The sequence below is a fragment of the Streptomyces sp. NPDC026672 genome (genome assembly GCF_040638185.1).
GTDB lineage: Bacteria > Actinomycetota > Actinomycetes > Streptomycetales > Streptomycetaceae > Streptomyces.
In genome coordinates, this window is record NZ_JBEZXS010000005.1 from 167,615 (window position 1) to 222,886 (window position 55,272).

The following is a 55,272-nucleotide window of genomic DNA, read 5'->3' on the forward strand; positions in this document are numbered from 1 at the left end:
TCTACACGGGTTCAAATCCCGTCTCCACCTCCAAGGACGATTAGCTCAGCGGGAGAGCGCTTCCCTGACACGGAAGAGGTCACTGGTTCAATCCCAGTATCGTCCACTGGTCCGCAAGGGCCTTGGCCCGCGAGGATCCCCGCGCGATTAGCTCAGCGGGAGAGCGCTTCCCTGACACGGAAGAGGTCACTGGTTCAATCCCAGTATCGCGCACGCACCGTCCGTGGCCCCCGGGTCGCGGTCCTGAGGACGATTAGCTCAGCGGGAGAGCGCTTCCCTGACACGGAAGAGGTCACTGGTTCAATCCCAGTATCGTCCACACACGGAAGCCCCCGGCCCTGCGGCCGGGGGCTTCGTCGTGGGCTCAGCTGGAGAACAGCATGTGGCCGAAGCTCTTGTGGCGGTGGTGGCCGCCGTGGTGCCCCCCGTGACCGCCGCCGTGCGGGGCGCCCCAGACGGGGGCGGAGGGGGCCGGGTACGCCTGCGGGGCGGGCGGGGGCGGCGGGGCCGGCTGCGACCACTGCGACTCCAGGCGGGTCAGCGCCTCCAGCTCCCCGTAGTCCAGGAAGATGCCCCGGCAGCCGCTGCACTGCTCGATCTGGACGCCGTTGCGGTTGTAGGTGTGCATCGGCGCATGACACTTCGGACACTGCATGCTCGGCTCAACTCCTCGCCGTTCGCTCCTGCTTGGTGGTTCCCCTGGACAGACTCCGTCCGGCCGGGGTCGGTTGCACCCTACGTCGGGAATTCCTCCGCCGACTCCGGTGGTCGGCGGGCCATTCGGGCACAGGCGTCGACCACGGCCCGCTCGACCTCGTCCAGCGGGCGCCGCGCGGTGAGCGCCTTGGTGAGTGCGAGGGCCGCGGTCTGCACGGTGAGGGCGCGCGCGGGCACGTCCAGCGCGGGCCAGGGGTCCGCGGTGCCGGGCACGGCGGTGCCGCCCGCGGCGCGGTAGGCGTCCAGGAAGCGGGACCACTCGTCGGGCGGGAGGAGGCCGCAGGCGAACCAGGCGGCGGGGCGGGCGAGGTCCCAGGCGGGGACGCCGGTGCCGAGGTCGTCGACGTCGATGAGCCGCCAGGGTCCGTCGGGTGCGGGGTGCCGGACGAGCTGGCCGAGGTGCAGGTCGCCGTGGCAGAGGGCGGCGGGCCCGGGCATGGGTGCCTCGGCGCGGGCCCAGGCGGGCAGGCCGGCCCAGGCGTCGAGGACCGGGGCCGCGTCGCTCGCGCCGGTGCCCGTGGCGGTGAGGGCGGTGCGCAGCCGGGTGAGCGCGCGGGCCGCCTTGCGGGGGCCGCGCATCGGGGGCAGGCCGATGGGCGGCGGGGTGCGGTGGAGGCGGGCGAGCAGGGTCGCGGCGGCTTCCCAGGGGGCGGCGTCCGGGTCGTCCGGGTCCACGGGTGCGCCGTGGGGCCAGAACGTGACGAGCCGGTCGTGCGCCTCGGCCGGGGTGGTGGAGAGGGGGGCGAGCAGGACGTCCGGGAGGCGGGCCGCGACACCGAGCCGCAGGGCCAGGCCGACGGGGTCGGTGCCGGGGGCGTGGGCCTTGGCGACGGTGGCCGCGTGCCGGACGACGGTGGCGTCGGGGCGGTCGGCGAGGGTGACGGCGGCGCCGCACGCGCAGGGGGTCCCGGCGGGATGGGCCGCGGCGCCGGCGCGGGCGGTCAGCCACGGGAGTATGTCTGCGGTCACTGGACTCCCGTCCCGGGTCGGTGCGGCGGCTGGAGGGCGTACGCGGAGCCTCGCCCAGGACGCGGGCACAGAGCAATGCCGGCGCAGCTCCCCAGCTGCGCCGGCATCTGTGCCGTCCGCCGCACCCCCGTCCCCACGGGGTTTCATGGATGGATGTCCCCACCCGGACCGCTCTTCCGGGCCTGGGGTCGCCGCTCAGCGCCCCAGCATCACACCCACGGACGACGCCTGTGTGGCCACTGTCTCCCAGCCGTCGAAGACGAGGAGGAGCAGGGCCGCCAGGGGAAGGGCCATGAGCGTCGCCACCAGGGGGTGGCGGCGGCCCGTGCGACGGGTGCGGAACGCGGTGCGTCCGTGTGTGCGGAGCAGTGTCCGCGGTGCCGTCTGGGCCATGGTCCCTCTCCCGACCGTCTGCGTGTTCGTGCCGTTGTCGTGCTGTTGTCCTTGGCAGCGGCGGGTGTCTGACCTCGGGGGACGAGTGCTGCACCCGCCGCTTGACCTCAAATCTAGGCTCGCGGGGCGGGACGGACGTCATGCCCTCGTATCGAATCGCGGGCCTCCCGGAGGATGAGCCATGGAGAGCGCTGTACTCCCCTGGGTGGAGACATGGGCCGGTGTCTCGGGGTCTTCCCTGAGGGGGTGTCCTGAGTGTCCGGTCATGTCCGTGCTGTCCCGGGCTGGGGGAAAGAGGCCGCCACCGGGTGACTTCGATCACTTCAACCACCTCTCCGGACGCCGTCGGCCTCCCCCGGCGGGCCGTCCGGAGGGCCTGGACGGCGGGTGTCCGCGGCGGTCGTCCACGGGCCGCGACCACCCACCGGCCGTCACCCCGCGGTCGGCCAATCCCCCTTCCGTGTCGGACGGTTGAGCGTGTGGCGCGGCCAAGGACACCGTTTTCCGCGGCTTCTTGACCACGTCTCATCTCTTACGCGCGCAGCTGACAAACGATCGGTTCGAGAGGGCGCGGCCTCTGCGCGCGGGCGGCTGTGGAAACGTAAGCTGTGGCACGTCACACGGACCGGGCAGCGGGGATGAACATGGCGATGATGCGCCTGAGGCGCGAGGACCCGCGCGTCGTCGGCTCGTTCAGGCTTCACAGACGGCTCGGCGCGGGCGGGATGGGCGTCGTCTATCTGGGCTCCGACAAGAAGGGGCAGCGCGTCGCGCTCAAGGTGATCCGGCCCGATCTGGCGGAGGACCAGGAGTTCCGCTCGCGGTTCGCGCGCGAGGTGTCGGCGGCCCGGCGGATCAGGGGCGGGTGCACGGCCCGCCTCGTGGCGGCCGATCTCGACGCCGACCGGCCGTGGTTCGCCACCCAGTACGTGCCCGGACCGTCGCTCCACGACAAGGTCGCCGACGAGGGGCCGCTGGGCGCCGCGGAGGCGGCGGCCGTGGGTGCCGCCCTCTCGGAGGGGCTCGTCGCGGTGCACGAGGCGGGTGTGGTGCACCGGGACCTGAAGCCGTCCAACATCCTGCTGTCCCCGAAGGGGCCGCGGATCATCGACTTCGGCATCGCCTGGGCGACCGGCGCGTCCACGCTCACCCACGTCGGTACGGCGGTCGGCTCGCCGGGCTTCCTCGCGCCCGAGCAGGTGCGGGGCGCGGCGGTCACACCGGCGACGGACGTCTTCTCGCTCGGGGCGACGCTGGCGTACGCGTCGACGGGCGACTCGCCCTTCGGGCACGGCAGTTCCGAGGTGATGCTGTACCGCGTGGTGCACGAGGAGCCGCATCTGCACGGTGTGCCGGACGCGCTGGCCCCGCTGGTGCGGGCCTGTCTGGCGAAGGACCCGGAGGAGCGGCCGAGCACGCTGCAACTGTCGCTGCGGCTCAAGGAGATCGCGGCGCGCGAGGCACACGGTCCGGCCGACGTACGGCCGCCCGCGCCGCGTTCCGCCGAGGCCGACCGGCCCACCGGACGGCTCGCGGACACCTACCCGGAGCAGCAGCGCACCCTGCGGCGCACCCAGTCGGCGCCGGGCACCACCCCGCTGCCGCGGGGCGGGAGTTCGGGGCGCGGCGCGCCGTCCTCACGAGGCGGTTCGGGCCGCTCCGGTGGCGGTGTCCCGTCGCGTTCCGGCGGGGCGCGGCCGACTCCGGTGTCGCGCGGCGGCACCCGGCCGAGCAGCGGGAGCGGGAGCAGGCCCGCGCCGCGCAGTGGTGCCGGGCGGCAGGGGCCGCGGACGACGGGCACGGGGCGGCGGCCCGCCAACCCCCGGCTCCTGCGGCAACGGCTGTTCGTGTTCGTGGTGGTGACCCTGCTGGTCGCCCTCGGCATCGCCCTGGCCCAGGGCTGTCAGGGCCCGGCACACGGCCTGGGACATCCGACTCCCGCACCCGACCGGCACGGACGGCACTCGGCGCCGCCGAGCGTGGAGTAGCGAGGGGCGGGACGGCACGCGCCGCCACGGCGACGGACCGTCACCGCGACGGGAGGGCTCGTCGTCACCTCAGGGGCGGGCCGTCATCACCACCGTAGGCGCGCCCCGCCGTCGCCACACAGGGGCGGCCCGTCATCACCACCGCAGGGGCGGCCTGTCGTCACCGCGCCGGGCGGCCCGTCGTCGCCGCGTAGAAGGCGACCGCCGCGGCCGCTCCCACGTTGAGGGAGTCGACGCCGTGGGACATGGGGATGCGGACCCATTCGTCGGCGGCGACCAGGGCCTTGGTGGACAGGCCGTCGCCCTCGGCGCCGAGCATCAGCGCGACCCGGTCCATGCGGTGCGCGGCGGCCTCGTCGAGGGACGTGGCCTTCTCGTCCGGGGTGAGCGCGAGCAGCGTGAACCCGGCCTCGCGGACCGCCTCCAGTCCCTTGGGCCAGGTGTCGAGCCGGGCGTACGGCACGGAGAAGACGGCGCCCATGGAGACCTTGACGCTGCGGCGGTACAGCGGGTCGGCGCAGTCCGGGGAGAGCAGCACGGCGTCCATGCCGAGCGCGGCGGCGGAGCGGAAGATGGCGCCGATGTTGGTGTGGTCGTTGACGGCCTCCATGACCACCACCCGGCGGGCGGGCCCGAGGAGTTCGGCCGCCGTGGGCAGCGGCTTGCGCCGCATGGAGGCGAGGGCGCCGCGGTGCACGTGGTAGCCGGTGACCCGCTCGGCGAGCTCGGGGGTCACCGTGTAGACGGGGACGGGGAGTTCGTCGATGACGTCCCGCATGACGTCGACCCACTTGGCGGACAGCAGCATCGAGCGCATCGCGTAACCGGCGTCCGCGGCCCGGCGGATGACCTTCTCGCCCTCGGCGATGAACAGTCCCTCGGCCGGTTCGCGCCTGCGGCGCAGTTCGACGTCGGTCAGGTCCGTGTAGTCGTGCAGGCGGGGGTCGTCGGGGTCGTCGACGGTGATGAGTTCGGCCACGGGGTGCACTGCCTTGTCCGGTACGGGGTGGTGGGGGGAGGTCGGGGGCTCGGTGGTCGGCCGCGGCTCATCCCGCGGTGGGACGCTCCCCCACGCGCGGGCCCACGGTGACGACCTCGCCGACGACGATGACCGCCGGCGGCTTCACGTCCTCGGTGCGCACGGTCTCGGCGACGGTCGCCAGGGTCGCGTCGACGCGGCGCTGCGCGGCCGTGGTGCCCTCCTGGACGAGGGCGACCGGGGTGTCCGGGGACCGGCCGTGGGCGACGAGGGTCTCGGCGATCCGGCCGATCTTGTCGACGCCCATGAGGATCACCAGGGTGCCGGTCAGCTTCGCCAGGGACGGCCAGTCGACGAGGGAGCGCTCGTCGTCGGGGGCGACATGGCCGCTGACCACGGTGAACTCATGGGCGACACCGCGGTGGGTGACCGGGATGCCGGCCGCGCCGGGCACGGAGATCGAGCTGGAGATGCCGGGGACGACCGTGCAGGGGATGCCGGCGTCCGCGAGGGCCTGGACCTCCTCCATGCCCCGGCCGAAGACGAAGGGGTCGCCGCCCTTGAGCCGTACGACCGACTTGCCCTGCTTGGCGTGCTCGATCAGCGCGTTGTTGATGGCCTCCTGGGCCATGTAGCGGCCGTACGGGATCTTCGCGGCGTCGATCACCTCGACGTGCGGCGGGAGTTCGGCGAGCAGGTCGCGCGGGCCGAGCCGGTCGGCGACGACGACGTCGGCCTCGGCGAGCAGGCGCCGCCCGCGGACCGTGATGAGGTCGGGGTCGCCGGGGCCGCCGCCGACGAGGGCGACGCCCGGGGTGCGGGTGCGGTGGTGGGGGGCGACGAGCGTGCCGTCGCGCAGTCCGGCCACGACGGCGTCGCGGACGGCGGCGGTGTGGCGGGGGTCGCGGCCCTTGGCGTCGGTGGTGAGGACGGCCACCGTGACGCCCTCGCTGTGGCCGGTCGCCGGGGTCCAGGCGGTGGCCCGGTCGGCGTCGTCGGAGCGGACGCACCAGACGCGGGTGCGTTCCGCTTCGGCGGAGGCGGTGGTGTTGGCGTCGAGGTCGCTGGTGGCGATGAGGGCGTACCAGGCGTCGGCGAGGTCGCCCTCCGCGTAGGGCCGGCGTTCCCAGGTGATCTCGCCCGCGTCCGCCATGGCCTCCACGGAGGGGGTGGCCTCGGGCGAGACGAGGGTGACGTCCGCGCCGGCCGCGATCAGGGCCGGGAGGCGGCGCTGGGCCACCTGGCCGCCGCCGAGGACGACCACGCGGCGGCCGGCCAGGCGGAGGCCTACGGGGTAGGCGGGGTGGTCGGCCATGGGGTGCGGCTCCATCTTCTGGCGGTGCGATTGCCCTGACGTGCGATTTTAGAGGGCGGCGGCGTGATGCGGGGCGGGTGGGTCCGGCGGCGGGCGTGCGGGGGTGTGCGGAGGGACGATGTCCGTCCGCACACCCCCGTGCGAAGGGCCTCGGGCCTACTTCTCCGTGACCCCCGCCGAGTCGAACGTGGCGACCTCGTGCATGGCTCGGGCCGTGCTCTGGACCAGCGGGAGGGCCAGCAGGGCGCCGGTGCCCTCGCCGAGGCGGAGGTCCAGGTCGACCAGGGGGCGCAGGCCGAGCTTGTTGAGGGCGGCGACATGGCCGGGCTCGGCGCTGCGGTGGCCCGCGATGCACGCCGCCAGGACCTCGGGGGCGATCGCGCGGGCGACGAGGGCCGCGGCTCCCGCGCTGACGCCGTCCAGGATCACCGGCGTCCGCAACGAGGCGCCGCCGAGGAGCAGGCCGACCATCGCCGCGTGTTCGAAGCCTCCGACGGCCGCGAGGACGCCGATCGGGTCGGCCGGGTCCGGCTGGTGGAGTTCGAGGGCACGGCGTACGACCTCGGTCTTGCGGGCCAGGGTCTCGTCGTTGATGCCGGTGCCGCGGCCGGTGACCTCGGCCGGGTCCGCGCCCGTGAACACGGAGATCAGGGCCGCGGACGCCGTGGTGTTGGCGATGCCCATCTCGCCGGTGAGCAGCGCCTTGTTGCCGGCCGCCACCAGGTCGCGGGCCGTCTCGATGCCGACCTCGATGGCCTGCTTGGCCTCCTCGCGGGTCATCGCGGGACCGGTCGTCATGTCGGAGGTGCCCGCGCGGACCTTGCGGGGCAGCAGCCCCGGCGTCGCGGGCAGGTCGGTGGCCACGCCCACGTCGATGACGCAGACCTCGGCGCCGACCTGGGCGGCGAACGCGTTGCACACCGCTCCCCCGCCGAGGAAGTTGGCCACCATCTGGGCGGTGACCTCCTGCGGCCACGGGGTGACGCCCTGGGCGTGCACACCGTGGTCGCCCGCGAAGATCGCGACGGCCGCGGGCTCGGGGATCGGCGGCGGGCACTGCCGGGACAGCCCCGCCAGCTGCGCGGAGATGATCTCCAGCATGCCGAGCGCGCCCGGCGGCTTGGTCATGCGCTTCTGCCGCTCCCACGCCTCGCCGAGCGCCTTGGCGTCCAGCGGGCGGATTCCGGCGACGGTCTCGGCGAGCAGGTCGTGCGGGTCCTCGCCGGGCAGCGCGCGGCGGCCGTACGTCTCCTCGTGCACGACCCAGGACAGCGGGCGGCGCTTGGACCAGCCCGCCTGCATCAGCTCGGGCTCCTCCGGGAACTCGTCGACGTAGCCCACGCACAGGTAGGCGACGACCTCCAGGTGCTCGGGGAGGCCGAGGGCGCGGACCATCTCGCGCTCGTCGAAGAAGCTGACCCAGCCGACGCCGAGGCCCTCGGCGCGGGCGGCGAGCCAGAGGTTCTCGACGGCGAGCGCGGAGGAGTACGGCGCCATCTGGGGCTGGGTGTGCCGGCCCAGGGTGTGCCGGCCGCCGCGCGTCGGGTCGGCGGTGACGACGATGTTGACCGGGGTGTCGAGGATGGCCTCGATCTTCAGTTCCTTGAACTGCTTGGCCCGGCCCTTGGGCAGCGACTTGGCGTACGCGTCGCGCTGGCGCATGGCCAGTTCGTGCATGGTGCGGCGGGTCTCGGCGGACCGGATGACCACGAAGTCCCAGGGCTGCGAGTGGCCGACGGAGGGCGCGGTGTGGGCGGCCTCCAGGACGCGCAACAGCACCTCGTGCGGGATGGGGTCGCCGCGGAAGCCGTTGCGGATGTCGCGGCGCTCGCGCATGACCTTGAGGACGGCCTCGCGCTCGGCGTCGTCGTAACCGGGGGCGGCGGGGCCCACGGGCCGGCGCGGCTCGACGGCCTCGACCACCTCGGCCATCTCGGCCATGGCGACGGACTCGGCGGCCTCGGCGGCCTCGTCCTCCTGGTCGGCGGCCCGGGTCTCCAGGTCCTCGGCGTGCTGGACGACGTCGGTCACCGGCTCGGCCTCGCGGGGCCCGGGGACCGCCGCGACGGGTTCCTCGCCCGTCCGCTCGCCCTGCTCCTGGACCGGCAGGACCAGCGGCTGCGGCGGGGTGGGCGCCAGGTGCGGGGTCGTGGGCACCTGGCCCTCGACCGGCACGAACTGGCCGAGCGGCTGGTCCGGGGCGGGCTCCAGGGGGACGCTGCTCGGCAGGGTCTGGTCGAGCGGGGCGGCGGCCTCCGGCTCGAGGGCGAGGGGCGCGTCCGCCGCCGGGTGCGGCTCCAGGACGGCGGGCGCCGGCTCCACGAGCTGCGGCTCCGGGGTCTCCTGCGGGCCCGGCACCGGGGCGGCGGGCTGGAGCTGTGGACCCTGCTCGGGCTGGACGTCGGCGGGGGCGAGGTGTTCCTCGGCGGGGGCGGCCGGCGGGACCGGCTGCTGCGACTCGGGCGCGTGCCGCGGTCCCTGGGCCTCGGCGACGGGGTCCGCCTCCGTGGGGGCGACGAACTCGGGCGCCGGCGGCTGCGGTTCGGCGTCGGGGGCGGGCGCCATGGCCACGGCCTCGGCACCGGTCTGCGGCTCCACGGCGTCCGGAGCGGGCACGAACGGTACGGCGTCCTGGACGACGGGGACGGCTTCCTGAACGGCCGGTGCCGGTTCCGGTGCGGGTGCCGATGCCTCTGCCGCGTCCGGGGTCGCCGGTACGGCCTCGGTGTCCGGGGCCGGCACCGGGGCGGCGGCCTGGAGGTCGGAGGGCTGCTCGACGGGGGCGACCGGCTCGGCGGTGGCGGGCGCCTGTGCGGGGGCGGGGGCCTCCCGGGCACCGTCCAGGTCGAGCTGGAGCGGACCCTCCGGCCCGGCCTGGACCTCGGGAGCCTGGGCCACGGCGTCCGGGAAGGCGGCGGGCGCCGGCTCCTCCGGGGCGCTCGGGGCGTCCTGCTGGACGGGCACGTCGTGCGTCGGCACGCCCTCGGGCGGGGTCTGTCCGGGCTCCGGGACGTACGGGACCTCCGGCGCGGAGGGCTCCGGCGGCGTCTGGACGCCGTGCGGCGCGAGTGGCGTGCCGGGGACGGCGTCGGCGCCGCCGGTCGCGGGGGCGACCGGGACGGCCTGGGTGTCCACGGCCGGGGTGTCCGGCAGGCCCTCGGGGGTCTGCGCGGCCATGGCCGTCGGGCCGTCCTCGGTGGCCGGTACGGCGGGCACCCCGTCGTGGGCCTGTGCGCCCTGCGCCCCCTCGTGGACGTGGACGAGCCGCTCGTCGGGTGCGGGGGCGGCCCTGCGGCGGCGCCTCGCAGCGGGCGCGGCGGCGACCGGCTCGGCGGCCGGGGCCACCGGCTCGGGTGCCGCTTCCTGTACGGCGACCGGGGCGGCCGGCGTCGCGCCCCAGGGCACGGCGCTCTGGGGGGCGAGGTCGCGCAGCGGCTGGGCGTCGAGATACTCGGGGCCGGTCGTGGGCGGGCCGGGGTGGCGCACGGGGGCGCCGGCGGGGCCGCGGTCGGCGAGGGAGCGGACCGGGCTCGCGGAGGCGTCGGGGATCGGCGGGCCGAGGTGCAGCGGGCGGCGCGGGGTGTGCGTCGCGGGGTCGTGCGGGGCCGAGAGGATCGGGGACGGCGGGACCGAGACCGGCGTGTCGGGCAGGCGGACGCCGCTCAGGTCGACGGAGCCGCTGTCACGGCCGGCCGTCTCGTGCGGGCCCGGCTGGTGGACGGTCTCGACGACGGGCTCCGGGGTGGGCGGGGGCACTTCGTTGCCCCAGGCGCCCTGGGCGCCCGGCAGCAGCAGTTCCTCGTCCTCGGCGGGAGACTCGGAGAGGTAGGTGTACGCGCCGTGCGCGGGGACGCCCGGCTGTTCCACCATGCCTGCGCTCTCCGGCAGTCCCTCGCCCGGGACCTGGCCGGTGTCGGTCATGCGTATCCCTCGCCCATCGGTTTCGTGCTCCTACGACCAGCTCACCCGGAACGGCGCACCGACCGCCCCGCAGTGAAGAACGAGCGTGCGTGCCCAGCGGCACGAACGACCGCCCGGAAAAGGCGACAAAGCCATTCAGTGGCATTGTCCCGGCCGTTCAGCCGTCGCGACAGCGAGATCCGCGACAGCCCGCTGTGGACTGCGCCACGTTGCGCGTCCTCGGGTTCTGCCGTACCACACCCACCCCAAAAGGGGCGCGTTTTCCGGACATTGACGAACGAAATTCCGGGCCACCGGGTGCGGTGCAACGATCGGCCAGCCTACCCCGCGCGGTACGACAACAGGATCACGGGGCGCGGTCGGGGAGTTCCCCGCTGAGCAGGAACGCTACGTTCCGCTCGGTCTCCGTCCAGGCCCTGGTGTCGAGTTCGACGGACTGGAGAAGGGCGCATTCGACCCGGTATCCGTGCTCGGTCAGATCGCGGCCGACGCGTTCGGCCGCGTCGCGGGTCGCGGCGTGCGTGACGATGCGCCGGGGGCGGCGGTCGGCCACCGCGGAGACGACGGCCGCGCCTCCCCCGCCGACGCGTACGACGTCCGGTTCGGGCAGGTTCTCCAGGATGTGCGGGGCGGTGCCGTGCACGATCTGGAGGTGGACGCCGAAGCTCCGCGCGGCCGTGTCGGTGCGGGCGCACGCGGCGGGGTCGCGGTCGACGGCGATGACGGCGGCGCCGGCCCGCGCGGCGTCGACGGCGAACGCGCCGCCGCCGCAGCCGATGTCCCACACGAGGTCGCCGACGCGCGGTCCGAGGCGGGCGAGTTGGGCCGCGCGCAGATGCTCCGTCTCGCCCTCGCCGAGGCCGCCGCCGTACGCCTCGTCGGGCAGCGCCCAGCCGCGCGGTCCGGTGCCCGGGTCGCGGCCGGCGATCCAGCCGCCGTCCTCGGCCGCGCCCACCGGGCCGCCGATGACGATGACGACGTTCGGGTCGCGCCAGGTGTGGTCGGCGGCCTTGTCTGAGGTGACGACGGAGACCTGTTCGTGTGCGGTGCCCAGTTCCTCGCAGATGACGAAGGTGCGGTGGACCCCCTCCAGGAGCAGTCCGAGTTCGGCGGGTCCGGCACCGGGCGAGGTGAGGACGGCGACCTTGGTGTGGGCGCGGCACACGTTCACCGCGCGGCGCAGGGTGCGCCGGTGGGCGACGACCACCTGTGCGTCGTCCCAGGGCATGCCGGCGCGGGCGAAGGCGGCGGCGACCGAGGAGACGGCGGGGACGACCTCGACCTCCAGGCCGAACTCGGGTGCGCGCAGGGCGCGTACGACGCCGAAGAAGCCGGGGTCGCCGTCGGCGAGCACGACCGCGGTGCCGCGGTGGGCGGCGATGCGGCGGGCGGCCAGGGCGACGCTGCCGAGGCGGATGCGTTCGGCGGTGTGCGGCACCTCGGGGAGCGCGAGGTGGTGGGCCGCGCCCGCGACCAGGGTGGCGGCGCCCAGGGCGGAGCGTGCCGCGGCGGTCAGGGGCGAGCCGTCCCAGCCGATCACCGTGACCCGGTCGGCCATCTTCGTCAGTCTCCAGGTTTTCGCAGGTCGTCAGGGGCGGGGCCCACGATCGGGCTCCGTGAGGGTATCGGGTGCGGCTGTCGGGCGCGCGACGGGGCGGTGTCCCGCGGGGTGCCCGCGGGGGTTCAGTGCCAGTCGGAGAAGGAGGTGAATCCGCCGTTGTCGACGACGCCGGCCAGGTCCTCGGGCAGCAGGCTCCAGACGATCACGTCGGTGCGTACGTCGGTCCACTCGCCGTCGGCGGCCCTGCCGCGCGCTATCCAGGCGCCGCGCAGGACGCCCTCGCTGATGCAGCCGATCTTCTGGGCGACCTGCTGGGAGGCGGTGTTGTCGGCGGCGGTGCGCAGTTCGAGGCGCTCGAACTTCTGGTCGCGGAACAGCCACTGGGCGGTGGCGAGGGCGGCCTCGGAGGCGTAGCCCTCGCCGCGGGCCCAGGGCGCGACGACGTAGGCGATCTCGCTGGAGCGGACCCGCCAGTCGGTGTTGCGGAGGTGGACGGTGCCGACGAGGCGCTGGGTCAGGAACTCGGAGACGCCGAAGACGATGCCGCGCCCCTCGGTCCGTTCCGCCGGGGCGAGTTCGGTGATCCACTGCCGGGCGTGGGCCTCGGTGTAGGGGTGGGGCGCGGTGCTCCAGGTGACGACCAGTTCGTCGTTCATCATCTCGGCGAACGCCTCGACGTCGGCGTCGTCGAGGGGGCGCAGCACCAACCGCTCCGTGCTGATGGAGATGTCGGGGAAGGTGCCAGTCATGCGCCGCTCCGTAAACTTCGGAAACCTCAGGGGCTGCTGAACTGCCCAGCATGCAGCATGAAAGCAGTCAACCGCACAACGGGGCCCACACCAAGTGAACGGGTGGACCCCGTGCGTGGCGATACGCGCGGTATACGACCCCGGCTCAGAAGGACGGGACGACCGAACCCCGGTACTTGTCCTCGATGAACTTCTTGACCTCGGGCGAGGTGAGGAGCTTGGCGAGCTTCTGGACGCGCGGGTCCTTCTCGTTGCCCTTCTTGACCGCGAGGAAGTTGCCGTACGGGTTGTTCCGCGCGGACTCCAGGACGAGGGCGTCCTTGGCGGGGGCGAGACCGGCGGAGATCGCGTAGTTGCCGTTGATCACGGCCGCGTCGACGTCGTCCAGGGAGCGCGGGGTCTGGGCCGCCTCGACCTCCTTGAACTTGAGGTTCCTGGGGTTGTCCGCGATGTCCTGCGGGGTGGCCTCACTGCCGGCGCCGTCCTTGAGGGTGATGAGCTTGTTCGCGGCGAGCAGCTTGAGGGCGCGGGCCTCGTTGACGGCGTCGTTGGGGACTGCGACGGTGGCGCCGCTCTTGAGGGCGTCGGCGCTCTTGACCTTGTGCGAGTAGAGGCCGAGCGGTTCCAGGTGGACCGTGACGACGGGCACGATGTGGGTGCCGCGCTTCTTGTTGAAGTCGTCGAGGTACGGCTGGTTCTGGAAGTAGTTGGCGTCGACGGAGCCGTCCTCGGTCGCGGTGTTCGGGACGATGTAGTCCTGGAACTCCTTGACCTCCAGGTCGAGTCCGGCCTTCTTCGCCAGGTTGTCCTTGACGAAGTTCAGGATCTCGGCGTGCGGGGTGGGGCTCGCGGCGACGACGAGGGGCCCGGTGCGGTCGGCGGCGGCAGCGCTCTCGCCGTCGGAGCCGCCGCAGGCGGTGAGCCCGGCGGTGAGGGCTCCCGCGACGAGGACGGCGGCGGTGATCTTGGCGGTGTTACGCACGAAAAGTGCCTTTCCTTGAGGGTGGTGCGGCCCCGCGTGGGGTGTGCGGGGAGTCGGTGGGGAGGGGCGCGGCGCGTCGGTCCGGTGTCGGCCGGTGCCGCCCCAGTCGGTCCTGCCTCAGTCGGTGCTGCCGGTGGTGGCGGCGGACGGCTTGAGCAGGCGCAGCCTCGGTGCGGGTCCGGAGTGGCCGCCGCGCCGGTGCAGACCGCGGGCGGCGTAGTCGCCGGCGAACTGGATGAGCGAGATGACGACGGCGAGGATCGCCACGGTGATCCACATGAGCTGGGTCTCGAAGCGCTGGTAGCCGTAGCGGATGGCGATGTCGCCGAGTCCGCCGGCGCCGACCGTGCCGGCCATGGCGGAGTAGCCGATGAGGGCGACGACGGTGGTCGTGGTGCTGGAGATGAGCGAGGGCAGCGCCTCGGGCACGAGGACCTTGCGGACGACGGTCCAGGTGTTGCCGCCCATCGCCTGCACGGCCTCGACGAGTCCGCCGTCCACTTCCCGGACGGCCGTCTCGACGAGCCGGGCGAAGAAGGGGATGGCGCCGATGGCGAGCGGCACGATCGCGGCCTCGCGCCCGATGGTCGTGCCGGTGACCCAGCGGGTGAACGTCATCAGCGCGACCATCAGGATGATGAACGGCATGGAGCGGGCGATGTTCACGACCTGCCCGATCACCTTGTTGGCGACGACGTTCTGGAGCAGTCCGCCGCGGTCGGTCAGCACGAGCAGGATGCCGAGCGGGAGTCCGCCGACGACGGCGACGAGGGTGGACCAGCCGACCATGTAGAGGGTGTCCCAACACGCCTGGGACAGCAGCGGCTGCATCTCGGACCAGGTCACTTCGTGCTCTCCTTCACCGGTGCGGGCTCCTGGCCCAGGACGTCGATCCGCAGTCCCTGCTCGCGCAGGAAGCCGATGGGGACGACGTTGTCCTCGTAGCGGCCGGGCAGTTCGATGCGCATCCGGCCGATCTGGAGTCCGCCGACGGTGTCGACGGCGGCGCCGAGGATCGATATGTCGATGTTGTAGGTGCGCGAGAGCCGGGAGATGACCGGCTGGGTGGCGGCCTCGCCGTGGAAGGTGACGTCGAGGAGGGTGCGGTCGGCGCCGGACGGCTCGCCGGACACCGGGAACAGCGCGGCGGCCAGTTCGGAGTCGGGGGTGGCGAGGAGTTCGCTGACGGTGCCGGACTCGACGACGCGGCCCCGGTCCATGAGCGCGGCGGAGTCGCAGATCGACTTGACGACGTCCATCTCGTGGGTGATGAGCAGGACGGTCAGGCCGAGCCCGCGATTGAGGTCGCGCAGCAGCTGGAGGATCGAGCGGGTGGTCTCCGGGTCGAGGGCGCTGGTGGCCTCGTCGGACAGCAGCACCTTGGGGTCGCCGGCCAGGGCGCGGGCGATGCCGACGCGCTGCTTCTGCCCGCCGGAGAGCTGGGCGGGGTACGCCTTGGCCTGGTCGGTGAGGCCGACCAGGTCGAGGAGTTCGAGCGCCTTGCGGGAGCGTTCGCGACCGCTCCCGCCGAGGATTTCGAGCGGCAGCTCGACGTTGTCCTGGACGGTGCGGGAGGACAGCAGGTTGAAGTGCTGGAAGACCATGCCGATGCGACTGCGGGCCCGCCGGAGTTCCCGGCCGGCGCGCGGTCCGCGGCCGGCGAGCGCGGTGAGGTCCTGCCCGGCGACGGTGACCGTCCCGGACGTGGGGCGTTCCAGCAGGTTGACGCAGCGGATGAGCGAGGACTTGCCGGCGCCGGACTGGCCGATGACGCCGTACACCTCCCCTTCGCGGACATGGAGGTCGACGCCGTCGAGGGCGGTGACCTCACGGCCGCGCGAGCTGTAGACCTTGGTCAGGCCCGTGGTGGTGATCACTGGGGTTTCCGTCACTGTCGAGTGCGCAGGCGTGGGTGTGCCCGGGCACGGCTGCATTCGTTCAGGGACGCGGCACGGTTCTCGCGAGGGCGCTGAAACCGGGGGAACCGGGGAGACCGGGGAGAAACGTGTGCGCGGGGCGGCTCGGGTCGCGGACGCGTCGTCACGTCACGGACAGGCCACGGCTCGCTTCGGGGCGCGAGGCTCGGGTGGTGCGGGGGCCCTCTAGAAGGCGCGCATTCGACACAGACAACGAGCACCGGGCGTCATGGTCGCCTCGGTCGCAGACATGCGGGTGCTCGTCGTGGTCATGCGATCAGTAAACCAGACGTACGGTCCTGACAGGCCGCCGCTGTCCGTATGCCGGACAGCGGCGGACAGGGGTCAGCGGCGGACGGAGATCTCGATTCCCGCGTCGGTGACCAGCGCGGACACGGCCGAGAGGTCGGTGACGACCACGTCGGCGTCCAGGTCGCCGGGGGCGTGGGTTGTGGCCAATGCCACGGTGGTCATCCCGGCGGCGCGGCCCGCGCGGAGGCCCGCCGGGGCGTCCTCGAACACCACGCAGCGGGCCGGGTCGACGCCCAGCTGCCGGGCGGCGAGGAGATAGGGCTCGGGGTCGGGCTTGCCGCGGGTGACGTCGTCGCCGGTGACGAACGTCTTGGGCCGGATGCCGACGGCGGCGAGGCGGGCCTCGGCGAGCCGGCGGGTGGCGGAGGTGACGACGGCCCAGCGGTCGGCCGGCAGGGAGTCGAGGAGGTCGCGGGTGCCGGGCAGCAGCAGGACGCCGCCGCCCGGGACGTCCTCCACCTCCAACTGCTCGATCCGGGCGACCGCTTCGGGGACGACGTCGGCCGGGAGCAGGTCGGCGGCTATCTCGGCGGCGGTCCGCCCGTGCAGTTCGACCTTCCCGAACGCCTCGGCGGTGATCCCGTACTCGCGGGCCCAGCGCGTCCAGCAGCGTTCCACGGAGGCGAGGGAGGAGACCAGAGTGCCGTCATTGTCGAACAGGAGGGCTTGTGCGTGGATCGTCATGCTTGTGACCCTACGGCGTACGGCGGGGCCGCTCTCGGGGGCCCGTCAGGACCGTAATAGGGTCGCCGCATGCTCAATGCCCTGACCCTGGTGACCGGGGTCGCCGCGCTGCTGCTGGCCGCCTGGTGCGGCTGGGCGGCCCACCGTGATCAGCCGACCAAGGACTGGCACTTCATCGGCATGGCCGTGGTGTCGGTGCTGGCGCTGGTCCAGTTGGTCGTCGGGTTCGTGCAGCTCGGCCGGGGCGAGAAGGCGGAGCAGGGGACGACGATCTTCGTGGCGTATCTGCTGGGCGCGTTCGCGTGTGTGCCGGCGGCGGGGTTCATGTCGCTGGCCGAGCGGACCCGTTGGGGTTCGGTGACGGTGGCGGCCGGCGGTGTGGTCCTCGCCGTGCTCGAAGTGCGGCTCTACGACATCTGGGGAGGCTGAGATGACCGCGGTGGAGGAGAAGCCGAAGGGCCAGCGGCTCGTCGCCGGGCCCGGGATGCTGCTCGTGTGGTTCTACGGCGTGATGGTCGTCGGGGCGGTGTCGCGGTCCGTGTACCAGATCGTGACGGAGTTCGACCGCGCGCCGCTCGCGTACACGCTGTCCGCGGTCGCGGGCGTGGTGTACGGGTTCATCACGTACTCGCTGGTGCGGGGCGGGGAGCGAGCCCGCCGGGCCGCGCTGGTGTGCTGCGCGCTGGAACTGGTCGGGGTGCTGGCCGTGGGAACGTGGACGGTGGTGGATCCGTCCGCGTTCCCCGACGCGACCGTGTGGTCCGACTACGGCATGGGGTACGTGTTCATTCCCGTACTGCTGCCGCTCTCCGCCCTGTACTGGTTGCGGAAAGCTCGTAGAGACCCTGGTCAGGCCGTCGCCGCGTAGGCGCCCGCCTGCTTTTCCAGGACGATCATCTCCACGCCGTCCGTGCCCTTGGAGCGGCCCACCGTCTCGTAGCCGACCCGGCGGTAGAGGCGGAGGTTGCTCTCGCTGCGGTGGCCGGTGGACAGGCGGAACTTCTTGGCTCCGCGCCCCTCGGCCAGCGCCCCCTCGGCCGCGCGGAGCAGCCGCGCGCCGATGCCGTGGCCCTGGAGGCGGGGGTGGACGCAGATCTTGCCGATGGAGGCCGCGCCGTCCTCGGTGATCGTGCCGTGCACCGAGCCGACCACCTCGTCGCCGAGCCGCGCCACGAACACGCAGTCGGAGGCGACTTCCGCGCGGACCGAGTCGAAGGTCTGGACGAGCGGGTCGATGCGGTAGTTGCCGTACAACGCCGCTTCGCTCTGGAAGCACAGGTACTGGAGCCTGAAGATCTGCTCTGCATCCTGCTCGGTCGCCACCGAGATGGTCACGCTCATGCCCATGTGCGCACGCCTCCCGCTCACCTGATCGCCTGTCGGTCCCCCACTCCTATCCCCGCGCTTCGAGGGCCGCAACCTCCGGTGTGAGCAATCGCCGCAGACATCCCAGACATCTGGAACGTTCCGGACCGAGACTGCCCTGTGAGATACCCAACTCACCCGCGATCTGGCGGTAGGTGGGGTCGTTGGGGCAGAGCAGCGCCTCCAGCAGGCGCGGGCAGTGGCCGGGCAGCCGGCGCACCGCGTCCCGCACGGCCCGGTACCGGGCCGCGGTGAGCAGGGCCGGTTCGGGACCGGGCCGCCGGTCGTCGGCCGGTTCGGTGGCGTAGGGCCGCTCGGCCAGCGCGGTACGGCGACCGCGCCGGGCCTCGGCACGGACCGCGCGGCGCAGCCAGTCCCCGGCGTCGCGGGGCGGCCCCGCGGTCTCGACGTGCTCCAGGAGCCGGAGCCAGACCGCCTGTTCGAGGTCGCCCGGCTCGGTGCCGGAGGCGTGCGCCTCCGCCGCCGCCTCGGCGGTGAGCAGCGGGCGCAGGGCGGTCACCAGGTCGTGCGTCATGTGCGGAGCGACGTGGCCGCCCCGGCGGCGGTTGCCGGGGCGGCCACGGGTCGACCCGAACGGGTCGGCGGGAATCAGCCGTTGACGAAGTCGGCGCGGGCGAGCACACCCGTGTCGGCGTTGTCGGTGAAGACGCCGTCGATGCCGGTGGCGAAGTACGCCCGGAAGGCGCCGAAGGAGTCGCCGTAGGCGTCCGCGTCGGTGCCCTTGCGGAACTCCGCGGGCAGGAAGGGGTTCTCGTTGCGCATGGTGTACGGGTGCAGGATCAGGCCCACCTTGTGCGCGTCGGCGACGAGGGTGCTGGGCGTGCCCAGGCTGCCGTCGGCCCTGCGCGGGATGATCAGGTCGAGGGTGGGGCCGATGCCTTGCGCGTAACCGGCGATCTCCCGCAGACCGGCCGGGGAGATGAGGTCGGCGACGGTGCGCGGGTCACCGGAGTCGACGAAGTCGAAGGGGCGGCTGTCGGCGGTGGACAGCAGCACGGCCAGCGGGTTGTCGACCAGCTTGTTGAGGCGCTGGATGCTGGTCGGCTCGAAGGACTGGAGGACGACCGGGGAGGTCCGCCTGTCCTTGCCGTACTTGCGCAGCAGCTTGGCGACGCGCTCCTCGACGCCGAGGCCGAGCTTGCGGAAGTAGGTGGGGTGCTTGGTCTCGGGGTAGATCCAGACCTGCTTGCCCCGCCTGCGGGTCTGCTCGTCCTGCCACTTCAGGACCTCTTCGAACGTGGGGATCTCCCAGCGGCCGTTGTAGAGGGTGTTGTGGGGGCGGTTGGCCGGAATGCGCTCGACGGCGCGGAGCGTCTTGAGCTCGGCGAGCGTGAAGTCCTCGGTGAACCAGCCGGTGGTGGGGACGCCGTCGAGGACCTTGGTGGTCCTGCGGCCGGCGAACTCGGGGTGGTCGGCGACGTCGGTGGTGCCGCCGATCTCCGGCTCGTGGCGGCAGACGAGGTGGCCGTCCTTGGTGGGGACGAGGTCGCCGGCCTCGACGATGTCGGCGCCGAGGTCGAGGGCCAGCTCGTACGAGCCGAAGGTGTGCTCGGGGCGGTAGCCGCTGGCACCGCGGTGGCCGATGATCGTCGGCACGGGCAGGCCCCCCAGGCCGCCGTGCGCGGGGGTGCGCCTGCCCGCCGCCCTGGCCGCGCCGGGCAGGCCGAGCACGGCTCCGCCCGCGCCCAGCACCGCGGCGCCGAGCAGTGCCCGTCGTCCTGTTCCGCGCATCTGCTCGTCCTGCGATCCCATGAGCGCCTCCTGCCGTTCCGTCGTCGGTGCGGGGCGATCGTAGGGGGGTGCACATGGCGGTCGGGAGACCTCGGCCGGAACGCGCGACTGACTCGGGATGTCATCTGGACACGCGGGACCGACGAGCCGTGGAAGGGGTGCGCGCGGTGCGGGGCGCGACGTCCGTCACAGGGTTCCACGCCGGTTACGGCCGGGCGACGGCACGCATCCGCAGGTTGAGCCGGGTCAACACTGTGTAAGACATCGGTGAATCGCGCGCTCCCGATGTGCGCTTCCCCCGGAGCCGCGAGTAATGTCCTCACCTGCACAGACACATACCGCCCCTCGGCATCGGAGGACCCGTTGTCCCGCTTCGCGCTCATCAAGGGAGTGCTCGGACCGATCATGCGGCTGATGTTCCGCCCGCAGGTGGAGGGCGCGGAGCACATTCCGGGGGACGGCCCCGTGATCCTGGCGGGGAACCACCTCACGTTCATCGACTCGATCGTGCTGCCGGTGGTGACCAAGCGGCAGGTGTTCTTCATCGGCAAGGACGAGTACGTCACCGGCAAGGGCGTCAAGGGCCGGCTGATGGCGTGGTTCTTCACCGGCGTCGGCATGATCCCGGTGGACCGGGACGGGGCGAGCGGCGGTGTCGCGGCGCTGATGACCGGGCAGCGCATCCTGACGGAGGGCAAGGTCTTCGGGATCTACCCCGAGGGGACGCGGTCGCCCGACGGGCGGCTGTACCGGGGGCGCACCGGCATCGCGCGGTTGACGATGATGACCGGTGCGCCGGTGGTCCCGTTCGCCATGATCGGCACGGACAAGCTCCAGCCGGGCGGGAAGGGGATTCCGCGGCCCGGGAAGGTCACCGTGCGGTTCGGTGCGGCGATGGAGTTCTCCCGGTACGAGGGGATGGACCGGGACCGGTACGTGCTGCGGGCCGTGACCGACTCCGTGATGGCGGAGGTCATGCGGCTGTCCGGGCAGGAGTACGTGGACATGTACGCGACGAAGGCGAAGGCCGCGTAGCGCCGTTCCGGTTCTGGCCCACGCCGGGTGCGGGTCGTGGGGGGTTGCTCGCGCAGTTCCCCGCGCCCCTGGGGATTGCGCCTACCGTCCGCTTTCCAGGTCCTGCCCCTTCAGCGTGAACCATGCCGCCACCGCCGTCGCCAGCAGTACGGCCGCGCCCGTGCCCGACGCCAGGTGCAGGCCGTGGACGAAGGCGTCCCTGGCCGTGTCGAGCAGCGTGTCGGCGGCGGGGGCGGGCAGATGGGCCGACGCCTCCACCGCGCCGCCCAGGGACTCGTGCGCCTCGGCGGGGGTGCCCGCCGAGGCGGTGAAGCCGCGGTAGGCGCCCGTCACGATCGAGCCCAGCAGGGCGATACCGAGGGCCGCGCCGAGTTCGTAGGCCGTCTCGGAGACCGCCGACGCCGCGCCCGCCTGTTCCCTGGGGACGCTGGAGAGGATGACGTCGGCGGTGACGGTGAAGGAGAGGCCCGCGCCGACGCCGACCACCAGAAGGGCCGCGCCGAGGGCCGGATAGGCCGTCGACCTGCCGAGGACCGTCAGCGCGGCCAGGGCCAGACCCACCGCCGCGAGGCCGCCGGAGACGACCGCGCGGACCGACCAGCGGCGGGCGGCGCGGCCCGCGACCAGGCCGGCGGCCACCGCGCCCACGGCGGCGGGCAGTTCGGCGAGACCGGCCTCGAAGGGGTGCCTGCCCTGGACGAGTTGCAGGTACTGGGAGAGGAAGAACACCAGCCCCGACATGCCCAGCACGGTGAGCAGGTCGGCGAGGACCGCCCCGCTGAAGCCCCGGCTGCGGAACAGCCGCATGTCGAGCAGCGGGACCGGCAGGGTGAGCTGGCGGTGGACGAAGCCGTACAGGGCCGCGGCGCCCAGGACGGCGACGGCGAGCGCGGCCGGACCGGGGCCGTGGGCCGCGGTCTCCTTGACCGCGTACACGACGGCGATCACGCCGACCAGGGACAGGGCGACGCTCGTGAGGTCCCAGGGGCCGGGGGCCGGGTTGCGGGACTCGGGGAGCGTGCGCACGCCGACGAGGACGAGGACCGCCATGACGGGCAGGTTGATGAGGAAGACCGAGCCCCACCAGAAGTGTTCGAGCAGGAAGCCGCCCGCGACGGGGCCGACGGCGGTGCCGGCGGAGGCGGTGGCGCCCCAGACGCCGACGGCGAGGCTGCGTTCGCGCGGGTCGTGGAAGATGTTGCGGATCAGGGCGAGTGTGGCGGGCATCAGGGTGGCGCCGGCGACGCCGAGCAGTGCCCGCGCCAGGATCAGCAGCTCGGGTGTCGTGGCGTAGGCGTTCAGGACGGAGATCGCGCCGAACGCGGTGGCGCCGCCGAGCAGGACGCGCTTGCGGCCGATCCGGTCGCCGAGACTGCCCATGGAGACCAGCAGTCCGGCGATGACGAACGAGTAGACGTCGCCGATCCACAGCAGCTGGGTGCCCGAGGGCCCGAGGTCCTCGCTGATGAAGGGGGTCGCGAGGCCGAGGACGGTGGCGTCGACGGCCACCAGCAGCACGGCCAGGACGAGGACCGAGAGCGCGAGCCAGCGGTCCGGGCGCCCCTCGGTCTCCGCCGGGGCGGCCGGCCGCAGGGTGCCGGTCATGGTTCCTCTCTCCGCAGCGCGCCGCCGAGCAGCAGCTCGACGACCATGTGGGTGAAGTCCTGGCGGGCGACACGGCCCTCGGCGACCGCCCAGGCGCCGGAGGCCAGCAGCCCGTACAGCGCCTCGGTGAGCCAGGCCGGGCTGAGGTCGACGCGGAACTCCCCGCTCTGCCGGCCGCGCCGGAACAGGGCGGTGAGGCGTTCGTCGATGCGGGTCCAGCCCTGGTTCTGTCCCTCGCCCTCGAAGAGCTGGTTCTCGGTGTAGAGGAAGGCGAGCAGGGCGGCCGAGGGTTCGACGGCGGCCACCAGACGGCGTACGGCCTCGCCCGCCGGGCCCTCGTCCAGGCGGGCGTTGTCCAGGGCGGCCTCGCACTCCTCGATGCCCAGCGACTCCAGGGCGCGCACGAGGGCGTCACGGCCGGCGAAGTGGCGGTGCAGCGTGGCACGGCTGATCCCGGCCGCGCGGGCGACCTCGTCCATGGTGGCGGTGGACTTGCGGGTCAGCAGGGCGGCTGCGCTGCGCAGCACGTGCGCACGGTCGAGGGCCATGAGACAACCATAACCCAGATGAGACATTCATGTCTCACCGTGGGCATGCGGGTCTCAGGGGACCCGGGTGCAGAGATGTCGGCTTCAGAGGTGCCGGGTTCGGGGGCGCCCGGTTCACGGGCGCCGGCTCCGGGGGCGCCGAGGGCTCAGTGCCAGGGCAGCTCGCCGCGTCGGCGCCAGTACTCCTCCGGCTCCTCGACCATCAGGGCGAGGCGGGCGAGCTGGTCCTCGTCGAGGTCGACGACCGCGGCGTGCAGGTTCGAGGCGAGCTGGCCGAGGGTCGCGGCGCCGGAGAGGACGACACCGGCCCACGTCTGGCGGAGGACCAGCGCCAGGGCGACGGCGTCGCAGCCCAGGGAGGTCTCCTCCGCCACGGCCCGGAGCGCGGCCGGCGCGTGCGGGGCGGCGAGACGGCCGTTGGCCATGCCCTCCTTGACGATCACCGTGAGCCCGGCGTCGTGCGCCTCGGCGAGGGCGGGTCCCGCGGAGGTCTCCAGCGCGTTGTACGTCGACTGGACGGTGCGGAAGAGCGGTTCGCCCTCGACCGTGACGGCGAGGGCGGCGCGGATGGTCTCCGCCTGGGCGGGGCCGCTGGTGGAGAAGCCGACCGTGAGACCGCCTGCGGCGGCCTCGGCGAGCCTCGCGTGGAGTTCCTTGTCGGTGAGGGCCGGGCTGTCCGGGGTCAGCGAGTGGATCTGGTAGAGGTCGAGCCGGTCGCCGAGCAGCGCGTCGGTCTCGGCGCGCTGCCGGTCGTACGTCGTGACGCCGTGGTCCTTGACCTCGTGCCGCTCGGCGTCGGTGGTCCACTCCGCCGTGTAGGTGTAGCCCCATTTGCTGCCGACGACCACGTCCGTGATCTCCGGGTGGGCCGTCAGCCAGCCGGCCAGGAACTCCTCCGACCGGCCGTAGGACCGGGCGGCGTCGAAGTAGCGCACGCCCTGGGCGTAGGCGGCGTCCAGGAGTTCATGGGTGCGTGTGCGCAGGGCGTCGACACTGCGGTTCTCCCCGAGGTCCTGCTCCCGGTCCAGGGTGATGTATCCGGGGCGACCGACTGCGGCGAGGCCGAGGCCGATGTGACAGGTCGGGGTCGTTGCTGTTGCCAGTCGGGCGAAGGGCATCACGGGCTCCGTTCGGTCGGTCCGGTGCGGCTCCTGACCAACGTAACCCTTGATGACCTTCGCCTCGGGGCACGGTGCGAAGGGTGATTCGGCGGATTCGGGTGCGTCGTGGCCCGTCGCGCCGTTCCCCGCGCCCCTTCCGGGGCACCGTCCTCAGCGTTGCCTTTGTGCGGCCGCCCATTCCTGCTGCGCCACCACGTCCGCCTTGACCTCCGTCAGTTGGACCGCGACCGCGCTCGGGGCCGTGCCGCCGCGGCCGTCGCGGGAGGCGAGGGCGCCGGGGACGTTGAGGACCGTGCGGACCTCGGGGGTGAGGTGGGCGGAGATCTTCGCGAACTGCTCGTCCGTGAGGCCGTCCAGCTCCTTGCCCTCGGCCTCCGCGGCCTTGACGCACTCGCCGGCGACCTCGTGCGCGACCCGGAAGGGCACGCCCCGCTTGACCAGCCACTCGGCGATGTCGGTGGCGAGGGAGAACCCGGCGGGGGCCAGCTCCTCCATGCGCTCGCGGTGGACGGTGAGCGTGGCGATCATGCCGGTGAAGGCGGGCAGCAGCACTTCGAGCTGGTCGCAGGAGTCGAAGACCGGCTCCTTGTCCTCCTGGAGGTCGCGGTTGTACGCGAGCGGGAGGGCCTTGAGCGTGGCCATCAGCCCCGTCAGGTTGCCGATCAGCCGCCCCGACTTGCCGCGCGCCAGCTCGGCGATGTCGGGGTTCTTCTTCTGCGGCATGATCGACGAGCCCGTGGAGAACGCGTCGTGCAGGGTGACGAAGGAGAACTCCTTCGTGTTCCAGATGATGATCTCCTCGGCGATCCGCGAGACGTTGACGCCGATCATCGCGGTGACGAACGCGAACTCGGCGACGAAGTCGCGGGAGGCCGTGCCGTCGATGGAGTTGCCGACGCTGCCGTGCTCGAAGCCGAGGTCGGCGGCGACCGCCTCCGGGTCCAGGCCCAGCGACGAACCGGCGAGCGCGCCCGAGCCGTACGGGGAGACGGCCGTGCGGTCGTCCCACTGGCGCAGTCGCTCGGCGTCCCGCGAGAGGGCCTGCGCGTGGGCGAGGACGTGGTGGGCGAACAGCACCGGCTGGGCGTGCTGGAGGTGGGTGCGGCCGGGCATCGCCACGTCCGGGTGGGCCTCGGCGAGGCCGATCAGCGCCTCCTGGAGGTCTGCGATCAGACCGCCGACGATCCGGGCGTGGTCGCGCAGGTACATGCGGAAGAGGGTGGCGACCTGGTCGTTGCGGGAGCGTCCGGCGCGCAGCTTGCCGCCGAGGTCGGGCCCGAGGCGCTCCAGGAGACCGCGCTCCAGGGCGGTGTGGACGTCCTCGTCGGCGATCGTCCCGGTGAAGGAGCCGTCCGCCACGTCCGCCGCGAGCCGGTCGAGCCCGGCGAGCATCCGGGTCAGTTCGTCCTCCGTGAGCAGCCCCGCCTTGTGCAGCACCCGCGCGTGGGCGCGGGAGCCGGCGATGTCGTAGGGCGCGAGCCGCCAGTCGAAGTGGACGGACGCGGACAGCTTCGCCAGGGCCTCGGCGGGACCGTCGGCGAAACGGCCGCCCCAGAGCCGTACGTCACCGCTGTTGCTGCTCACTCGTGTTGCTCCTCGAAGAGTTGTCTCTGTACGACCGCCTCCCCACCCTTGCAGGTGAGGAGGCGGCTGTCAGGCTGATGCGGGTGAGGTGACCCGGTGTGTCAGGCGAGGTCGCGCCGTGCGGCGATCTTCGACGACAGGCTGTAGATGTCGATGAAGCCCTTGGCCGCGGCCTGGTCGAAGGTGTCGCCGGTGTCGTAGGTGGCGAGGTTGAAGTCGTAGAGCGACGACTCGGAGCGCCGGCCGGTGACGACGGCCCGGCCGCCGTGCAGGGTCATGCGGACGTCGCCGTTGACGTGCTGGTTGGCCTCGGTGATGAAGCCGTCCAGGGCGCGCTTGAGCGGGGAGAACCACTGGCCGTCGTAGACCAGTTCGCCCCAGCGCTGCTCGACCTGCCGCTTGTAGCGGGCGAGTTCGCGCTCGACGGTGACGTTCTCCAGCTCCTGGTGGGCGGTGATGAGGGCGATGGCGCCCGGAGCCTCGTACACCTCGCGGGACTTGATGCCCACGAGACGGTCCTCGACCATGTCGATCCGGCCGATGCCCTGCGCGCCGGCGCGCTCGTTGAGCTGCTGGATCGCCTGGAGGACGGTGACGGCCTTGCCGTCGATGGCGACGGGGACGCCCTGCTTGAAGGTGACGACGACCTCGTCGGCCTCGCGGGGCTCGGCCGGGTTGGAGGTGTACTCGTAGATGTCCTCGATCGGGGCGTTCCAGATGTCCTCCAGGAAGCCCGTCTCGACCGCGCGCCCGAAGACGTTCTGGTCGATGGAGTACGGGGACTTCTTGGTGGTGGCGATCGGGAGCTGCTTGGCCTCGCAGAAGGCGATCGCCTTGTCACGGGTCATCGCGTAGTCGCGGACCGGGGCGATGCACTTGAGGTCGGGCGCGAGGGCGACGATGCCGGCCTCGAAGCGGACCTGGTCGTTGCCCTTGCCGGTGCAGCCGTGGGCGACCGTGGACGCGCCGTGCTTCTTGGCGGCGGCGACGAGGTGCTTGACGATCGTCGGCCGGGAGAGGGCGGAGACCAGCGGGTAGCGGTCCATGTAGAGGGCGTTGGCCTTGATCGCCGGGAGGCAGTACTCGTCGGCGAACTCGTCCTTGGCGTCGGCGACCTCGGCCTCGACGGCGCCGCACGCGAGGGCGCGCTTGCGGATGACGTCCAGGTCCTCGCCGCCCTGGCCGACGTCGACCGCAACGGCGATGACCTCGGCGCCCGTCTCCTCGGCGATCCAGCCGATGGCGACGGAGGTGTCCAGACCGCCTGAGTAGGCGAGTACGACGCGCTCGGTCACGGGTTTCTCCTCACAGTGCATTCGCTGACATGCATGAGTATGCAGGAGTCTGCATGATTCGTCAATCCGGTGGGGTTTCAGCCCTTGGACGGCCGAACGCCGCGGGCCGATACTCGGTGGAATGGGAAAGACCTATGAACGCATCGACGGCAGACTCCGCACGTTCATCGAGGAACAGCCCCTCTTCTTCACCGCCACCGCGCCGCTCGCCGACGACGGGACGGTCAACCTCTCCCCCAAGGGGCTCAAGGGCTCCTTCGTGGTGCTCGACGAGCACACCGTGGCGTACCTCGACTTCGCCGGGTCGACCGCCGAGACCATCGCCCATCTGCGGGAGAACGGCCGCATCACGCTGATGTGGTGCGCCTTCCAGGGCCCGCCGAACATCGTGCGGGTGCACGGTCGGGGCGAGGCCGTCTTCCGTGACGACCCCCGCTACCCCGGCCTCCTCGCCCGCTTCCCGGACATCGACCCCACCCCGCACGGGCTGCGCGCGATCATCGTCGTGCACGCCGAACTCGTCCGCGACAGCTGCGGTTACGCGGTGCCGCGCATGGCGTACGAGGAGGACCGCGATCTGCACGAGCGGCGCTTCGCGCGCGAGGACGACGTCTCGCTCAGCGCGTACTTCCTGAAGAAGGACCACGTGGCGACGAGCCTGGACGGACTGCCCGGACTGCCGTTGCCGCTGCCGCCGTCCGGCGGCTGAACTACTCCGGGGCGGGGCGGGCGGCCGGCAGGTCCACCGTGAACGTGGTGGAGCCCGGCGCGCTCGTCAGGGCCACCGTTCCGGCGTGGGCCTCCGTCACCGCCGCCACGATCGACAGGCCCAGGCCCGCCCCGCCCCCGGAGGCACCTGGGGCGCGGCGGTGCTCCGCGCGGGTGAAGCGCTCGAAGATCCTCGGCCGCAGGTCCTCGGGGACACCGGGGCCGTCGTCGTGGACCGTGAGCCGGGCCGCGTCCCCGTGCGTGTCCAGGGTCACCGTCACCTCGGTGCCGGGGGGCGTGTGCAGCCGGGCGTTGGTCAGCAGGTTGCCCAGGAGCTGGTGGAGGCGGTGGGCGTCGCCCGGCACGGTCACCGGGGCCTCGGGCAGGTTCAGGGTCCAGCGGTGACCGGGGCCGGCGGCGCGGGCGTCCGTGACCGCGTCCAGGACGAGCCGGGTCAGGTCGACGGGCTTGCGCTCCAGGGGGCGGCCCGCGTCGAGGCGGGCCAGGAGGAGCAGGTCGTCGACCATCTCGCCCATGCGGGCCGACTCGGACGCGATGCGCTCCAGGGCCCGGGTCACCTCGGGCGGCACCGGGCCGGGGTGCAGGAGCGCCAGTTCGGCGTGGCCGCGCACCGAGGCGACCGGGGTGCGCAGCTCGTGGCCGGCGTCGGCGGCGAAGCGGCGCAGCCGTTCCTCGCTCGCGTGGCGTTTGGTCAGGGCGTCCTCGACATGGCCCAGCATGCGGTTGAAGGCCGCCGCCATCCGGCCGACCTCGCCGCGCGGGTCCGGCTCGGGGGCGCGGGCCGGCAGTGCCACCTCGCCGCCGGCCAGCGGGAGTTCGCTGACCCGGGCGGCGGTGGCGGCGACCCGGCTCAGCGGACGCAGCGACCAGCGCACCCACAGGGCGCCCGCGACCCCGGTGACCGCGAGGGCGGAGCCGAAGACGACGGCGGCGACCAGCTCCAGGCGGTGCACGGCGGTCTCCACGGGCTCCAGGGGCAGCCCGACCATCAGGACGTCGCCGTCCCGGCCCGGCTCGGCGAGCACGCGGTAGTCGCACAGGGCGGAGAGCTCGACGGTGTGGGGCCTGCCGTCCGCAGGTACGGCCGCAAGCCTGCGCCGGTCGGCCGCGGTGAGGTCGGCGTGCAGGTCGGCGCCGACGTCACCGGGGCGGACGAGCGCCCGGTCGGTGACCGTGCCGTCGAGCAGCCGGGCGCCGAAGGTGCCGGCGGCCTGCCGACGGGTGTCGCCGCCCTCGTCGCCGTCGTGGTCGTCCGGCAGCGGCCCGTCGTGCTCCAGGCTGGCCGGGAAGCGCATCCCGACCTGGCTCAGCCGCTCGTCGAGCTGCTGGGTGAGGAACCCGTTCAGACCGACCACGGCGGCGACGCCGACGGCCGCGCAGCTCACCGCGAGCAGCACCACCAGGCCGACGGTGAGCCGGGCGCGCAGGGTGCGGGGCCGGGGCAGCCGGCGCACGGCGCCCTTCACGGGGCCGGCTTCAGGACGTACCCCGCGCCGCGCACGGTGTGGATCATGGGCTCGCGGCCGGCGTCGACCTTCTTGCGCAGGTACGAGATGTACAGCTCGACGACATGGGCGCGGCCCCCGAAGTCGTACGACCACACCCGGTCGAGGATCTGGGCCTTGCTGAGGACGCGGCGCGGGTTGCGCATGAGGAAGCGGAGCAGTTCGAACTCGGTGGGCGAGAGGTCGACCAGGTCGCCGGCCCGGGTCACCTCGTGGGCCTCCTCGTCCATGACGAGGTCGCCGACGACCAGCCGGGGCCCCTCCTCCGGCACCCGGGCCATGCCCGCGCGGCGCAGCAGCCCGCGCAGCCGGGCGACGACCTCCTCCAGGCTGAACGGCTTGGTGACGTAGTCGTCGCCGCCCGCGGTGATGCCCGCGATGCGGTCCTCGACCGCGTCCCGGGCGGTGAGGAACAGCACACAGACGTCGGGCTTCACCCGGCGCAGCCCGCGCAGCACGGCGAAACCGTCGGTGTCCGGGAGCAGCACGTCGAGGACCACCGCGTCGGGCAGCAGCTCACGGGCGTGCGCGAGGGCGGCGGCGCCGTCGCCGGCCGCGCGGACCTCCCAGCCCTCGTAGCGCAGGGCGCCGGTGAGGACCTCGGCGAGGTCGGGGTCGTCGTCGACGACGAGGACGCGCAGGGCGGTGCCGTCGGGGCGGGTGAGGGCGGGGCGGCCGGAGCGGGTCGTGTTCATCTCGTCCACCAGCATCGCTTCCGACGCTCTGAGTTTCCTCTGAGTCCGCCGGGCGGGGTGCCGGTTCAGAGGCCGCTCAGAGCCTGCGGCGGCACAGTGGCGGCCTCGTCGCGGAAAGGACAAGCCCATGATCCCGAGGACCCGCCCATGACCACGGTGTACGACCGGCGGACGGCGCCGCCCCGCCCGCGCGCGCCCCGCCGCTCCCCCGCCGCCCCGCTGCTGGCCCTGCTGTGGGCGGGCGCGGCGGCCGTGCTCTGCCTGTGGTGGGTGGACACCGGCCCGGTGGTGGGGACGGCCGGACGGCTGACCGGGGCCGGGCGGATCACCGGCCTGCTGTGCGGCTACACGTGTGCGGTGCTGGTGGGCCTGATGGCGCGGGTGCCGCTGCTGGAGACCCGGATCGGCTCGGACCGGGTGGCGCGCTGGCACGCGCGGGCGGGCCGGTACACGCTGTGCCTGCTGGCCGCCCACGTGGTGCTCGTCCTCGCCGGGTACGCCGCCCAGGACGGGGCGTCCCTGCTGCGCGAGACCCGCACGGTGGTGTTCGACTACCCCGAGATGCTGAAGGCGACGGCGGGCACCACGCTGCTGTGCGCGGTCGGTGTCACCTCGGTGCGGGCGGTGCGCCGCCGGACCAGTCACGAGTTCTGGTACCACGTCCATCTCCTCGCCTACGCGGCCGTGTTCCTCTCCTTCGGCCACCAACTGGCCCTGGGCCAGGACCTCGGCGGCCACCCGGTGGCGACGGCCGCCTGGTACGCCCTGTACCTCGGGGTCGCCGCGCTGGTGGTGTGGTTCCGGGTGCTGGCGCCGGTGCGGCTCAATCTGCGGCACCGGCTGCGGGTGGAGGCCGTGCACCGGGAGGCGCCGGGTGTGTACTCGGTGCTCGTGGGCGGCCGGCGGCTCGGTGAACTCGGGGCCCGGCCGGGGCAGTTCCTGCGCTGGCGCTTCCTCGGCCGGGGCCTCGGCCTGACCTCGACGCCGTACTCCCTGTCGGAGCCGCCGGGCGCGGACCGGCTGCGCGTCACGGTCAAGGCGCTCGGCGACCACAGCGCGGCCGTGGCGCTGCTGCGGCCCGGCACCCGGGTGTGGGCCGAGGGCCCCTACGGCGCCCTGACCGCCGAACGGGCCACCGCCGCACGGTCGTTGCTGATCGCGGGCGGGGTCGGCATCACCCCGCTGCGGGCGCTGTTCGAGACGCTGCCCGGCGACGTCACGCTGCTGTACCGGGCGCGCACGGCCCAGGACCTCGCCCTGGGCGGCGAGTTGGAGGCGATCGCGCGCCACCGGGGCGGACGGGTCCTGTACGCCCTCAACGGGCCGCGGGGCGAACGCCCGGACCTCTCCGCCGAGTCGCTGCGCGCGGCCGTCCCGGACCTCGCCGGGCACGACGTCTACGTGTGCGGCCCCGAGGGCTTCGCCCGGGAGCTGTACCGGGCGCTGCGGGCGGCCGGGGTGCCCGACCGCCGTATCCACCACGAGTCGTTCGAACTGTGAGGCCGTCCGTGCACCCGTTGGACAAGGACCGGTCGCTGCGCCGGATCGTCCTGGCCACCGCCACCACCGTCTCCGGTGTCGTGCTGCTGCTGGCGCTGAAGCCGCACACCACGCCCGTCGCCGGCCCCGCCGTGCCCCCGCCCACCGCCGCCGGCACCGGCACCGGCACGGGCGCGCCCGCCACCGGTACGAGGACGGTCGACGGGCCCACCGTGCAGACCCGTTGGGGACCCGTGCGGGTGCGGATCACCCTGCGCGGGGGCCGGCTCACCGAGGTGACCGTGCTCGCCGAACCGCAGGGCAATCCGCGCGACGAGGAGATCAACGCCTTCGCCCTGCCCCGGCTGCGGCGGGAGGCGCTGGCGGCGCAGAGCGCGCGGATCGACAGCGTCAGCGGGGCGACGTACACCAGCGACGGCTACAAGGCGTCGCTCCAGTCGGCACTCGACTCGGCAGGCCGCTGAACACACACGAGGCGGCGCACGTATCAGTGGGCCAAGGGTCCCGTCCCGACGGAGGAACCGTGACCACCACGCTCGCGGGCGGACGTGCCGCCCGCCGCCAGACGATGCGCCGCATCCGCCCGCGCCGCTCCCCGGCCGTCCCCCTGCTGATCGCCGTCTGGGCGGGCGCGGTGGCCGTGCTGTGGCTGTGGTGGCACAACACACCGTCCATCGCGGACAACACCGGCCGCATCGTGAACGCGGGCCGGATCACCGGTCTCCTCGCCGGCTATCTGATGGCGCTGGTCGTCCTCCAGATGGCCCGGGTGCCCGCACTGGAACGCCGGGTCGGCTCGGACCGGGTGGCACGCTGGCACGCGATGAGCGGCCGCTACACCCTGTGCCTGGTCGCCGCCCACGTCTTCCTGATCATGTGGGGCTACGCCCTCCAGGCGGGCCGCACGCTCGGCGACATCGTCCAGCAGACCGTCGACTCGGTCGAGCAGCTGCCCGACATGGGCAAGGCCGGGATCGGCACGGGCCTGTTCCTGCTGATCGGGCTGAGCTCGATCGGCGCGGTCCGCCGCAGGATGCCGTACGACACCTGGTACCACGTCCACCTGCTGACGTACGTGGCGGTGTTCCTGACGTTCTGGCACCAGCTCACCACCGGCAACGAGTTCGCGGCCGAGCCGATGGCCAAGACGTTCTGGTACGTGCTGTACGGCGCGGTGACCCTGCTGGTGCTCTGGTACCGGATCGTCACCCCGATCCGGCTCAACCTGCGCCACCGGATGCGGGTCGAGGCGGTCGTCGAGGAGACGCCGGGCATCGTGTCCGTGCTGATCGGCGGGCGCAAGCTGCACCGGATGGGCGCGGAGGCCGGGCAGTTCTTCCGCTGGCGGTTCCTGGCCCCCGGGATGCGGTTCAGCTCGCACCCCTACTCGCTGTCGGCCGCGCCCCGCCCGGAGATGCTGCGGATCACGGTCAAGGCGATCGGCGACCACAGCGCCCGGCTGCGCGAGCTGTCGCCCGGCACCCGGGTGTGGGCCGAGGGCCCCTACGGCGCGCTGACCGCGGCCCGGCGCAGCCGCGGCAAGGTGCTCCTGGTCGCGGGCGGCGTCGGCATCACGCCGATGCGCGCGCTGTTCGAGACGCTGCCCGGCGCGACGGGCGACCTCACCCTGCTGTACCGGGCCAACACCACCCAGGACCTGGCCCTGTGGAGCGAGCTCGCGGCCATCGCCGAGGAGCGCGGGGCCCGGCTGATGTACGCGGTCAACAGCCCGGAGGGCGAGCGGCCGGACATCTCCGCCGACACCCTGCGGCACAAGATCCCGGACATCGACCGCCACGACGTCTTCATGTGCGGCCCGCCCGGGTTCGCGCAGTCGGTGTACGAGGCACTGCGCGGCGCGGGCGTTCCCGCCCGCCGTATCCATCACGAGTCGTTCGAGATGTGAGCGACGGGAACCAACGGGAGATCAGTCGGATGAGGAAGAGTCATCCCCTGCGGCGCGTCGTGCTGGCCACCGCCGCCACGGTGTCCGGGGTCGTGCTGCTGCTGTCGCTGAAGCCGGCGACGGACCCGACCGCGGCCGCGGCGCCGCCCCCGCAGCAGCAGTCGGGCGCGGCCGGGGCGCAGGAGTCGCCGCAGGGCGGGGCGCAGGCCGCCGGGGCGGGCACGGTGACGGGCGACGCGGCGCAGACCGCGTACGGGATCGTGCAGGTGCGGCTGACCGTGAGCGGCGGCCGGATCACCCGGGCGGAGGCGGTGCGGGCGCCCGACGACGAGCAGTCCGACGGGGCCGTGCCGAAGCTCAACCAGGCGGTGGTGGCGGCGCAGAGCGCGCGCATCGACTCGGTGAGCGGGGCGACGTACACCAGCGACGGGTACAAGGCGTCGCTCCAGTCGGCGCTGGACAAGGTGAAGGACTCCCCCGTCACCCCGGTGGGCCGGACGGTGACCGGGAAGACCGTGCGGACCCAGTACGGGCCGGTGCAGGTGCGGATCACGGTGAGCGGCAACAAGGTGGTGCGCGCGGAGGCCGCGCAGGCGCCCAAGGACGAGCGGAGCGAGCAGGCGGTGCCGCGGCTCGACCGGGCGGCGGTCGCCACCGGGAACGCGCTGTTCGACTCGGTGAGCGGGGCGACGTACACCAGCGAGGGCTACAAGCAGTCGCTCCAGTCGGCGCTGGACCAGGTCCGGTGACCGAGACGGTGACGGAACCGGCCGAGGCGCCCGCCGAGCTGCGGCACGCGGAGGAGGCCATGGGCACCGTGTTCTCCTTCGACGTGCGCGGCGGGGAACCGGGGGCCGTACGGGCCGCGCTGGACGAGGCGGTCGCCGGGCTGCACCGGGTCGACGAGGTGTTCAGCACCTACCGCGAGGACAGTCAGGTGTCGCGGCTGGCGCGGGGCGAGCTGACGGCGGACGCGTGCGATCCCGAGGTCGCCGAGGTGCTGGAGCTGGCGGCCGAGGCGGAGCGGGTCAGCGACGGGTGGTTCAGCACGGTGTACCGGGGGCCGCTGGACCCGACCGGCATCGTCAAGGGCTGGGCCGTGGAGCGGGCCGCCCGGCGGATCGCCGCGGTGGGGGTGAGCGGGGTGAGCGTCAACGGGGGTGGCGACGTGCAGGTGTTCGGCGTGCCCGAGCCGGGGCGCCCGTGGCGGGTGGGGGTGTCCGATCCGCTGCGGCCCGGGGGGCTGGCGGCGGTGATCTCGGCGGCGGGGGCGGACGAGCTGGCGGTGGCGACGTCGGGCACGGCGGAGCGCGGGGACCACATCGTGGATCCGCGCACCCGGAAGTCGGCGGTCACCGACCTGGTGGCGGTGACCGTGGTGGCCCCGACCCTGACCTGGGCGGACTGCTGGGCGACGGCGGCGTTCGCGATGGGTTCCCGGGCGGGCCTGACCTGGCTGGAGTCCCTCCCGGACGTGGAGGCCCTGTTGATCACGGCGGGCGACGAGGTCCGCTGCACGGGCGGCCTGGCCGCCCGGCTCGGCTAGGGGCGCGGGGCTGTGTCGATGTGCGGCTCCGCCGCGTGAGCGTGACCGGCCCCCACCCGCCCGCAGCCGAACACGGCCTCGGTCCGCGCCCGCTACCCGTGGCCGTTCTGGGCCAACCGCAGCAAGTGGTCGGCCAGCGCCTGCCCCCCGGTCGGCTCCCTGCTGATCAGCAGCAGCGTGTCGTCACCGGCGATGGTCCCCAGGATGTCGTGCAGCTCCGCCTGGTCGATCGCCGAGGCGAGGAACTGCGCCGCCCCCGGAGGGGTCCGCAGCACCACCAGGTTCGCCGAGGCCTCCGCGGAGATCAGCAGCTCCTGCGAGAGCCGCCGCATCCGCTCCTCCTTGGCCGACTCGCCGAGCGGGGCCCGCGGTGTGCGGAACCCGCCCTCGCTCGGCACGGCGTAGATGAGGTCGCCCTCGGCGTTGCGGATCTTCACCGCGTTCAGCTCGTCCAGGTCCCGGGAGAGCGTCGCCTGGGTGACGCTCAGCCCGTCGTCGGCGAGCAGCTTCGCCAGCTGGCTCTGCGACCGCACCGGCTGCCGGTTGAGGATGTCCACGATCCGGCGGTGCCGTGCCGTGCGGGTCTGCGGCAGGGCCGGCCCTGCCTGCCCGTGGTCCTGCGCCTGACTCATCGTCGTCTCATTCCCCGGCTCGTCCGTCCCCGTGCACTGCGTCGAGGATGCCGGGCAGCGCACGGAGGAACGCCTCCGTCCCGTCGTCGCCGAGGATCAGCGGCGGCATCAGCCGTACGACGTCGGGAGCGGGCGCGTTCACCAGGAGACCGGCCTCCTGAGCCGCCTGTTGCACCTGGGGCGCGAGCGGCTCGGTGAGCACGATACCGAGGAGGAGGCCCGCACCCCGGACATGGGCGACCAGCGGGTGCCCCAGCGCCTCGACGCCGTCCCGCAGCCGCTCGCTCTGCCGCTTGACGTTCTCCAGCAGTCCGTCGGCGGCGATGGTGTCGAGCACGGCGAGTCCGGCGGCGCAGGCGACGGGGTTGCCGCCGAACGTGGTGCCGTGCTGGCCCGGTTGCAGCAGGTCGGCGGCGCGGCCGAAGGCGACGGTGGCGCCGAGGGGCAGTCCGCCGCCGAGGCCCTTGGCGAGGGTGACGACGTCGGGCAGGACGCCCTCGTGGGCCTGGTACTCGAACCAGTTGCCGGTGCGTCCGACGCCGGTCTGCACCTCGTCGAGGACCAGCAGGGACCCGGTGGCGGCGGTGATCGCCCGGGCGGCCTTGAGGTAGCCGGGCGGCGGGACGACCACGCCGTTCTCGCCCTGGATCGGCTCGATGATCACGAGGGCGGTGTCCTCGGTGACCGCGGCGGCCAGCGCCTTGGCGTCGCCGTAGGGCACGTGCGTGACGTCGCCGGGCAGCGGCAGGAACGGGGCCTGCTTGCCGGGCTGGCCGGTGAGGGCGAGGGCGCCCATCGTCCGGCCGTGGAAGCCACCGTCGGTGGCGACCATGTGGGTGCGCCCGGTGAGCCGCCCGATCTTGAAGGCGCCCTCGTTGGCCTCGGCGCCGGAGTTGCAGAAGAAGACCTTGCCGTCGCGGCCGAAGAGCTGGAGGAGCCGTTCGGCGAGGGCGACGGGCGGCTCGGCGATGAACAGGTTGGAGACGTGGCCGAGGGAGGCGATCTGGGTGCTGACGGCCTCGACGACGGCCGGGTGGGCGTGGCCGAGCGCGTTGACGGCGATGCCGCCGACGAAGTCGAGGTACTCCGTGCCCTCGGCGTCCCACAGCCGGGGTCCGGCGCCGCGGACGAGGGGCAGGCGGGGGGTGCCGTAGTTGTTCATGAGCGCGCCCTGCCAGCGGGCGGTCAGGTCTGCGTTCGTGGCGGTGCCGGTCATGCCGCGTCCCCCTCGTACTCGTCGGGCACGACCATCGTGCCGATTCCTTCGTCGGTGAAGATCTCCAGCAGGATCGAGTGCTGGACCCGGCCGTCGATGACACGGGCGGTGCGCACCCCGCCCCGCACGGCGTGCAGACAGCCCTGCATCTTCGGCACCATGCCGGCGGACAGCTCCGGCAGCAGCTTCTCCAGCTGGGAGGCGGTGAGGCGGCTGATCACCTCGTCGGAGTTCGGCCAGTCCTCGTAGAGGCCCTCGACGTCGGTGAGGACCATGAGGGTCTCGGCGCCCAGTGCCGCAGCGAGTGCCGCAGCCGCCGTATCAGCATTGACGTTGTAGACATGTCCGTCGTCCTGGGATCGGGCGATCGACGAGACGACCGGGATGCGGCCGTCGGCGAGCAGCGCCTCGATGGCGCCGGTGTCGATCGCGGTGATCTCGCCCACCCGCCCGATGTCGACCAGTTCGCCGTCGATGCGGGGCCGGTGCTTGGTGGCGGTGATGGTGTGCGCGTCCTCGCCGGTGAGGCCGACGGCGAGCGGGCCGTGCTCGTTGAGGAGTCCGACGAGTTCGCGCTGCACCTGTCCGGCGAGCACCATGCGGACGACGTCCATGGCGTCCTCGGTGGTGACGCGCAGGCCGGCCTTGAACTCGCTGACGATGCCGTGCCGGTCGAGGGCGGCGCTGATCTGCGGGCCGCCGCCGTGCACCACGACGGGCTTGAGGCCGGCGTGCCGCAGGAAGACGACGTCCTGGGCGAAGGCTGCCTTGAGGGCGTCGTCGATCATGGCGTTGCCGCCGAACTTGATCACGACCGTCCTGCCGTGGTGGCGGGTGAGCCAGGGCAGGGCCTCGATGAGGATGCGGGCCTTGGGCAGGGCGGTGTGCTTGCGCGCGGTCGAGGCGTTCGGTCCGGTGCTCATGAGGAGTAGGCGCTGTTCTCGTGGACGTAGTCCGCGGTCAGGTCGTTGGTCCAGATGGTGGCGGTCTCGGTGCCGGCCGCGAGGTCGGCGACGATGTGCACCTCGCGGTAGCGCATGTCGACGAGGTCGCGGTCCTCGCCGACTCCGCCGTCGCGGCAGACCCAGACGCCGTTGATGGCGACGCTCAGCCGGTCGGGTTCGAACGCGGCCCGTGTGGTGCCGATGGCGGACAGGACGCGGCCCCAGTTGGGGTCCTCGCCGTGGACGGCGCACTTGAGGAGGTTGTTGCGGGCGATGGAGCGGCCCACCTCGACGGCGTCGTCCTCGGTGGCCGCGTTGATCACCTCGACCTTGATGTCCTTGCTCGCGCCCTCGGCGTCCCGGATGAGCTGCTGGCCGAGGTCGTCGCAGACGGCGCGGACGGCCTCGGCGAACTCGGCCGGGTCGGGGGTGGTTCCGGAGGCGCCGGAGGCGAGCAGCAGCACGGTGTCGTTGGTGGACATGCAGCCGTCGGAGTCGACGCGGTCGAAGGTGGTGCGGGTCGCGTCGCGCAGCGCCGCGTCGAGGGCGTCGCCGTCGACGTCGGCGTCGGTGGTGAGGACGACGAGCATGGTGGCGAGGCCGGGCGCGAGCATGCCGGCGCCCTTGGCCATGCCGCCGACGGTCCAGCCGGACCGGGTGACGACGGACGTCTTGTGGACGGTGTCGGTGGTCTTGATGGCGATGGCGGCCTTCTCGCCGCCGTGCTCGCTGAGGGCCGCGGCGGCGGCCTCGACACCGCCGAGCACCTTGTCCATGGGGAGCAGGACGCCGATGAGGCCGGTCGAGCAGACGGCGACCTCGGCGGCGTTGTGGCCGAGGACGTCCGCGGTCCTCTCGGCGGTGGCGTGGGTGTCCTGGAAGCCCTGGTGGCCGGTGCAGGCGTTGGCGCCGCCGGAGTTGAGGACCACGGCGGTGACCTGGCCGCCCTTGAGGACCTGCTCGGACCAGAGCACGGGCGCGGCCTTCACGCGGTTGGAGGTGAAGACGCCGGCGGCGGCGCGGCGGGGCCCGGTGTTGACCACGAGGGCCAGGTCCGGGTTGCCGTTCTCCTTGATCCCGGCGGCGATGCCGGCCGCCGTGAATCCCTGTGCTGCCGTGACGCTCACGGTGCGACTCCGATCGTGGAAAGTCCGGTGGTCTCGTCGAGCCCGAGGGCGAGGTTCATGCTCTGGACGGCACCGCCCGCGGTGCCCTTGGTCAGGTTGTCGAGGGCGCTGATCGCGATGATGCGCTCCACGGCGGCGTCGTACGCGACCTGCACCTGAACGGCGTTGGAACCCTGGACCGACGCCGTGGCGGGCCACTGGCCCTCGGGCAGCAGGTGCACAAACGGTTCGTCGGCGTACGCCTTCGCGTAGGCGGCGCGCACGGACTCGGCGGTGACGCCGGGGCGGGCCTTGGCGCTGCACGTGGCGAGGATGCCGCGGGACATCGGCGCGAGGGTCGGTGTGAAGGAGACCGCGACGCGCTCCCCGGCGGCGGCGCTGAGGTTCTGGATCATCTCGGGGGTGTGCCGGTGGCCGCCGCCGACGCCGTACGGCGACATGGAGCCCATGACCTCGCTGCCGAGCAGATGGGGCTTGGGCGTCCGGCCGGCGCCGGAGGTGCCGGACGCGGCCACGATCAGGGCTTCGGGCTCGGCGAGGCCCGCGGTGTACGCGGGGAACAGGGCGAGGGAGACGGCGGTCGGGTAGCAACCGGGCACCGCGACGCGCTTGGACCCCTCCAGCGCGGCGCGGCCACCCGGCAGTTCGGGCAGGCCGTAGGGCCAGGTGCCGGCGTGCGGGGAGCCGTAGAAGCGCTCCCAGTCCGCGGCTTCGGCGAGCCGGAAGTCGGCGCCCATGTCGACGACCAGGACGTCCGGGCCGAGCTGTTCCGCGACGGCGGCGGACCGGCCGTGGGGCAGCGCGAGGAAGACGACGTCGTGCCCTGCGAGGGCCTCGGGCGTGGTCTCGGCGAGCACCCGGTCGGCGAGCGGCAGCAGGTGCGGCTGGAGCGCGCCGAGCGGCCGGCCCGCGTTGGAGTCGCCGGTCAGGGCGCCGATCTCGACCTCGGGGTGCGTCAGGAGCAGCCGCAGGAGCTCTCCGCCCGCGTATCCGCTCGCTCCGGCCACCGCCGCGCGTACCGTCATGTCACCCTCCTCTGGATGGCATGACTATACGTACTGCTGCACTTTTATGCAATCCTTTCCCTGGAGAGCATGATCGTGCGGGAGATGAGGAACGTCACCGGGATCGCCGCGGCCGAGGCGAACAGCGGGGCGAACCGGCTGCTCCGGTGCAGGACGTCGACGATCACGAAGACGGTCGTCGTGGAGATGGCGAAATTGGCCGCGTTCGTCAGCGGGAACAACAGGAATTTCCGCCAGGTCGGCCTCGTCCGGTAGGTGAATCGCGCGTTGAGGAAAAAGGACCCGGTCATGCTGAGCGCGAAAGCGAGGATGTGGGCACCCAGATAGGGCAGCCACATGAGGAACAACAGGTAAAGGCCGTAGTAGGTGGCCGTGTTGATCACACCGACCACGGCGAAGGTGAGCAGTTGCCTCGGCATCGGGGAATGAGGTCCTTCGTTCGGTCGAGCATGTTCGTCCGGACCCCCGCGAGGGCGGTCACCGCCGTGACGATCGTGACACAACCCGGGGTGCGCACGCCCCGCACGAGCGGGCACACCCTTTGCGGAACGTTGCAGTCGGCCATCAAGTGATAAGTCCGATTCCGGATGATGGCCGCACAAGGGGCGGGGTAGGGTCGGCGCATGGATGTGCGGGCGGCGCGGGGCGGCGGGGAGCCGTGGCCCGTGGTGGACGTGCTGGGGCACCTCGCCGGGGGCTGGCGGGTCGTACGGAGCGTGCGGGACCTCGGGAGCGGGGACGAGGGGACGTTCGAGGGGACCACCGTCTTCCGGCCGCTGGCGGGCGGGGGGCTGCTGCACGAGGAGTCCGGGACGTTCACCTGGCGGGGTGTGGCCCGGCCCGCCGAGCGGACCCTGCGCTTCCTGCCGGGCGCGGCCCCGGGCACGGCCGACGTGCGGTTCGCCGACGGCCGGCCCTTCCACGACCTGGACCTGACCTCGGGGCGGCACGTCGCCGACCACCCCTGCGCGGCGGACCTCTACCGGGGCGAGTTCACCGTCCTGGACGCCGATCACTGGCGGACGGTGTGGCGGGTGGACGGCCCAGCGAAGGACCTGGTGCTGGTCACCGACTACGCGCGCGAGCGCTGAGCCGGGATCCCGTCGAGCCGGAGGTTCCAGTGGCCCGCCCAGCCGATGACGCTGGTCGTGGACAGGGGCCGGACGTCGATGTTCCAGTAGGTCGAGGGCGGCGCCTTCAGCACGTACACCAGTGCCGCGCGGATCACGGACGGCTCGGCCACCGCGACGATCCGCCCGTCGTCGTCGGCCGGGCGGGTGTCGAGCCAGCCGCCGACCCGGGAGATGAACGCCAGCAGCGACTCCCCGCCGTGCGGTGTGGAGCGCGGATCGGCGAGCCAGGCGTCCACCGCCGCCGGCTCACGGGCCATCGCCTCGCCCAGGGTGAGCCCGCGCCAGCGGCCCATGTCGCAGTCCCGCAGGGCGAGTTGCACCAGGGGGGCGTATCCGAGCGCGTCGCCGGTGGCCCGGCTGCGCGGGGTCGGCGAGCAGTAGCGCAGCTCGGCCGCGGCCAGCGGCAGCAGTTGCTCCACGGCGTGCTGCACCTCGTCCCAGGCCGCCTGGTCCAGCGGCCGGTCGTCCTCGAAGCGCTCCGCGAGAAACGGCGCGCTGCGCGCGGCCGCGACGAACGTGACCCGAAGGTGCATGCCGTGATGGTGAGCCGGACGGGACCGCAGGTCAAGAGGGATCAGCAAGGCGTTACCCGCGGTGCACAAAACCTTACTCGAAAGTCAGGAACTACCGGACAAGTCGCGGGAAAGGCCGCTCAGTCGGGATCGGCCGGGGCGTCGAAGTGGAGGGCCATCCAGTGGTCGGGACGGTCGAGCGGGGCGAAGCCGAGCCGCTCGTAGACACCGTGCGCGTCGTGCGTGGCGAGCAGCACCCGCCGCAGCCCGTACGGCCGCAGGTGCTCCCGCACCCCGCCGACCAGCGCCGTGCCGATCCCCTTCCCGCGCACCGAGGGGTGGACGTACACATCGGCGAGCCAGGCGAACAGCGCCCCGTCGGTCACCACGCGCGCGTACGCCACCTGCTCCCCCGAGGCCGTGTCGTACACCCCGAAGTTCACCGACCCGGCGACGGCCCGCTCGTGACTGTCCCGGCTGCGCCCGAGCGCCCAGTAGGCGTCGGTCGACAGCCACCGGTGGACCCGCTCGACGTCGATCCGCCCGGTGTCGGCGGAGAGTTCGTACCCCTCGGGAAGCCCTGGTGCGTCGCTCATGCGGTCGATCGTCGCAGCCGGCCGGGCCCCGGTCGACCGAATTCCCCACGCCACGGCCCACGTCGCCCGGGTCGGCCGCACACGTCACAGCGTCTCGTCGCAGGCCGCCCGCAGCCGTCGTACGCCCTCCGCGATCTCCCCGGTCCCGGCGACCGCGGCGAAGCCGAGGCGGACGTGGGGCGCGGGGGGTTCGGCGCTGAAGTAGGGGCGCCCGGGGGCGATCGCGACACCCGCGCGCAGGGCCGCCGCCACCAGGGCCGACTCGTCGGTGCCGTCGGGCAGCCGCAGCCAGAGGTGGTGGCCGCCGGACGGGACGTGGGGCAGGGCGAGTTCGGGCAGCCGCAGCCGCAGCGCGGCGGCGAGGGTGTCCCGGCGTGTCTTCAACTCGGCCGCCACGGCGCGCAGATGACGCGGCCAGGCGGGCGAGCCGACGAGTTCGAGCGCAGCCTCCTGGAGCGGCCGGGGCACGAAGAAGGTGTCCACGACCTGGATGGCGCGCAGCCGTTCGAGCACCGGCCCACGCGCGGCCAGGGCGCTGACCCGGAAACTGGGCGAGGTCGCCTTGGTCAGCGAGCCGACGTGCACGACGACACCGTCCGGGTCGTCGGCGGCGAGCGGGGGCGGCAGCGGCCCGCAGTCCGCGTGGCCGAGCCGCCGCGCGAAGTCGTCCTCGACCACGAAGGCGCCCGCCTCGCGGGCGATGCGCAGCACTTCTCCGCGCCGCTCGGGGGCGAGCACGGCCCCGGTGGGGTTCTGGAAGAGGGGCTGGCAGACGAGGACCCGGGCGCCGGTGGCCCGGAAGGCGTCGGCGAGCAGACCGGGGCGCACCCCGTCGGCGTCCAGGGGGACGGGCACGGGGCGCAGTCCGGCGGCGCGGGCGAGGGCCAGCATGCCCGGGTAGGTGGGCGACTCCACGAGCACGGGCGCCCCGGGCGGGGCGAGGGCGCGCAGCGCGGTGGCGAGCGCGGACTGTCCGCCCGCCGTGATCAGCACCTCGGCGGCGGTGACCCGGCCGCCGATGCCGCGGGCGAACCACTCGCGCAGTTCCGGCAGGCCGTCGAGCGGTGGGCGCCCCCAGGCGCCGGGCCGCCGGCCGGCCCTGGCCAGGGCGGCGGCCATGGCCCGCTCGGGCTGGAGGGAGGGGTGCAGATAACCGCCGTTGAACTCCAGCACACCGGGCGGCGGCGCGGCCAGCGTGACCGTGACCCCGGCGGCGTCGACCGTGCGCGGGACGAGCTCGGCGGCGCCCTCGGCGCTGAGCGCGACCTCCTGCCAGGAGGTGTCCCCGGCCTGCGGCTCCGTGCCGCGCTCCCGGGCGCGGAAGGCGCCGGCGCCCGGCCGGGTCACGACCAGTCCCTCCGCCGCGAGCCGGGCCAGGGCCCGGGAGACGGTGACCGGGCTCACCCGGAACCGCTCGACGAGCTCCCGGCTCGACGGGAGCTTTCCTCCTGGAGAGTAGCGCTCCAGCTCCTGTCGCAACCGATCCGCCAGTTCACCCACACTGCTACGCTCGTGCATGAGAGCAGAGAGTAGCGCTATCGCATCGACCGGGATAGCGGTCGACACCACCCCCCGGGAGCCCGGGCCCCGCGAGCACACCGGCCGGGGTCTCCTCCTGGCGGGCCTCGGTGTCCTCGCCTTCTCGCTGACCTTCCCGGGCACCGCCTGGGGCCTGGAGGGCTTCGGCCCCTGGTCGCTGGTCGCCCTGCGCAGCGTCCTGGCGGGGCTGATCGCGGGAGCCTGCCTGATCGCCCTGCGCGTTCCGCCGCCCGAGCGCCGGCACCGGGTCGGCCTCGCCGTGGTGGCCGCCGGGACCGTCGTCGGCTTCCCGTTGCTGACCACGCTCGCCCTGGAGACGTCGACCACCGCGCACGCGGCCGTCGTGGTGGGCCTGCTGCCGCTGACCACGGCGGCCCTGTCCGCGCTGCGCACCGGCAGCCGCCCCTCGCGGACCTTCTGGATCGCCGCCCTGGCCGGGGCCGCCGCGGTGCTCGCGTTCACCGTGGGGCAGAGCGGCGGCTCGCTCACGGCCGCCGACGGCTTCCTGTTCGCGGCCCTGCTGGTGTGCGCGGCCGGTTACACCGAGGGCGGCCGGCTGGCCCGGGTCATGCCGGGCTGGCAGGTCATCGGCTGGGCGCTGGTGCTCTGTCTGCCGCTCGCGGTGCCCGGCGCCGTGCTCGCCCTGGCGGTGGAGCCGGTACGGCTGACCGGGCACGCGGTGGCCGGGGTGGTGTGGCTCGCGGCGGGCTCGCAGTTCCTCGGCCTGGTCGTCTGGTACCGGGGCATGGCCGCCGCGGGCATCGCCCGGGTGAGCCAGTTGCAGTTGGCGCAGCCGCTGCTCACACTGGTGTGGTCGGTGCTGCTGCTGGGCGAGCGCCTCGCGGCGGCCGCTCCGGTGACCGCCGCCGCGGTGCTCGTGTGCATCGGCGTCACGCAACGATCGCGTTCGTGAGGAGGCCCCCAGATGCGCGCAACCGTGGGCGACCGCCTTGTCCAGCACGGCAGGGTGGTCGGCCAGCACGACCAGATCACGGAAGTCGTCGAGGTGATGGGGACGGAGGGCACACCGCCCTACCGCGTCCGCTTCCCGGACGGGCACGAGGCCGTGATGTCCCCGGGCCCCGACTGCGAGGTCCGTCACCGGGAACCGCAGGTACAGGAGCGATAGCTCAGCGCGGGGCGGTCGCCGGCCGCCCGTAGTGGTCGGCGACCACCCGTGCCATCGCGCCCGCGGGGTCCTTCGCGACCTCCCGCGCGGCGAAATAGGCGTGCCCGCGCACCTCCGGGTGGGCGGCGGCACGGGTGAGGTGGCGGGAGAGCTCGGCCGGGTCCTGCCAGGCGGCGGGCTGCCCTGCGGCGCCCGCCTTGTACAGGGCCTCGCCGATGTAGAGGCGGGTGGCCGTGCCCCTGGCGACCCCGGCCCACCAGGAGACGAGCTCGGCGTAGTCGGCGGCGGTGTGGCCGATGTGCCAGTAGAGCTGCGGGACGACGTAGTCGATCCACCCCTTGCGCACCCAGCCGCGGGTGTCGGCGTGCAGGTCGTCGTAGGTCTGGACGCCGGCCCGGGTGCCGGAGCCGCGCGCGTCGGTGGCGGCGTTGCGCCACACCCCGAAGGGGCTGATCCCGAACTGGGTGCCGGGCCGCACCCGCGCGACGCGCGCCGCGGTCTCCCGCACCAGCCGGTCGACGTTGTCGCGCCGCCAGGCGGCCCGGTCCGCGAAGGCCCCGCCGTGGCGGGCGTACGCGGCGTCGTCGTCGAAGGTCTGTCCCGCCACCGGGTACGGGTAGAAGTAGTCGTCGAAGTGGACGGCGTCCACCGGGTACCGGGCGACCGCGTCGAGCACGGCGTCCTGCACGAACGCGCGCACCTCGGGCAGCCCGGGGTTGTAGTAGAGCCCGCCGCCGTGACGGACCACCCAGTCCGGGTGCCTGCGCGCGGGGTGCGCGGCGGCCAGCCGTTCCGGGTCGGCGTGGTCGGCGACGCGGTACGGGTTGAACCAGGCGTGCAGTTGGAGGCCGCGGGCGTGGGCCTCGGTGACGGCGGTGCCCAGCGGGTCCCAGCCGGGCGCCTTGCCCTGGGTGCCGGTGACGACGTCGGACCAGGGTTCGTACGACGAGGGCCACAGCGCGTCGGCCGTGGGGCGGACCTGGAGGATCACGGTGTTCAGCCGGTCGCGGACCGCGCGGTCGAGGTGGGCGACCAGTTCCTCGCGCTGCCTGGCGGCACCGAGGCCGGGGCGGGAGGGCCAGTCGCGGTTGCCGACGGTCGCCACCCACACGCCCCGCATCTCGCCCGCCGCCCGCGCGGCGGCCCCTGTGTCACCGGCCTCGGCCCGTGCGGCCGCCGCCGTGTCCCTGGCCGCCGTCAGGGCGGGCAGGGACGACAGCGCCGCCACCGTGAACGCCCGGCGTGACACTCGCCCCATCCGCGCACCTCTCACGCTCCGGATCCGTGCGGTCACGGATCGTCCTGGGCCCCAGGATGCCCCGCCCCGGGAGATCGATCATCGATACTTGGGAGTAACGTGCACGATCGGAGCAGGCGCCGAACCCGGAGGACCTGCCGCCGTGGAACAGCGAAGGGGACGATGTGACGGACTTCCCAGCGGGAGACATCACGCGCGTCGGAGTGGTCGGCTGCGGCCAGATGGGCGCCGGCATCGCCGAGGTCTGCGCCCGGGCCGGCCTGGACGTGAAGGTCGCCGAGACCACCGGCGAGGCCCTGGAGATCGGCCGCACCCGGCTGTTCACCTCCCTGGCCAAGGCCGCCGAGCGGGGCAAGATCAGCGAGGACGAGCGGGACCTGGCGCAGGACCGGCTGAGCTTCACCACGGACCTCGGCGAGTTCGCCGACCGTGACCTGGTGATCGAGGCCGTCGTGGAGAACGAGCAGGTGAAGACGGAGATCTTCCAGGTGCTCGACCAGGTGGTGACCCGCCCGGACGCGATCCTGGCCTCCAACACCTCCTCCATCCCGCTGGTGAAGCTCGCGGTCGCCACCTCGCGCCCGGACCACGTGGTCGGCATCCACTTCTTCAACCCGGCCCCGGTGCAGCAGCTCGTCGAGCTGATCCCGGCGCTCACCACGTCCGAGGGCACCGTCGGCCGCGCCCAGCTGTTCGCCGAGAAGGTGCTGGGCAAGCACGCCATCCGCGCCCAGGACCGCTCGGGCTTCGTCGTCAACGCGCTGCTCGTGCCCTATCTGCTGTCCGCGATCCGGATGTTCGAGTCGGGCATCGCGGGCCGCGAGGACATCGACAACGGCATGGAGATGGGCTGCGCGCACCCGATGGGCCCGCTGCGGCTGTCCGACCTGATCGGTCTGGACACCATCGTCTCGATCGCCAACTCGATGTACCAGGAGTACAAGGAGCCCCTGTACGCCGCTCCCCCGCTGCTCCAGCGCATGGTCGAGGCCGGCCGCCTCGGCCGCAAGACCGGCTCCGGCTTCTACACCTACGCCTGACCACCCTCAGCGACGGTCCACGGGCCCGGCACCGCGAAAGGTGCCGGGCCCGCGCGTTTCACACACCGTGTGCGCGCCGGGCACGCATATGCCGTTCGCACACGCTCCCCACACGCCCACCAGGCGAGTTGACTCCTCATGCACATGCAAGGGATGTGGAACGACCACGTCCGAGCACAGAGAGGAGCGGACCGTGACCACCGACCCCGAGCATCCCGTGGTCCAGGGGGAACTCGCAGAGTTACGACGCCGCCTCGACGTCGCCTACGCCCGCGTCGAGGGCGGTCTGGCCCTGCTCAGTCATCGCACCGAGGAGACCGCCAAGGAACTCGACGAGCTGAACGGCCGGCTGCACTCCCTGGAGCACGCCCGCTGGCCGCTCGCCTCCGTCGCCGCCCTCGCGGCCGTCGGAGCCCTCGCCGTGGCGATCTGGCAGGCGCTGGCCCACTAGCCGTCCGCGAGGCGGAGGTGGTGCAGGAGGAGTAACGCGGCCGCCATGTTGGCGGCCGGGACCTCGCCGCGGGCGACCAGGTCGGGGACGAGCTTGAGGGGAACCCACTCCCGGCGGTCCGACTCGAAGTCGTCCACGGGATGCCCGATGTACTCGCCCGCGTCGGCCCAGTAGACGTGGTGCCGGGCGTCCGTGAGGCCGTTGGACGGTTCCACGCTCATCAGGTGGCGCAGGGGTCCCGGCCGCCAGCCGGTCTCCTCCTCCAGCTCCCGCGCGGCCGCGGCCGCGATGTCCTCGCCGTCCTCCACCACGCCCGCGGCGAGTTCCCACCCCCAGCTGTCCGTGATGAAGCGGTGGCGCCACAGCAGGAGGACCTCGTTGGCGTCGTTGACGACCGTGGCCACGGCCACCGGCCGCAACCGTATGAGGAAGTGGTCGAGGTGCCGGCCGTCCGGCAGCGCGACATCCGCGAGATTGACGCTGAACCAGCGGTTTTCATAGACAGTTTGTTCGTTTAGTTTCGTCCACTGCACGGTTCTGCCACCTTCCGCCGAGTAAGTGGCAATATCGCAGCAGCGGCTTGGCTCGGCCTACAGCGGCACCCTCAGTGCCCCGTCGATCAGTTCGGCCGCTTCGGCGGTTCCGGCGCAGCCGTTGCGCACCAGATGCTCGCGGACCACCCGCAGCCGATCGCGCAGCCGCTGGGACTCCATCCCCCGGGCCTGCTCGGCCATCTGCACCGCCGTCGCCACCGCCTTGTCCGCGTTGCCCTGGCGCAGTTCGATCGTGCTGAGCATCGCCAACCGGTGCACGCGGCCCCGGTCGTGGGCCGGGTTGTCCACCGCGGCCGCCGCGTGCTCCCGGGCGGCGGCGAGCTCACCGAGGCTCAGCAGCGCCTCGGCCACCTGGACGTTGACCAGGCCCGGCTGCACATAACCGGTCTCGTCGGGCTCGTACCCGCGCCGGATGCGCTCGGCCGCCGTCTCGGCCCGCCGGATGCAGGACAACGCGCTGCCGCCGTCGCCGAGATGGGCGTACGCCTTGGCCTGCATCGCATAGAGGTCCGAGGCTAGCGCCGGGGTGATGTGCCGGCCCGCGGCGCGCAGCGCGGCCTCCGCGAAGGCGACGGCCTGCCGGAACTCCCGCATGAACAGCGCCTGGTTGACCAGCAGCGCGATCACGTACGCCCCGAGTCCCCGGTCCCCGCTCGCCTTCGCCAGCCGCAGCGCCTGGTGGAAGTAGCGCTGGGCGAGCCCGTGCGCGTCGGAGTCGTAGGCGCAGATCCCGGCGATCGCCACCAACCCTCCGGTGGCCCGGTGCAGTTGGCGGCCGGTGGCGTCGGTGTAGCTGCCGCGCAGCAGCGGGGCCGCCTCGGCGTTGAGGAAGCCGACGATACGGGCGCGGGTCGCGATGCCGCCGGCCTTGCGGTACATCTGCTCGTAGTGGGTGCGGGCCGCGCGCAGCATGTCGAGGTCGGCCGGGGTGACCCGGTGCCGGCCCCCGCGGGAGACGTCCACGTCCTCGGGCGGGTTCTCCCACTCCCACACGGGCATCACCGCGGGCGTGCCGGTGACCGCGGGGGCGCCCAGTATGTGCGGGCGCTGCTGCTCGTCCGAGCGCCACAGGGCGGTGGCCCGCTCGACGAACCCGGACAGCGAGGTGCCGTGCGGCGCGGCGGGCTCGCCGGGGACGCCGAGGCCGATGTCGTCGAGCGTGACGGTCCGCCTGAGCCGTCCCGCGAGCACCTCGCAGATCAGGTCGGGCACCTGGCCGCGTGGCCGCTGGCCCTTCAACCAGCGGGCGACGGCGGTGTGTTCGTAACGCAGCGCGAGCCCGCGGGCCCGGCCCGCCTGGTTGACGTGGGCGGCGAGACCGGCGTGCGAGATCCCCGCCTCGTCCAGGATCGCGTCGAGCAGAGTGTTGGGCTGCATGGATGCCCCCCGAGTGGCCTGGTTCCGTCAGCGTAGTGGGAGCGCCTTCACACGGGGTGTGAACGGAGTGCGCGAACCCGGGCTGTACGCGCGCTGTCGCGGAGCGTGTCCGGCGCGGTTGACTGAGATGCCTCGCAAGAGGCCGGTCGGGCCGCCGGCTCCCCCTCGTACAACCGCGGTGGCCTGACCGGTGGTTCAGCCGGGCGACCGGGGGATGTCAGGGCTGCGGGTCGAGGACGGCCGGGCGCGCCGGCCCGGACGCCCCCACGGCTGGGGGGTGTTTGCGCTCGTTGCGCAGGACCAGGAGGGCCATGTCGTCGGCGGGCCTGCCGCCGGTGTGGCGGCGCAGGGCCGCGAGGACGCGGTGCAGCACGGTGCCGGGCGCCGTGAGGTGGTCGCGCGTGGCCTCGGTGAGGGCGTCCGGCAGGGAGAAGAAGCGGCCCCGGGTGTCACGGGCGTCCTCCACGCCGTCCGTGTAGAGGACCAGGCACTCGCCGGGCGACAGCCGGGAGGGGCCGGCGACGTCGAGGTCGGGCGGGAGCGGGAACGCGCCCAGGGGCGGCAGGGATTCGGCCAGTTCGAGGGGGACGACGCCCCCGGTGCCCACCAGATAGGGCCAGGGATGGCCGCAGTTGACGGCGTGGACCGCGCCGTCCGGGTGGATCTCCAGCAGCAGGACGGTCACGAACTCCTCGGCGACCGGGTCGCCCGGGTCGAGACCGCTCGACGGGTGCTCGGCGCGGGCCCGCTCCCGCAGATGACGGGCGAGGGCGCGCTCCAACCGCCGTAACACCTCCGGCAGTTCGCGCTCGTCGTGGGCGGCCTCGCGGAAGCTGCCGAGGACCGCGGCGACCGTGCCCAGCACGGCAAGGCCGTGGCCGCGCACGTCCCCCATCACAACCCGTACGCCGAACTCGGTGGAGACCGCCTCGTACAGGTCGCCGCCCACCGCCGCGCCCCGGTCGGCGGAGAACTGCGCCGCGGCCAGGCCCAGCCCGTCGAGCCGGGGCGGCGGGGGTCGCAGCAGCACGCTCTGGGCGACGCCCGCCACCCGGCGCAGCTGCCTCAGCTCACGCAGCAGGGTACGGCGCACATGGATCACGAGCCCGGTGCCGACGGCGAAGAACACCGCGCTGGTCACGAACCGTGCGCCGAGCCCGGTCTGCTGCGCGAGCGGGCAGGCCAGCTTGTAGGTGATCGCCACACTGCCCCAGAGGGTGGGGAGTCCCAGGGTGAGCACACGCCGGGTGGGTGCCCGTGCCTTCATACGGATCATGCCGCTGCCCCCATACCAGCCCCGACAGAGCGGATCGGACCGGCCCCGAGAGGCCGGTCCGATTCTGTCGACGGGTATGCCCCGATCGGGCCAGATCACGAGAAGTTCTCACCCGAATGAGTGATGAATCTCAAGACACCCGCATATATGCGGGCAGAGGCGACAAGGCGCCCTAGGCCCGCAGCACCGCCCCGGTCCGCTCGCCCGCGAGGGCGACCGCCGCGTCACGGGCCGCCGACGCCTCGTCGACCGTCAGCGTGCGGTCCGCGGCCCGGAAACGGAGCGCGTACGCAAGCGACTTGCGCTCCTGCCCCAGCTGCTCCGCGTTCTCGTAGACGTCGAACAGCCGGATGGACTCCAGGAGTTCACCCGCGCCGGCGCGCAGCGCGGCCTCGACGTCCGCGTGCGGGACGGACCTGTCCACGACCAGGGCGACGTCCTGCGTGGCGACCGGGAACGTGGAGATGCGCGGCCCCTTCACCAGGCCGTCGACCGCCCGCTCCAGCAGGTCCAGGTTCAGCTCCATCGCGCAGGTGCGCGCGGGCAGGCCCAGGGTCTTCAGCACACCGGGGTGCAGCTCGCCCGCGTGGCCCACGACCCGCTCCGTGCCGTCCACCACGACCGCCAGCTCGGCCGTGCGGCCGGGGTGCCAGGGGCCGTACCGGCCGTTGCGGACGAGGAGGTCGACCCCGGTCTCCCGGGCGACGGCGCGGGCGGCCTCGACGGCGTCGGCCCAGTCGGCCGGGCGTCCCCTGCCCCACCAGCCGGCCTGCTCACGGGCGCCCGCGAGGACGACGGCGACGTGCCGCGGCTGGTCGGGGAGCGCCTCGGTGAGGGAGGCGATCTCCTCGTCGGTGGGCCTGCGGTCCACCGGGAGCCGGACGGCGACCTTCAGCTCCTCGCGCGGGTGGAAGACCAGCCCCGTCTCGAAGAGGGCCAGGTCGTGCGAGCCCCGCCCGTCGTTGCGCCGCAGCGCGGCCAGCAGACCGGGCAGCAGCGTCGTGCGGAGCGCGGGCTCCTCGTCGGAGAGCGGGTTGACCAGCCTGACGACACGGCGGGCCGGGTCGTCGGCGGCCAGGGTGAACTGGTCGAAGACCTGCTCGCCGAGGAACGGGTAGTTCGGCGCCTCGACGTACCCGGCGCCGGCCAGCGCGCGGCCGACACGGCGGTGCAGGCGCTGCCGCTCGGTCAGGCCGAGGCCCGCGGGGGGCTTCGGCAGCGTGGAGGGCAGGTTCTCGTAGCCCTCCAGGCGGATGACCTCTTCGGCCAGGTCGTTCGGGTCGGTCAGGTCGGGCCGCCACGACGGGACGGTGACGACCAGCTCGTCCTGTCCCTGGACGGCGCAGCCGACCTCCTGGAGACGGCGGACGACGGTCTCGCGGCCGTAGGCCACGCCCGCCACCTTGTCCGGGTGGTCGGCCGGGACTGTGATGGTGTGCGGCGCGGTGGGCGCGACGACCTCGGTGACGCCGGCGTCCGCGGTGCCGCCCGCGAGCAGCACGAGCAGGTCGACCGTGCGCTGCGCGGCGGCGGAGGCGGCCTGCGGGTCGACTCCGCGCTCGAAGCGGCGGGACGCCTCGGAGGACAGCTTGTGGCGGCGGGCGGTGCGCGCGACGGAGAGGGCGTCGAAGTGGGCGGCCTCGACGACGACCTCCGTGGTCGTGCCGTCCGTCTCGTCGATCTCCGTGTTGGCGCCGCCCATGACGCCCGCGAGGCCGATCGGGCCGCGCTCGTCGGTGATGACCAGGTCCTCGGCGTCCAGGGTGCGCTCGACGCCGTCGAGGGTGGTGAGCTTCTCGCCCGCCTCGGCCCGGCGCACGCCGATGGCGCCCTGGACCCGGCCGCGGTCGTACGCGTGCAGGGGCTGGCCCAGCTCCAGCATCACGTAGTTGGTGACGTCCACGGCCAGGGAGATCGGGCGCATCCCGGCCTTCTGGAGCCGTCGCCGCAGCCAGATCGGGGAGTGCGCCTCGGGGTCGAGGCCGGTCACCGTGCGGGCGGTGAACCGGTCGCAGCCGGCCGGGTCGGACACCTGCACCGGGTAGCCGAAGGCGTTCGGCGCCGGGACGTCGATCAGCGCGGGGTCGCGCAGCGGCAGGCCGTAGGCGGTGGCCGCCTCACGGGCGACACCGCGCAGGGACAGGCAGTAGCCGCGGTCGGGGGTGACGGCGATGTCCAGGACCTCGTCGACCAGCTCCAGCAGCTCGACGGCGTCGGTGCCGACCTCGTACTCCGGCGGCAGCACGATGATGCCCTTGGTGCCGTCGTCGCCCATGCCCAGCTCGTCGCTGGAGCAGATCATGCCGTGCGAGACCTTGCCGTACGTCTTGCGCGCGGCGATCGCGAAGCCGCCGGGCAGCACCGCGCCGGGCAGGACCACGACGACCTTGTCGCCGACGGCGAAGTTGCGGGCGCCGCAGACGATCTCCTGGGGCTCACCGGTGCCGTTGGCGGTGCCGACGTCGACGGTGCAGAAGCGGATCGGCTTCTTGAAGCCGTCCAGCTCCTCGATGGTGAGCACCTGCCCGACGACGAGCGGGCCCTTGAGGCCGTCGCCGAGCTGCTCGACGGTCTCCACCTCCAGGCCGACCGAGATCAGCTTCTCCTGGACGTCGCGGCCGGTCTCCGTCGCCGGCAGGTCGACGTACTCCCGCAGCCAAGAAAGCGGGATCCGCATCAGATCTCCATCCCGAACGGCCGGGTGAACCGGACGTCACCCTCGACCATGTCTCGCATGTCTTCGACGTTGTGGCGGAACATCAGCATCCGTTCGATGCCGAACCCGAAGGCGAACCCGCTGTACTTCTCGGGGTCCACGCCGCAGGCGACGAGCACCCGCGGGTTGACCATGCCGCAGCCGCCCAGCTCGATCCAGCCCTCGCTGGAGCAGGTGCGGCAGGGCCGGTCGGGGTTGCCGACGGAGTCGCCCTTGCACACGTAGCAGAGCATGTCCATCTCGGCGGACGGCTCGGTGAAGGGGAAGTAGTTCGGCCGCAGCCGCGTCTTCATGTCCGGGCCGAACAGCGACTGCACCATGTGGTCGAGGGTGCCCTTGAGGTCGGCCATGGTCAGGCCCTCGTCGACGGCCAGCAGCTCGATCTGGTGGAAGACCGGGGTGTGCGTCGCGTCCAGCTCGTCCGTGCGGTACACACGGCCGGGGCAGACGATGTAGACGGGCGGCTCGCGGTCGAGCAGCGAGCGGGCCTGCACCGGCGAGGTGTGGGTGCGCAGCACGACACCGGACTCGCCGTGGTCGCCCTTGGGGCCCTCGACGAAGAAGGTGTCCTGCATCTGCCGGGCCGGGTGGTCGGGCGTGAAGTTCAGGGCGTCGAAGTTGAACCACTCGGCCTCGACCTCGGGGCCCTCGGCGACCTCGTACCCCATGGACACGAAGACGTCCGCGACGCGCTCCATGAACGTGGTCAGGGGGTGGCGGGCGCCGCCCGGGACCCGGTCGTACGGCAGGGTGACGTCCACCGCCTCCTCGACCAGGACACGGGCGTCGCGCTCGGCCTCCAGCTCGCCCTGGCGGGCGGCGAGGGCCTTGTTGACGGCGCCGCGGGCCATGCCGACGCGCTTGCCCGCGTCGGCCTTGGCGTGCGGGGGCAGGGCGCCGATCTCGCGGTTGGCGAGCGCCAGCGGGGAGGCGGGGCCGGTGTGCGCGACCTTGGCCTCGTGGAGCGCGTCGAGGGAGTCCGCGGCGGCGAAGGCGGCGAGCGCCTCGTCCCGCATGCGCTCGATCTCTTCCGGTTTCAACGCCTCGACCTCTACTGGGTCGTACGACTTATTCGGTGCCGACATCTCTTCCCGTGCTTCCGGTTGGCTGGCTGGAGGTCCCCGTCTCCGACTCTGCGGCCGTGCGCGGGACACATGGGTGCCAAAGGCCGAGTCTAACGGGGCGGAGATGGACGAATGAGCCCGCGGGCCGCTCAGGCGAGATACGCCGGGATGCCCGCGGGCAGGGTAAATCGGAACTCCGCGCCGCCGCCGGGGGCACGGCCGACGGTGATGGTGCCGCCGTGGGCCTCGACGATGCCCTTCACGATGTACAGCCCGAGGCCCGTGCCACCGCGCTTGCTGCCCCGCCAGAAGCGGGTGAAGACGCGGTTCATGGACTCCTCCGGAATGCCGGACCCCTCGTCGCTGACGGTGACCGAGGTGGCCGTGTTCTCGTGCTGCTCGTCCTCGCCCTCGCGTGGGGACGCGGCGGGCGTGACGTCTATCGTGACCGTTCCCTCGCCGTGCCGCACGGCATTTTCCAGCAGGTTGCTGAGGACCTGGTCGACCTTGTCGGGGTCGGCCCACAGGGCGGGCAGCGGCTGCTCGATGCGCAGCAGGAAGCGGTCGGCGGGCTGGCCCGCGGCGACGTACGCCTGGATGTGCCGGCCGACGGCCGCGCCCATGTCGACGGGCTGGCGGCGCACCTCCAGGCGGCCGGAGTCGATGCGGGAGATGTCGAGGAGCTCGGCGATGAGCCGGGTGACCCGGTTGGCGTCGGCGTCGACGGTCTCCAGCATCAGCCGCTTCTGGTCGTCGGTGAAGCGTTCCCACTTGGCGAGCAGGGTCGCGGTGAAGCCCTTGACGGAGGTCAGCGGGGAGCGCAGTTCGTGGGCGACGGTGGCTATCAGCTCGGCGTGGCTGCGTTCGGTGCGGCGGCGGGCCTCGGTGTCGCGCAGGCAGACGACGACGCGGTGGACGGGGCCGGTGGGCTCGCGGCGCACGTACCGCGCCGACACCAGGACCTCGCGGCCGCCGGGCAGCAGGAGATTGCGCTCGGGCTGCCGGACCCGG

Annotated in this window: 53 protein-coding genes and 4 tRNA genes (2 of these 57 only partly in view); 19 read left to right on the forward strand and 38 right to left on the reverse strand. The window is 73.3% G+C overall.

Annotated features, from left to right (window positions below):
- The 4 genes from AB0F77_RS07490 to AB0F77_RS07505 all read left to right on the forward strand — a co-directional run.
- A tRNA-Cys gene (locus AB0F77_RS07490) sits at positions 1-33 on the forward strand (it extends 41 nt beyond the left edge of the window).
- A 1-nt stretch (position 34) separates the two neighbouring features.
- Positions 35-106: transfer RNA gene (locus AB0F77_RS07495), tRNA-Val, on the forward strand.
- A gap of 35 nt (positions 107-141) precedes the next feature.
- Positions 142-213 (forward strand) — tRNA-Val (locus AB0F77_RS07500).
- Between the two features lie 34 nt (positions 214-247).
- A tRNA-Val gene (locus AB0F77_RS07505) sits at positions 248-319 on the forward strand.
- Positions 320-364: 45 nt separating this feature from the next.
- Here AB0F77_RS07505 and AB0F77_RS07510 read toward each other — a convergent pair.
- The 3 genes from AB0F77_RS07510 to AB0F77_RS07520 all read right to left on the reverse strand — a co-directional run bounded on the left by AB0F77_RS07510 (position 365) and on the right by AB0F77_RS07520 (position 2,079).
- Positions 365-655: a zf-TFIIB domain-containing protein gene (locus tag AB0F77_RS07510; RefSeq protein WP_361942992.1), complete on the reverse strand. Its 291-nt coding sequence runs from the start codon at positions 653-655 to the stop codon at positions 365-367.
- An 80-nt stretch (positions 656-735) separates the two neighbouring features.
- Positions 736-1,686, reverse strand: coding sequence for an aminoglycoside phosphotransferase family protein (locus AB0F77_RS07515; RefSeq protein ID WP_361942995.1), 951 nt, complete (start codon positions 1,684-1,686; stop codon positions 736-738).
- A gap of 195 nt (positions 1,687-1,881) precedes the next feature.
- Positions 1,882-2,079 carry a hypothetical protein gene (locus tag AB0F77_RS07520; RefSeq protein WP_361942998.1) on the reverse strand — a complete coding sequence of 66 codons (198 nt, stop codon included), beginning with the start codon at positions 2,077-2,079 and terminating at the stop codon, positions 1,882-1,884.
- 638 nt (positions 2,080-2,717) lie between these two features.
- Here AB0F77_RS07520 and AB0F77_RS07525 point away from each other — a divergent pair.
- Positions 2,718-4,067 carry a protein kinase gene (locus AB0F77_RS07525; protein WP_361943485.1) on the forward strand — a complete coding sequence of 450 codons (1,350 nt, stop codon included), beginning with the start codon at positions 2,718-2,720 and terminating at the stop codon, positions 4,065-4,067.
- Between the two features lie 160 nt (positions 4,068-4,227).
- Here AB0F77_RS07525 and AB0F77_RS07530 read toward each other — a convergent pair whose 3' ends face one another.
- The 9 genes from AB0F77_RS07530 to AB0F77_RS07570 form a co-directional block, all read right to left on the reverse strand.
- Positions 4,228-5,046, reverse strand: coding sequence for an RNA methyltransferase (locus AB0F77_RS07530; protein WP_361943001.1), 819 nt, complete (start codon positions 5,044-5,046; stop codon positions 4,228-4,230).
- Positions 5,047-5,113: 67 nt separating this feature from the next.
- A complete protein-coding gene (gene cobA, locus AB0F77_RS07535) occupies positions 5,114-6,361 on the reverse strand; it encodes a uroporphyrinogen-III C-methyltransferase (protein WP_361943004.1) in 1,248 nt (415 codons plus the stop codon).
- Between the two features lie 156 nt (positions 6,362-6,517).
- Entirely contained in the window at positions 6,518-10,282 is a 3,765-nt protein-coding gene (gene cobT / locus AB0F77_RS07540; protein ID WP_361943007.1) for a nicotinate-nucleotide--dimethylbenzimidazole phosphoribosyltransferase, read from the reverse strand.
- Between the two features lie 346 nt (positions 10,283-10,628).
- Entirely contained in the window at positions 10,629-11,840 is a 1,212-nt protein-coding gene (gene cbiE / locus AB0F77_RS07545) for a precorrin-6y C5,15-methyltransferase (decarboxylating) subunit CbiE (RefSeq protein WP_361943010.1), read from the reverse strand.
- A 125-nt stretch (positions 11,841-11,965) separates the two neighbouring features.
- Positions 11,966-12,592, reverse strand: coding sequence for a GNAT family N-acetyltransferase (locus AB0F77_RS07550; protein WP_361943013.1), 627 nt, complete (start codon positions 12,590-12,592; stop codon positions 11,966-11,968).
- 145 nt (positions 12,593-12,737) lie between these two features.
- A complete protein-coding gene (locus tag AB0F77_RS07555) occupies positions 12,738-13,574 on the reverse strand; it encodes a MetQ/NlpA family ABC transporter substrate-binding protein (RefSeq protein ID WP_361943016.1) in 837 nt (278 codons plus the stop codon).
- A gap of 117 nt (positions 13,575-13,691) precedes the next feature.
- The gene (locus tag AB0F77_RS07560) at positions 13,692-14,420 is read right to left on the reverse strand and encodes a methionine ABC transporter permease (protein WP_361943019.1); all 729 of its coding nucleotides are present in this window, start codon (positions 14,418-14,420) and stop codon (positions 13,692-13,694) included.
- Entirely contained in the window at positions 14,417-15,508 is a 1,092-nt protein-coding gene (locus AB0F77_RS07565) for an ATP-binding cassette domain-containing protein (protein ID WP_361943022.1), read from the reverse strand. Before AB0F77_RS07565 ends, AB0F77_RS07560 begins: the two co-directional genes overlap by 4 nt.
- A 327-nt stretch (positions 15,509-15,835) precedes the next feature.
- Positions 15,836-16,486 carry an HAD family hydrolase gene (locus AB0F77_RS07570; RefSeq protein ID WP_361943025.1) on the reverse strand — a complete coding sequence of 217 codons (651 nt, stop codon included), beginning with the start codon at positions 16,484-16,486 and terminating at the stop codon, positions 15,836-15,838.
- A 69-nt stretch (positions 16,487-16,555) separates the two neighbouring features.
- On the opposite strand from AB0F77_RS07570, the gene AB0F77_RS07575 reads away from it, so the two are divergent.
- The gene (locus AB0F77_RS07575; protein WP_361943028.1) at positions 16,556-16,915 is read left to right on the forward strand and encodes a hypothetical protein; all 360 of its coding nucleotides are present in this window, start codon (positions 16,556-16,558) and stop codon (positions 16,913-16,915) included.
- A 1-nt stretch (position 16,916) separates the two neighbouring features.
- On the forward strand, positions 16,917-17,354 hold the full coding sequence (locus AB0F77_RS07580; RefSeq protein WP_361943031.1) for a hypothetical protein: 438 nt from the start codon (positions 16,917-16,919) through the stop codon (positions 17,352-17,354).
- Here AB0F77_RS07580 and AB0F77_RS07585 read toward each other — a convergent pair.
- The 3 genes from AB0F77_RS07585 to AB0F77_RS07595 form a co-directional block, all read right to left on the reverse strand.
- Complete coding sequence (locus AB0F77_RS07585; RefSeq protein WP_361943488.1) at positions 17,336-17,833, reverse strand: GNAT family N-acetyltransferase; 498 nt, start codon at positions 17,831-17,833, stop codon at positions 17,336-17,338. The two genes, AB0F77_RS07580 and AB0F77_RS07585, sit on opposite strands and share 19 nt — an antisense overlap.
- Before the next feature lie 46 nt (positions 17,834-17,879).
- Complete coding sequence (locus AB0F77_RS07590; protein ID WP_361943034.1) at positions 17,880-18,386, reverse strand: sigma-70 family RNA polymerase sigma factor; 507 nt, start codon at positions 18,384-18,386, stop codon at positions 17,880-17,882.
- A 74-nt stretch (positions 18,387-18,460) separates the two neighbouring features.
- Positions 18,461-19,624, reverse strand: a complete 1,164-nt coding sequence (locus AB0F77_RS07595; RefSeq protein WP_361943037.1) for a glycerophosphodiester phosphodiesterase — start codon at positions 19,622-19,624, stop codon at positions 18,461-18,463.
- 342 nt (positions 19,625-19,966) lie between these two features.
- On the opposite strand from AB0F77_RS07595, the gene AB0F77_RS07600 reads away from it, so the two are divergent.
- On the forward strand, positions 19,967-20,638 hold the full coding sequence (locus AB0F77_RS07600) for a lysophospholipid acyltransferase family protein (protein WP_361943040.1): 672 nt from the start codon (positions 19,967-19,969) through the stop codon (positions 20,636-20,638).
- Between the two features lie 81 nt (positions 20,639-20,719).
- Here AB0F77_RS07600 and AB0F77_RS07605 read toward each other — a convergent pair whose 3' ends face one another.
- The 5 genes from AB0F77_RS07605 to AB0F77_RS07625 form a co-directional block, all read right to left on the reverse strand.
- A complete protein-coding gene (locus AB0F77_RS07605; RefSeq protein ID WP_361943043.1) occupies positions 20,720-22,243 on the reverse strand; it encodes an MFS transporter in 1,524 nt (507 codons plus the stop codon).
- Positions 22,240-22,791, reverse strand: coding sequence for a helix-turn-helix domain-containing protein (locus AB0F77_RS07610; protein WP_361943046.1), 552 nt, complete (start codon positions 22,789-22,791; stop codon positions 22,240-22,242). Before AB0F77_RS07610 ends, AB0F77_RS07605 begins: the two co-directional genes overlap by 4 nt.
- A 146-nt stretch (positions 22,792-22,937) precedes the next feature.
- Positions 22,938-23,909, reverse strand: a complete 972-nt coding sequence (locus tag AB0F77_RS07615; RefSeq protein ID WP_361943049.1) for an aldo/keto reductase — start codon at positions 23,907-23,909, stop codon at positions 22,938-22,940.
- Between the two features lie 153 nt (positions 23,910-24,062).
- Complete coding sequence (gene argH / locus AB0F77_RS07620; RefSeq protein ID WP_361943052.1) at positions 24,063-25,496, reverse strand: argininosuccinate lyase; 1,434 nt, start codon at positions 25,494-25,496, stop codon at positions 24,063-24,065.
- Between the two features lie 101 nt (positions 25,497-25,597).
- Positions 25,598-26,791 carry an argininosuccinate synthase gene (locus tag AB0F77_RS07625; protein WP_361943055.1) on the reverse strand — a complete coding sequence of 398 codons (1,194 nt, stop codon included), beginning with the start codon at positions 26,789-26,791 and terminating at the stop codon, positions 25,598-25,600.
- A gap of 121 nt (positions 26,792-26,912) precedes the next feature.
- Here AB0F77_RS07625 and AB0F77_RS07630 point away from each other — a divergent pair, with 121 nt between their 5' ends.
- Entirely contained in the window at positions 26,913-27,500 is a 588-nt protein-coding gene (locus tag AB0F77_RS07630) for a pyridoxamine 5'-phosphate oxidase family protein (protein WP_361943058.1), read from the forward strand.
- 1 nt (position 27,501) lies between these two features.
- Here the strand turns inward: AB0F77_RS07630 and AB0F77_RS07635 are convergent, their stop codons facing one another.
- A complete protein-coding gene (locus AB0F77_RS07635) occupies positions 27,502-28,986 on the reverse strand; it encodes a HAMP domain-containing sensor histidine kinase (RefSeq protein ID WP_361943061.1) in 1,485 nt (494 codons plus the stop codon).
- On the reverse strand, positions 28,983-29,720 hold the full coding sequence (locus tag AB0F77_RS07640; RefSeq protein ID WP_361943491.1) for a response regulator transcription factor: 738 nt from the start codon (positions 29,718-29,720) through the stop codon (positions 28,983-28,985). Before AB0F77_RS07640 ends, AB0F77_RS07635 begins: the two co-directional genes overlap by 4 nt.
- 147 nt (positions 29,721-29,867) lie before the next feature.
- Between AB0F77_RS07640 and AB0F77_RS07645 the strand changes: the two genes are divergently transcribed.
- Genes AB0F77_RS07645 through AB0F77_RS07665 form a run of 5 tightly spaced genes read left to right on the forward strand, consistent with a single transcriptional unit; the run spans position 29,868 to position 34,672 of the window.
- Positions 29,868-31,220: a ferredoxin reductase family protein gene (locus AB0F77_RS07645; RefSeq protein ID WP_361943064.1), complete on the forward strand. Its 1,353-nt coding sequence runs from the start codon at positions 29,868-29,870 to the stop codon at positions 31,218-31,220.
- 8 nt (positions 31,221-31,228) lie between these two features.
- Positions 31,229-31,684: an FMN-binding protein gene (locus tag AB0F77_RS07650; RefSeq protein WP_361943067.1), complete on the forward strand. Its 456-nt coding sequence runs from the start codon at positions 31,229-31,231 to the stop codon at positions 31,682-31,684.
- A gap of 59 nt (positions 31,685-31,743) precedes the next feature.
- On the forward strand, positions 31,744-33,126 hold the full coding sequence (locus tag AB0F77_RS07655) for a ferredoxin reductase family protein (protein ID WP_361943070.1): 1,383 nt from the start codon (positions 31,744-31,746) through the stop codon (positions 33,124-33,126).
- 29 nt (positions 33,127-33,155) lie between these two features.
- Positions 33,156-33,875, forward strand: a complete 720-nt coding sequence (locus AB0F77_RS07660) for an FMN-binding protein (protein WP_361943073.1) — start codon at positions 33,156-33,158, stop codon at positions 33,873-33,875.
- Between the two features lie 59 nt (positions 33,876-33,934).
- Complete coding sequence (locus AB0F77_RS07665; RefSeq protein WP_361943494.1) at positions 33,935-34,672, forward strand: FAD:protein FMN transferase; 738 nt, start codon at positions 33,935-33,937, stop codon at positions 34,670-34,672.
- 92 nt (positions 34,673-34,764) lie between these two features.
- On the opposite strand, the gene AB0F77_RS07670 is transcribed toward AB0F77_RS07665, so the two are convergent.
- From AB0F77_RS07670 to AB0F77_RS07695, 6 genes are read right to left on the reverse strand one after another with little or no spacing between them, the layout of a single operon-like run.
- Positions 34,765-35,304 (reverse strand): arginine repressor, encoded by a 540-nt coding sequence (locus AB0F77_RS07670; RefSeq protein WP_361943076.1) that lies wholly within the window; start codon positions 35,302-35,304, stop codon positions 34,765-34,767.
- Between the two features lie 7 nt (positions 35,305-35,311).
- Positions 35,312-36,520, reverse strand: a complete 1,209-nt coding sequence (locus tag AB0F77_RS07675; RefSeq protein ID WP_361943079.1) for an acetylornithine transaminase — start codon at positions 36,518-36,520, stop codon at positions 35,312-35,314.
- On the reverse strand, positions 36,517-37,443 hold the full coding sequence (gene argB, locus AB0F77_RS07680) for an acetylglutamate kinase (protein WP_361943082.1): 927 nt from the start codon (positions 37,441-37,443) through the stop codon (positions 36,517-36,519). Before argB ends, AB0F77_RS07675 begins: the two co-directional genes overlap by 4 nt.
- Positions 37,440-38,591: a bifunctional glutamate N-acetyltransferase/amino-acid acetyltransferase ArgJ gene (gene argJ, locus AB0F77_RS07685; protein ID WP_361943085.1), complete on the reverse strand. Its 1,152-nt coding sequence runs from the start codon at positions 38,589-38,591 to the stop codon at positions 37,440-37,442. The genes argB and argJ overlap by 4 nt, the downstream gene beginning before the upstream one ends.
- Positions 38,588-39,616: an N-acetyl-gamma-glutamyl-phosphate reductase gene (gene argC / locus AB0F77_RS07690; protein ID WP_361943088.1), complete on the reverse strand. Its 1,029-nt coding sequence runs from the start codon at positions 39,614-39,616 to the stop codon at positions 38,588-38,590. Before argC ends, argJ begins: the two co-directional genes overlap by 4 nt.
- 44 nt (positions 39,617-39,660) lie before the next feature.
- Positions 39,661-40,035, reverse strand: coding sequence for a GtrA family protein (locus AB0F77_RS07695; RefSeq protein ID WP_361943091.1), 375 nt, complete (start codon positions 40,033-40,035; stop codon positions 39,661-39,663).
- 204 nt (positions 40,036-40,239) lie between these two features.
- Here AB0F77_RS07695 and AB0F77_RS07700 point away from each other — a divergent pair, with 204 nt between their 5' ends.
- Positions 40,240-40,707, forward strand: coding sequence for a DUF6314 family protein (locus AB0F77_RS07700; RefSeq protein WP_361943094.1), 468 nt, complete (start codon positions 40,240-40,242; stop codon positions 40,705-40,707).
- Here the strand turns inward: AB0F77_RS07700 and AB0F77_RS07705 are convergent.
- The 3 genes from AB0F77_RS07705 to AB0F77_RS07715 all read right to left on the reverse strand — a co-directional run bounded on the left by AB0F77_RS07705 (position 40,689) and on the right by AB0F77_RS07715 (position 43,375).
- A complete protein-coding gene (locus AB0F77_RS07705) occupies positions 40,689-41,282 on the reverse strand; it encodes a histidine phosphatase family protein (RefSeq protein ID WP_361943097.1) in 594 nt (197 codons plus the stop codon). The genes AB0F77_RS07700 and AB0F77_RS07705 overlap by 19 nt on opposite strands.
- A 119-nt stretch (positions 41,283-41,401) precedes the next feature.
- Positions 41,402-41,857 carry a GNAT family N-acetyltransferase gene (locus tag AB0F77_RS07710; protein WP_361943100.1) on the reverse strand — a complete coding sequence of 152 codons (456 nt, stop codon included), beginning with the start codon at positions 41,855-41,857 and terminating at the stop codon, positions 41,402-41,404.
- 84 nt (positions 41,858-41,941) lie between these two features.
- The gene (locus tag AB0F77_RS07715) at positions 41,942-43,375 is read right to left on the reverse strand and encodes a PLP-dependent aminotransferase family protein (RefSeq protein WP_361943103.1); all 1,434 of its coding nucleotides are present in this window, start codon (positions 43,373-43,375) and stop codon (positions 41,942-41,944) included.
- On the opposite strand from AB0F77_RS07715, the gene AB0F77_RS07720 reads away from it, so the two are divergent.
- Both AB0F77_RS07720 and AB0F77_RS07725 read left to right on the forward strand, forming a co-directional pair.
- A complete protein-coding gene (locus AB0F77_RS07720; RefSeq protein ID WP_361943105.1) occupies positions 43,374-44,309 on the forward strand; it encodes a DMT family transporter in 936 nt (311 codons plus the stop codon). The genes AB0F77_RS07715 and AB0F77_RS07720 overlap by 2 nt on opposite strands.
- A 12-nt stretch (positions 44,310-44,321) precedes the next feature.
- The gene (locus tag AB0F77_RS07725; protein ID WP_361943108.1) at positions 44,322-44,525 is read left to right on the forward strand and encodes a DUF1918 domain-containing protein; all 204 of its coding nucleotides are present in this window, start codon (positions 44,322-44,324) and stop codon (positions 44,523-44,525) included.
- A 1-nt stretch (position 44,526) separates the two neighbouring features.
- On the opposite strand, the gene AB0F77_RS07730 is transcribed toward AB0F77_RS07725, so the two are convergent.
- Positions 44,527-45,783, reverse strand: coding sequence for a family 10 glycosylhydrolase (locus AB0F77_RS07730; protein ID WP_361943111.1), 1,257 nt, complete (start codon positions 45,781-45,783; stop codon positions 44,527-44,529).
- A 164-nt stretch (positions 45,784-45,947) separates the two neighbouring features.
- Here AB0F77_RS07730 and AB0F77_RS07735 point away from each other — a divergent pair, with 164 nt between their 5' ends.
- Both AB0F77_RS07735 and AB0F77_RS07740 read left to right on the forward strand, forming a co-directional pair.
- Complete coding sequence (locus AB0F77_RS07735; RefSeq protein WP_361943114.1) at positions 45,948-46,823, forward strand: 3-hydroxybutyryl-CoA dehydrogenase; 876 nt, start codon at positions 45,948-45,950, stop codon at positions 46,821-46,823.
- 193 nt (positions 46,824-47,016) lie between these two features.
- A complete protein-coding gene (locus tag AB0F77_RS07740) occupies positions 47,017-47,274 on the forward strand; it encodes a hypothetical protein (protein WP_361943117.1) in 258 nt (85 codons plus the stop codon).
- Here AB0F77_RS07740 and AB0F77_RS07745 read toward each other — a convergent pair.
- From AB0F77_RS07745 to AB0F77_RS07770, 6 genes are all read right to left on the reverse strand, one after another.
- On the reverse strand, positions 47,271-47,807 hold the full coding sequence (locus AB0F77_RS07745) for an NUDIX domain-containing protein (protein WP_361943120.1): 537 nt from the start codon (positions 47,805-47,807) through the stop codon (positions 47,271-47,273). The two genes, AB0F77_RS07740 and AB0F77_RS07745, sit on opposite strands and share 4 nt — an antisense overlap.
- Before the next feature lie 57 nt (positions 47,808-47,864).
- The gene (locus tag AB0F77_RS07750; protein ID WP_361943123.1) at positions 47,865-49,205 is read right to left on the reverse strand and encodes a transcriptional regulator; all 1,341 of its coding nucleotides are present in this window, start codon (positions 49,203-49,205) and stop codon (positions 47,865-47,867) included.
- A gap of 217 nt (positions 49,206-49,422) precedes the next feature.
- The gene (locus AB0F77_RS07755; RefSeq protein WP_361943126.1) at positions 49,423-50,481 is read right to left on the reverse strand and encodes a PP2C family protein-serine/threonine phosphatase; all 1,059 of its coding nucleotides are present in this window, start codon (positions 50,479-50,481) and stop codon (positions 49,423-49,425) included.
- A 172-nt stretch (positions 50,482-50,653) separates the two neighbouring features.
- Complete coding sequence (gene pheT / locus AB0F77_RS07760; RefSeq protein WP_361943129.1) at positions 50,654-53,158, reverse strand: phenylalanine--tRNA ligase subunit beta; 2,505 nt, start codon at positions 53,156-53,158, stop codon at positions 50,654-50,656.
- A complete protein-coding gene (gene pheS, locus AB0F77_RS07765; protein ID WP_361943132.1) occupies positions 53,158-54,282 on the reverse strand; it encodes a phenylalanine--tRNA ligase subunit alpha in 1,125 nt (374 codons plus the stop codon). The genes pheT and pheS overlap by 1 nt, the downstream gene beginning before the upstream one ends.
- A 128-nt stretch (positions 54,283-54,410) precedes the next feature.
- Positions 54,411-55,272: the 3' portion of an ATP-binding protein gene (locus tag AB0F77_RS07770; protein ID WP_361943135.1), read on the reverse strand. Its footprint extends 290 nt past the window's final position; only the last 862 of its 1,152 coding nucleotides appear in the window; the start codon falls outside the window, past its right edge; it ends in the stop codon at positions 54,411-54,413.

Coding starts and splice junctions, on each gene's coding strand:
- AB0F77_RS07510 (WP_361942992.1), bottom strand. CDS start 655: ATGCAGTGTCCGAAGTGTCATGCGCCGATGCACACCTACAACCGCAAC.
- AB0F77_RS07520 (WP_361942998.1), bottom strand. CDS start 2,079: ATGGCCCAGACGGCACCGCGGACACTGCTCCGCACACACGGACGCACC.
- AB0F77_RS07525 (WP_361943485.1), top strand. CDS start 2,718: ATGAACATGGCGATGATGCGCCTGAGGCGCGAGGACCCGCGCGTCGTC.
- cobA (WP_361943004.1), bottom strand. CDS start 6,361: ATGGCCGACCACCCCGCCTACCCCGTAGGCCTCCGCCTGGCCGGCCGC.
- cobT (WP_361943007.1), bottom strand. CDS start 10,282: ATGACCGACACCGGCCAGGTCCCGGGCGAGGGACTGCCGGAGAGCGCA.
- cbiE (WP_361943010.1), bottom strand. CDS start 11,840: ATGGCCGACCGGGTCACGGTGATCGGCTGGGACGGCTCGCCCCTGACC.
- AB0F77_RS07550 (WP_361943013.1), bottom strand. CDS start 12,592: ATGACTGGCACCTTCCCCGACATCTCCATCAGCACGGAGCGGTTGGTG.
- AB0F77_RS07565 (WP_361943022.1), bottom strand. CDS start 15,508: ATGCAGCCGTGCCCGGGCACACCCACGCCTGCGCACTCGACAGTGACG.
- AB0F77_RS07570 (WP_361943025.1), bottom strand. CDS start 16,486: ATGACGATCCACGCACAAGCCCTCCTGTTCGACAATGACGGCACTCTG.
- AB0F77_RS07575 (WP_361943028.1), top strand. CDS start 16,556: ATGCTCAATGCCCTGACCCTGGTGACCGGGGTCGCCGCGCTGCTGCTG.
- AB0F77_RS07580 (WP_361943031.1), top strand. CDS start 16,917: ATGACCGCGGTGGAGGAGAAGCCGAAGGGCCAGCGGCTCGTCGCCGGG.
- AB0F77_RS07585 (WP_361943488.1), bottom strand. CDS start 17,833: ATGGGCATGAGCGTGACCATCTCGGTGGCGACCGAGCAGGATGCAGAG.
- AB0F77_RS07590 (WP_361943034.1), bottom strand. CDS start 18,386: ATGACGCACGACCTGGTGACCGCCCTGCGCCCGCTGCTCACCGCCGAG.
- AB0F77_RS07595 (WP_361943037.1), bottom strand. CDS start 19,624: ATGGGATCGCAGGACGAGCAGATGCGCGGAACAGGACGACGGGCACTG.
- AB0F77_RS07605 (WP_361943043.1), bottom strand. CDS start 22,243: ATGACCGGCACCCTGCGGCCGGCCGCCCCGGCGGAGACCGAGGGGCGC.
- AB0F77_RS07610 (WP_361943046.1), bottom strand. CDS start 22,791: ATGGCCCTCGACCGTGCGCACGTGCTGCGCAGCGCAGCCGCCCTGCTG.
- AB0F77_RS07615 (WP_361943049.1), bottom strand. CDS start 23,909: ATGCCCTTCGCCCGACTGGCAACAGCAACGACCCCGACCTGTCACATC.
- AB0F77_RS07630 (WP_361943058.1), top strand. CDS start 26,913: ATGGGAAAGACCTATGAACGCATCGACGGCAGACTCCGCACGTTCATC.
- AB0F77_RS07640 (WP_361943491.1), bottom strand. CDS start 29,720: ATGAACACGACCCGCTCCGGCCGCCCCGCCCTCACCCGCCCCGACGGC.
- AB0F77_RS07645 (WP_361943064.1), top strand. CDS start 29,868: ATGACCACGGTGTACGACCGGCGGACGGCGCCGCCCCGCCCGCGCGCG.
- AB0F77_RS07660 (WP_361943073.1), top strand. CDS start 33,156: ATGAGGAAGAGTCATCCCCTGCGGCGCGTCGTGCTGGCCACCGCCGCC.
- AB0F77_RS07665 (WP_361943494.1), top strand. CDS start 33,935: ATGGGCACCGTGTTCTCCTTCGACGTGCGCGGCGGGGAACCGGGGGCC.
- AB0F77_RS07670 (WP_361943076.1), bottom strand. CDS start 35,304: ATGAGTCAGGCGCAGGACCACGGGCAGGCAGGGCCGGCCCTGCCGCAG.
- AB0F77_RS07675 (WP_361943079.1), bottom strand. CDS start 36,520: ATGACCGGCACCGCCACGAACGCAGACCTGACCGCCCGCTGGCAGGGC.
- argB (WP_361943082.1), bottom strand. CDS start 37,443: ATGAGCACCGGACCGAACGCCTCGACCGCGCGCAAGCACACCGCCCTG.
- argC (WP_361943088.1), bottom strand. CDS start 39,616: ATGACGGTACGCGCGGCGGTGGCCGGAGCGAGCGGATACGCGGGCGGA.
- AB0F77_RS07695 (WP_361943091.1), bottom strand. CDS start 40,035: ATGCCGAGGCAACTGCTCACCTTCGCCGTGGTCGGTGTGATCAACACG.
- AB0F77_RS07700 (WP_361943094.1), top strand. CDS start 40,240: ATGGATGTGCGGGCGGCGCGGGGCGGCGGGGAGCCGTGGCCCGTGGTG.
- AB0F77_RS07705 (WP_361943097.1), bottom strand. CDS start 41,282: ATGCACCTTCGGGTCACGTTCGTCGCGGCCGCGCGCAGCGCGCCGTTT.
- AB0F77_RS07710 (WP_361943100.1), bottom strand. CDS start 41,857: ATGAGCGACGCACCAGGGCTTCCCGAGGGGTACGAACTCTCCGCCGAC.
- AB0F77_RS07720 (WP_361943105.1), top strand. CDS start 43,374: ATGAGAGCAGAGAGTAGCGCTATCGCATCGACCGGGATAGCGGTCGAC.
- AB0F77_RS07715 (WP_361943103.1), bottom strand. CDS start 43,375: ATGCACGAGCGTAGCAGTGTGGGTGAACTGGCGGATCGGTTGCGACAG.
- AB0F77_RS07725 (WP_361943108.1), top strand. CDS start 44,322: ATGCGCGCAACCGTGGGCGACCGCCTTGTCCAGCACGGCAGGGTGGTC.
- AB0F77_RS07730 (WP_361943111.1), bottom strand. CDS start 45,783: ATGGGGCGAGTGTCACGCCGGGCGTTCACGGTGGCGGCGCTGTCGTCC.
- AB0F77_RS07750 (WP_361943123.1), bottom strand. CDS start 49,205: ATGCAGCCCAACACTCTGCTCGACGCGATCCTGGACGAGGCGGGGATC.
- AB0F77_RS07755 (WP_361943126.1), bottom strand. CDS start 50,481: ATGATCCGTATGAAGGCACGGGCACCCACCCGGCGTGTGCTCACCCTG.
- pheT (WP_361943129.1), bottom strand. CDS start 53,158: ATGCGGATCCCGCTTTCTTGGCTGCGGGAGTACGTCGACCTGCCGGCG.
- pheS (WP_361943132.1), bottom strand. CDS start 54,282: ATGTCGGCACCGAATAAGTCGTACGACCCAGTAGAGGTCGAGGCGTTG.